This is a genomic window from Dyella acidisoli (assembly GCF_030160295.1).
In the GTDB taxonomy this organism is placed as follows: Bacteria; Pseudomonadota; Gammaproteobacteria; order Xanthomonadales; family Rhodanobacteraceae; genus Dyella_B; species Dyella_B acidisoli.
In genome coordinates this window covers 115,344-173,014 of record NZ_BSOB01000050.1, presented here as the reverse complement: position 1 = coordinate 173,014, position 57,671 = coordinate 115,344, and the positions used below count along the sequence as shown (strand labels likewise).

Annotated in this window: 43 protein-coding genes and 1 pseudogene (2 of these 44 cut by a window edge); 15 read left to right on the top strand and 29 right to left on the bottom strand. The window is 59.8% G+C overall.

Annotated elements, in window-relative coordinates:
* The 12 genes from QQJ86_RS19455 to QQJ86_RS19400 all read right to left on the bottom strand — a co-directional run.
* Window positions 1–951 carry the 5' end (the start) of a glycoside hydrolase family 20 protein gene (locus QQJ86_RS19455; protein ID WP_284322630.1) on the bottom strand. Its footprint begins 1,299 nt before the window's first position, so 951 of the gene's 2,250 nt are visible here — the first part of the coding sequence; the start codon lies at window positions 949–951; the stop codon falls past the left edge of the window.
* Window positions 952–1,030: 79 nt separating this feature from the next.
* Window positions 1,031–4,054 (bottom strand): TonB-dependent receptor plug domain-containing protein, encoded by a 3,024-nt coding sequence (locus tag QQJ86_RS19450; RefSeq protein ID WP_284322629.1) that lies wholly within the window; start codon window positions 4,052–4,054, stop codon window positions 1,031–1,033.
* A 266-nt stretch (window positions 4,055–4,320) separates the two neighbouring features.
* Entirely contained in the window at window positions 4,321–4,548 is a 228-nt protein-coding gene (locus tag QQJ86_RS19445; RefSeq protein WP_284322628.1) for a hypothetical protein, read from the bottom strand.
* Between the two features lie 78 nt (window positions 4,549–4,626).
* Window positions 4,627–7,569, bottom strand: coding sequence for a TonB-dependent receptor plug domain-containing protein (locus tag QQJ86_RS19440; RefSeq protein ID WP_284322627.1), 2,943 nt, complete (start codon window positions 7,567–7,569; stop codon window positions 4,627–4,629).
* A gap of 259 nt (window positions 7,570–7,828) precedes the next feature.
* The gene (locus QQJ86_RS19435; protein WP_284322626.1) at window positions 7,829–8,944 is read right to left on the bottom strand and encodes a glucokinase; all 1,116 of its coding nucleotides are present in this window, start codon (window positions 8,942–8,944) and stop codon (window positions 7,829–7,831) included.
* 236 nt (window positions 8,945–9,180) lie between these two features.
* Window positions 9,181–10,224: a sialidase family protein gene (locus QQJ86_RS19430; protein ID WP_284322625.1), complete on the bottom strand. Its 1,044-nt coding sequence runs from the start codon at window positions 10,222–10,224 to the stop codon at window positions 9,181–9,183.
* A 1-nt stretch (window position 10,225) separates the two neighbouring features.
* Window positions 10,226–12,076, bottom strand: a complete 1,851-nt coding sequence (locus QQJ86_RS19425; RefSeq protein WP_423372984.1) for a glycoside hydrolase family 35 protein — start codon at window positions 12,074–12,076, stop codon at window positions 10,226–10,228.
* Window positions 12,077–12,120: 44 nt separating this feature from the next.
* Window positions 12,121–14,730, bottom strand: coding sequence for a glycoside hydrolase family 3 protein (locus QQJ86_RS19420; RefSeq protein ID WP_284322624.1), 2,610 nt, complete (start codon window positions 14,728–14,730; stop codon window positions 12,121–12,123).
* A 258-nt stretch (window positions 14,731–14,988) separates the two neighbouring features.
* Complete coding sequence (locus QQJ86_RS19415; RefSeq protein ID WP_284322623.1) at window positions 14,989–16,038, bottom strand: glycosyl hydrolase family 18 protein; 1,050 nt, start codon at window positions 16,036–16,038, stop codon at window positions 14,989–14,991.
* A 2-nt stretch (window positions 16,039–16,040) separates the two neighbouring features.
* Entirely contained in the window at window positions 16,041–17,645 is a 1,605-nt protein-coding gene (locus tag QQJ86_RS19410) for an alpha-L-fucosidase (protein WP_284322622.1), read from the bottom strand.
* Window positions 17,646–17,841: 196 nt separating this feature from the next.
* Complete coding sequence (locus QQJ86_RS19405; protein ID WP_423372985.1) at window positions 17,842–20,493, bottom strand: TonB-dependent receptor; 2,652 nt, start codon at window positions 20,491–20,493, stop codon at window positions 17,842–17,844.
* 71 nt (window positions 20,494–20,564) lie between these two features.
* The gene (locus QQJ86_RS19400) at window positions 20,565–21,686 is read right to left on the bottom strand and encodes a glucokinase (RefSeq protein ID WP_284322620.1); all 1,122 of its coding nucleotides are present in this window, start codon (window positions 21,684–21,686) and stop codon (window positions 20,565–20,567) included.
* 357 nt (window positions 21,687–22,043) lie between these two features.
* Here QQJ86_RS19400 and QQJ86_RS19395 point away from each other — a divergent pair, with 357 nt between their 5' ends.
* From QQJ86_RS19395 to QQJ86_RS19370, 6 genes and pseudogenes are all read left to right on the top strand, one after another.
* Entirely contained in the window at window positions 22,044–23,072 is a 1,029-nt protein-coding gene (locus QQJ86_RS19395; RefSeq protein ID WP_284322619.1) for an aldo/keto reductase, read from the top strand.
* Window positions 23,069–23,899, top strand: a pseudogene (locus QQJ86_RS19390) (amidohydrolase family protein); the annotation flags it as partial. The gene QQJ86_RS19395 and the pseudogene QQJ86_RS19390, both read left to right, overlap by 4 nt.
* Before the next feature lie 184 nt (window positions 23,900–24,083).
* Entirely contained in the window at window positions 24,084–24,830 is a 747-nt protein-coding gene (locus QQJ86_RS19385) for an SDR family oxidoreductase (RefSeq protein WP_284322617.1), read from the top strand.
* Between the two features lie 18 nt (window positions 24,831–24,848).
* Window positions 24,849–25,703: a fumarylacetoacetate hydrolase family protein gene (locus QQJ86_RS19380; protein ID WP_284322616.1), complete on the top strand. Its 855-nt coding sequence runs from the start codon at window positions 24,849–24,851 to the stop codon at window positions 25,701–25,703.
* A 51-nt stretch (window positions 25,704–25,754) separates the two neighbouring features.
* Complete coding sequence (locus tag QQJ86_RS19375; protein ID WP_284322615.1) at window positions 25,755–27,071, top strand: L-fuconate dehydratase; 1,317 nt, start codon at window positions 25,755–25,757, stop codon at window positions 27,069–27,071.
* A gap of 279 nt (window positions 27,072–27,350) precedes the next feature.
* Window positions 27,351–28,496: an alpha-hydroxy acid oxidase gene (locus QQJ86_RS19370; protein ID WP_284322614.1), complete on the top strand. Its 1,146-nt coding sequence runs from the start codon at window positions 27,351–27,353 to the stop codon at window positions 28,494–28,496.
* A gap of 81 nt (window positions 28,497–28,577) precedes the next feature.
* Here QQJ86_RS19370 and QQJ86_RS19365 read toward each other — a convergent pair whose 3' ends face one another.
* Complete coding sequence (locus QQJ86_RS19365; RefSeq protein ID WP_284322613.1) at window positions 28,578–28,931, bottom strand: L-rhamnose mutarotase; 354 nt, start codon at window positions 28,929–28,931, stop codon at window positions 28,578–28,580.
* Window positions 28,931–30,214 carry an L-fucose:H+ symporter permease gene (gene fucP, locus QQJ86_RS19360; protein ID WP_284322645.1) on the bottom strand — a complete coding sequence of 428 codons (1,284 nt, stop codon included), beginning with the start codon at window positions 30,212–30,214 and terminating at the stop codon, window positions 28,931–28,933. The genes QQJ86_RS19365 and fucP overlap by 1 nt, the downstream gene beginning before the upstream one ends.
* A gap of 222 nt (window positions 30,215–30,436) precedes the next feature.
* Between fucP and QQJ86_RS19355 the strand changes: the two genes are divergently transcribed.
* The 5 genes from QQJ86_RS19355 (at window position 30,437) to QQJ86_RS19335 (ending at window position 37,097) form a co-directional block, all read left to right on the top strand.
* Window positions 30,437–31,207 carry an IclR family transcriptional regulator gene (locus QQJ86_RS19355; protein ID WP_284322612.1) on the top strand — a complete coding sequence of 257 codons (771 nt, stop codon included), beginning with the start codon at window positions 30,437–30,439 and terminating at the stop codon, window positions 31,205–31,207.
* A gap of 186 nt (window positions 31,208–31,393) precedes the next feature.
* Window positions 31,394–32,752 (top strand): alpha-L-fucosidase, encoded by a 1,359-nt coding sequence (locus tag QQJ86_RS19350; RefSeq protein WP_284322611.1) that lies wholly within the window; start codon window positions 31,394–31,396, stop codon window positions 32,750–32,752.
* Window positions 32,753–33,220: 468 nt separating this feature from the next.
* On the top strand, window positions 33,221–34,288 hold the full coding sequence (locus QQJ86_RS19345) for a glycosyltransferase (protein ID WP_284322610.1): 1,068 nt from the start codon (window positions 33,221–33,223) through the stop codon (window positions 34,286–34,288).
* The gene (locus tag QQJ86_RS19340; protein WP_284322609.1) at window positions 34,285–36,219 is read left to right on the top strand and encodes a glycosyltransferase family 39 protein; all 1,935 of its coding nucleotides are present in this window, start codon (window positions 34,285–34,287) and stop codon (window positions 36,217–36,219) included. Before QQJ86_RS19345 ends, QQJ86_RS19340 begins: the two co-directional genes overlap by 4 nt.
* Before the next feature lie 47 nt (window positions 36,220–36,266).
* A complete protein-coding gene (locus tag QQJ86_RS19335; protein WP_284322608.1) occupies window positions 36,267–37,097 on the top strand; it encodes a CHAD domain-containing protein in 831 nt (276 codons plus the stop codon).
* A gap of 72 nt (window positions 37,098–37,169) precedes the next feature.
* Here QQJ86_RS19335 and QQJ86_RS19330 read toward each other — a convergent pair whose 3' ends face one another.
* Window positions 37,170–37,607 (bottom strand): universal stress protein, encoded by a 438-nt coding sequence (locus tag QQJ86_RS19330; RefSeq protein ID WP_284322607.1) that lies wholly within the window; start codon window positions 37,605–37,607, stop codon window positions 37,170–37,172.
* Between the two features lie 220 nt (window positions 37,608–37,827).
* On the opposite strand from QQJ86_RS19330, the gene QQJ86_RS19325 reads away from it, so the two are divergent.
* Complete coding sequence (locus QQJ86_RS19325) at window positions 37,828–38,661, top strand: NAD-dependent protein deacetylase (protein ID WP_284322606.1); 834 nt, start codon at window positions 37,828–37,830, stop codon at window positions 38,659–38,661.
* A gap of 33 nt (window positions 38,662–38,694) precedes the next feature.
* Here QQJ86_RS19325 and tadA read toward each other — a convergent pair whose 3' ends face one another.
* The 14 genes from tadA to ndk form a co-directional block, all read right to left on the bottom strand.
* On the bottom strand, window positions 38,695–39,186 hold the full coding sequence (tadA, locus tag QQJ86_RS19320) for a tRNA adenosine(34) deaminase TadA (RefSeq protein WP_284322605.1): 492 nt from the start codon (window positions 39,184–39,186) through the stop codon (window positions 38,695–38,697).
* A 299-nt stretch (window positions 39,187–39,485) separates the two neighbouring features.
* Window positions 39,486–39,617, bottom strand: a complete 132-nt coding sequence (locus QQJ86_RS22860; protein WP_423372775.1) for a hypothetical protein — start codon at window positions 39,615–39,617, stop codon at window positions 39,486–39,488.
* Window positions 39,618–39,780: 163 nt separating this feature from the next.
* The gene (locus tag QQJ86_RS19315; RefSeq protein WP_284322604.1) at window positions 39,781–40,554 is read right to left on the bottom strand and encodes a DUF899 domain-containing protein; all 774 of its coding nucleotides are present in this window, start codon (window positions 40,552–40,554) and stop codon (window positions 39,781–39,783) included.
* A gap of 242 nt (window positions 40,555–40,796) precedes the next feature.
* Window positions 40,797–42,377 carry a glutamine-hydrolyzing GMP synthase gene (gene guaA, locus QQJ86_RS19310; protein ID WP_284322603.1) on the bottom strand — a complete coding sequence of 527 codons (1,581 nt, stop codon included), beginning with the start codon at window positions 42,375–42,377 and terminating at the stop codon, window positions 40,797–40,799.
* 213 nt (window positions 42,378–42,590) lie between these two features.
* Complete coding sequence (gene guaB, locus QQJ86_RS19305; protein ID WP_284322602.1) at window positions 42,591–44,048, bottom strand: IMP dehydrogenase; 1,458 nt, start codon at window positions 44,046–44,048, stop codon at window positions 42,591–42,593.
* A 144-nt stretch (window positions 44,049–44,192) separates the two neighbouring features.
* Entirely contained in the window at window positions 44,193–45,047 is an 855-nt protein-coding gene (gene folD, locus QQJ86_RS19300; RefSeq protein ID WP_284322601.1) for a bifunctional methylenetetrahydrofolate dehydrogenase/methenyltetrahydrofolate cyclohydrolase FolD, read from the bottom strand.
* Window positions 45,048–45,115: 68 nt separating this feature from the next.
* A complete protein-coding gene (moeB, locus tag QQJ86_RS19295; RefSeq protein WP_284322600.1) occupies window positions 45,116–46,279 on the bottom strand; it encodes a molybdopterin-synthase adenylyltransferase MoeB in 1,164 nt (387 codons plus the stop codon).
* 126 nt (window positions 46,280–46,405) lie between these two features.
* Complete coding sequence (gene der / locus QQJ86_RS19290) at window positions 46,406–47,806, bottom strand: ribosome biogenesis GTPase Der (RefSeq protein WP_284322598.1); 1,401 nt, start codon at window positions 47,804–47,806, stop codon at window positions 46,406–46,408.
* An 18-nt stretch (window positions 47,807–47,824) separates the two neighbouring features.
* Complete coding sequence (bamB, locus tag QQJ86_RS19285; RefSeq protein ID WP_284322597.1) at window positions 47,825–49,024, bottom strand: outer membrane protein assembly factor BamB; 1,200 nt, start codon at window positions 49,022–49,024, stop codon at window positions 47,825–47,827.
* Window positions 49,021–49,671, bottom strand: a complete 651-nt coding sequence (locus tag QQJ86_RS19280; RefSeq protein WP_284322596.1) for a YfgM family protein — start codon at window positions 49,669–49,671, stop codon at window positions 49,021–49,023. Before QQJ86_RS19280 ends, bamB begins: the two co-directional genes overlap by 4 nt.
* Before the next feature lie 172 nt (window positions 49,672–49,843).
* Window positions 49,844–50,893 carry a helix-turn-helix domain-containing protein gene (locus QQJ86_RS19275; protein WP_284322595.1) on the bottom strand — a complete coding sequence of 350 codons (1,050 nt, stop codon included), beginning with the start codon at window positions 50,891–50,893 and terminating at the stop codon, window positions 49,844–49,846.
* A complete protein-coding gene (gene pilW, locus QQJ86_RS19270; RefSeq protein ID WP_284322594.1) occupies window positions 50,890–51,684 on the bottom strand; it encodes a type IV pilus biogenesis/stability protein PilW in 795 nt (264 codons plus the stop codon). The genes QQJ86_RS19275 and pilW overlap by 4 nt, the downstream gene beginning before the upstream one ends.
* Window positions 51,674–52,792 (bottom strand): dual-specificity RNA methyltransferase RlmN, encoded by a 1,119-nt coding sequence (rlmN, locus tag QQJ86_RS19265; protein WP_284322593.1) that lies wholly within the window; start codon window positions 52,790–52,792, stop codon window positions 51,674–51,676. The genes pilW and rlmN overlap by 11 nt, the downstream gene beginning before the upstream one ends.
* Before the next feature lie 13 nt (window positions 52,793–52,805).
* Window positions 52,806–53,231: a nucleoside-diphosphate kinase gene (ndk, locus tag QQJ86_RS19260; protein ID WP_284322592.1), complete on the bottom strand. Its 426-nt coding sequence runs from the start codon at window positions 53,229–53,231 to the stop codon at window positions 52,806–52,808.
* A 232-nt stretch (window positions 53,232–53,463) separates the two neighbouring features.
* Between ndk and QQJ86_RS19255 the strand changes: the two genes are divergently transcribed.
* The 3 genes from QQJ86_RS19255 to QQJ86_RS19245 form a co-directional block, all read left to right on the top strand.
* Window positions 53,464–54,078 (top strand): TetR/AcrR family transcriptional regulator, encoded by a 615-nt coding sequence (locus QQJ86_RS19255; RefSeq protein ID WP_284322591.1) that lies wholly within the window; start codon window positions 53,464–53,466, stop codon window positions 54,076–54,078.
* 82 nt (window positions 54,079–54,160) lie between these two features.
* The gene (locus tag QQJ86_RS19250; RefSeq protein ID WP_284322590.1) at window positions 54,161–56,578 is read left to right on the top strand and encodes a 3-hydroxyacyl-CoA dehydrogenase/enoyl-CoA hydratase family protein; all 2,418 of its coding nucleotides are present in this window, start codon (window positions 54,161–54,163) and stop codon (window positions 56,576–56,578) included.
* A gap of 142 nt (window positions 56,579–56,720) precedes the next feature.
* Window positions 56,721–57,671, top strand: the 5' portion of a protein-coding gene (locus tag QQJ86_RS19245; RefSeq protein WP_284322589.1) for an acetyl-CoA C-acyltransferase. It continues 255 nt past the right edge of the window; 951 of the gene's 1,206 nt are visible here — the first part of the coding sequence; the start codon lies at window positions 56,721–56,723; the stop codon falls past the right edge of the window.

Below are 57,671 nucleotides of genomic sequence, written 5' to 3'. Positions count from 1 at the left end.
TGGAGCTTCGTCACCGCCGATGTGCACATACGATGAGGGGAACAAAGTCATGACCTCATCCAGTACGTGCTGCAGGAACGTAAAGGTGTGGGGGTTGCCCACGCAGTAGATATCTTTGAATACGCCCCAGGTGGCGGGTACGGTGAGCGGCTGTTGCGTGCAGGAGAACTCTGGATACGCGGCCAGCGCTGCCATGCTGTGCCCGGGCATTTCAATTTCGGGAATCACGGTGACGTTGCGCAGCCGCGCATATTCCACCACCTCACGCGCTTCGGCTTGCGTGTAGTAGCCTCCGTAACGGCTGCCGTCGGTCTCGGTGCGCCACGCACCGACTTCGGTGAGCTTGGGATAGCGATTGATTTGCAGGCGCCAACCCTGGTCATCAGTGAGATGCCAGTGAAATGTATTGATCTTGTAATAGCTCAGTAGATCGAGCTGTTTCTTGATGAAGGAAACCGGATAGAAATGCCGGCCGACATCGAGCATGAATCCGCGATAGCTGAACACCGGCGCGTCTTCAATATGCACAGCGGGAATCTGTACCGATGCCCCGTGTTCCAGCGGCAGCAGTTGGCGGAGTGTCTGCACACCCCAGAACAGGCCTTTGTCGCTCGATGCCTGGATGATCACGCCGCGCGGCGTCACGGAGAGCCGATAGGCTTCCTCGCCATTCACCGTGGGATCAATGGCCAATACGATCCCGTGTACGTGCGTGCTGCGCGATAGCTCGATACCCGTTTGGGAGTGGATCGCCTCGCGTAGAAAGGCGGTTATCTCCGCCGCGCGCGCGCCTTTCGGTGCGTCGATGCCTGTTTGCGCATCAAGGCGGTAGCTCCCCTCCCCTGCTTCCATCTGTTGCGGTTTCGGAATGATCGTGATCTCCGCAACCACTTGCGTGCTTGCGATGGTGATGGACAGACCCAGGCACCAAGCCAAGAGAGGTTTCAGCATCAGATGGACTCCTTGCAGAATCGATGCATTACATCAGAAAGAAGCGAGCCCAGCTTTTGGCTGGGCTCGCTTTGGTACGTCAGTCGATCTTCCAATCAATGGTCGCGAATATCTCACGACCGTTGTATTCACTACCGGTCTGCCCGGTCGTGACGTACTCGAAGCCACCGGCGTAATACGGAATCGACGAGACCCTGTCGAAGATATTGTTCACGGTGAGCTTCGCCTTGACCCTCGAGGTGATCTGGTAGCCGACCGCGGCGTTCCACGTGATCCACACCGGCGTATGGCCCGTGTACTCGGTGTCGGCAACGGTTACAGCCTGGCCATTGACTGTCACCTGGCAAACACCGGTAGCAATCGTCTCGGTGCCACTCTGCACATTGATCATGCTTGGCTGGATGCCGTTGGGCAGCGTATTGCAACTACCGTAGTTCGGGGCACGCATACCGCCGTCGCGCACACCGGAGATGGTTACGTCCCAGTCGCCTTTGTGCCAGTTACCGATCCACGTGATCCTGCTCGCCACCATGTTATAGCGGGTGTTTTGCAGCTCGTCGGAAGCCAGCACACGCTGCTTGTACGAGAGGTTGTCGGTGTAGTTGATATTGGCGCGGAAGTCACCCCAATCGTCGGTGTGCAGCTTGTAGTCCAGCGAGGCATCGATACCGCTTACGTACAACGAAGCCTCGTTGATCGGACCGGAATTCACCGTGACGATCTGGCCAGCCGCATTGCGCGTAACCATCTGGGTCACCATCTGGCAATACGCCGAGCCCCGCACGTGCGCCGTGTACGGTGACAAAGCGGATGTACCGTTTGTCTGGTAGCCGGTAAGGCAACCCGCCTCGTCGGCCAGCACGGTGTCTCCGCTGAGGTACTGGATGGCATTGTCCACACCCATGTGCCAGTAGTCGGCAGATACCGACAGGCCCTGCACGCCCGGAATCTGCCACACGAAACCATAGGTCCAGGAGTGGCCGGTCTGCGGCTTCAACAAGCGGCTGCCGTTCGTGTTCAAGGTGTAGTACTGCGAGGATGAGCGCTGCACCGAGTTACACCATGTGCTGTTCGACACGCCATTCTTGATGTCGTTGATGCACTGCAAGGGATCGGCGTAATAACCCACCGGCGAGGAGGAGCCGGTCAGGTAGATGGCCTGCATGTCCGGCGCTTTGAAGTTGGTGTTGTAGCTGCCGCGAACCAGCAGACCGTCAAACGGACGGTATTCCAGGCCTGTGCCCCAGGTACGGGCTACGTCGGCGCGGCTGGCGTCATGGTACTTGTCCAAGCGGCCGGAGATGGTCCAGGTCACCGAATCCAGCAACGGTACGCGGAACTCGTTACCAAACGAATAGCGCTGGCGAGTACCACCACCGGTGAGATACGCGCCGAACGGGTTCTGGAAATTAGCCGAGTTGGCAAAGGCACTCCGCGAGTCGGGCGAGAGCAGGTAACCGTTGTGTGCCGCTTCCAACACTGCCGCCCAACCGATGGACTCGCTCGCCCACGGGAGCTTGTACAGGTCGCCGTTGATGCGGAACTGCACCTGGTCCAGCCACGACGACGCAGTGTTCGTGCCGAAGACCGCGAACTGGTTGTATTGCTGCGGCGTGATCGGGTTCCACCACTGCTGCCAGTTCATGGCATAAATGGGAATGCTATTGCCCTTGCTGTCGGTGGTCGTGCCCAACTGCTTCCCGAGGAAGAAGTTGTTCATGGCGTTTTGGTCGTAGCCCGTGTAGTCCTCGCGCACGGTGTACTTCTGGGTATTGAGGTTCAGATCCCAGTTGAACCTGCTGTCGAACATGGTGCCGCGCAGGCCGGCCTGCAGGTTCCAGTTCTGCTCGCGGTCATGGGTGTTCGACGGGCCGATTTCCGCTGCGGTCAACTGGCGGATGGCCTGGTTGATGACCTGCCCGGTGGTCTGGTCGTAGAACTCGCCAGTGCCGAAACCGTTCAACTGGGTGTTGGAGATGCCCACCGTTTCATACAGGGCCGCCGAACCATAGGCCTGCAGGCCGTTGCTGAAGTCATACTCGCCGGACACGTAACCATTGTTGCTGCGGCTGCCGGGCGTCAGCACCCAGTTCTGCCACATGGTGGGCTGCGAGCAGTAGTAACCATTGTCGGTCACGCCAGCGATCTGGGTGCCACTGGTGGTGACGCTGTACGAATGACTCAACTGCGAGTTCGTGAACTTCCCGCAGGTGCCCGCCGGCGGCGTGATGTACTGGCCCGAAGCGTTCTGTGCGGAGAGGGCAATGGAGCCCGCCGCGTCGTACTGGTAACCAAACATGCGAGACGCCGGGCTCCAGGAGCCGTAACCCGCATCGGCCACCGAATCCTGATAGGGACGATCCGAGCCCCACAACGCCGTGCGGTTGGACTTCTCAAAGTTGTACAGGACGTGCCAGTTTTCGCCGGACTTGCCACCGAAGAAGTTGACGTCGCCATAGTCGCGGCCGCCACGGGTGGAGCCGCCACCAGTGACCTGCAGATCGTCACCCTGGTAGTTCTTCTTCAGGATCACGTTGATTACGCCCGCCACTGCGTCCGAGCCGTAGATCGACGAGGAGCCAGAGGCCAGCACTTCGACACGGTCGATCATGCCGGTGGGAATGTTGTTGAAGTTCTGGAAGTTGCTCTGCTTGTTCAACGGCTGTGGGTAATCCACGATGCGATGGCCGTCGATCATCAGCAGACTGAAGCCAGGGCCGACGTTACGCAGATTGACCGAGCGCGCATTGACCGAGCTGGAACCCCACGCGGACGGGTCCGATGACTGCTGGCCCACCTGCGGCAACGAATCCAGGAATTCCCAAAGCGTGGTAAAGCCTTGATCCTTGATCTGCTGGCCGGTGAGGGAGACTACGGGAGCAGGTCCCTCGATCTCCACGCGCGGAATCATCGAACCGGTCACGACGACCGTTTTCAGCTCTTTCGCATTCGGCGTGCCGTTCTGCTGCGAATTGCTGGAAGACGTGCTCTTCTGCTGATCACTACCTGACGTCGTCGACGTCTGTGCAACGGCATACGGCGCAAAGAGCGCCAATGTCAAAGAACTAGCAAGTACGCCGCGGCGTACGCGAATGGTGTGCATAGTGTCCCCTCCCGGGCAAAAACTGTTGCTTGCCGCCTCGACACCCTTGATTTCTAATCGAGTCGAAATTGGCATGTGTAGACTTGCTTATAAGTGCTCCGTTCGAGCCGAAGCTTTATGGGTCAAGCGACATCCGTATGTGGAAGATCTGTACGTGCCTCCGGTGTGGTTTCAAAAACATCGCCTTCCTGTCGATGCGCCAATCGGGTGCCTGCACGCAGGCGCGCCCGTCAATCCTGCAACGTCTGCGGGACGTGCTTCATCAGTCAGCAGAAAAGTGAAGATGCGGGGATCGCCTCGCATAGAAAGGCGATTGCCTCCACAGCGCGCACCCTTTCTGGTGCGTCGATGCCTGTTTGCGCATCGAGGTGGTAACTCCTCTCCCCTGCTTCCATCTGCTGCGGTTTCGGAATGATCGTGATCTCCGCAACCGCTTGCGTGCTTGCGATGACGATGGACAGACCTAGGCACCAGGCCAGGAGAGGTTTCAGCATCAGGCGTTCTCACTAACGAGCAAAACCATTGCATCAAAAAAAGCGAGCCCGGCTTTAGGTCGGGCTCGCAAGGGGATATCAGTCGATCTTCCAATCAATGGTCGCGAATATTTCACGACCGGTGTAGTCGGCGCCCTGCTGCGTGGGAATGAACTCGAAACCGCCGGCGTAGCTGGTGATCACACCAACCTTGTTGAAGATATTCGAGATGTTCAGCCCAACCTTCACCTTGTCGTTGATCGCATACGAGGCCGACGTACTGAAGATCACCCAGTTCGGGGTTCTACCCAGGTAGATCACGCAGTTCGGATCGCCGAGGCCCGGCTGAATGCCATTGGGCAACGCTTCGCAACCACCGTAGTTGGACGCACGAAGGCCGCTGGTGCGTTCACCGTGCAAGGTGGCGTCCCAGGCACCCTTGTGCCAATGCAGGTTCGCCACAGTCTTGGTAGCCGGATAGTTGTAGCGCGTGTTGAGCAACGGATCCGACGCCAGCGTGCGCTGCTTGAACTCCAGATTGTTGGTGTAGTTCAAGTCGAAGTTGAAGTTGCCCCAATGCTCGGTCTGCAGCTTGTAGGTGACTGTGCTGTCGATACCGCTGACATACTGAGAAGCTTCGTTGATCGGGCCGACGTGCACAGCGGTGATCTGGCCACTTGCATTGCGCGTGACGTTAGCAATGGCCTCTTGGCAGTATGCCGAGCCCAACTGATGGGCGATGTACGGCGCACCACTGACCTGCAGCCCGGTAAGGCAGCCTGCCTCATCGGTCAGCGCGGTATCCAGACCGATCCACTGAATCGCATTGGCAATGCCCATGTGCCAGTAGTCAACGGACCACGAAAGCCCCTGCACGCCCGGGATATCCCACACGAAACCGTAGGTCCAGGAATGACCCGTTTCCGGCAGCAGATTGCGGCTGCCGCCCGAGTACAACTGGAAGTAGGTGTTGTGCTGGTAGTCCGCACAAGTGTGGTCACCTGTCTTGATACATTGCAGACGGTCCGCGTAATCGCCAACGGTCTGGATCGAGTCATCCAGGTAGATGGCCTGCATGTCTGGCGCGTGGAAGTTGGTGCCGTAGCTGCCGCGAAGCAGCAGACCATCAATCGGACGCCACTCCAGACCCGTACCCCATGTCTTGGCGACATTGGCAATGCTGTGGTCGTTGTATTTGTCGAGACGGCCGGAAAGCGTCCATGTCACCGTATCCCAAACCGGTGTGCGGAATTCCAACGCAGTCGAATAGCGCGTACGAGTACCACCACCCGTGATCAGGTTCTGGAATGGATCGCCAAACGTGACGGTATTGCCACGCGGATCGGGCGCCAGATGGAAGCCTTCATGATTGACTTCGAATACGCTGGCGAAACCGATCGGCTGACCATCCCACGGCACGTTGAACAGGTCACCGCCGAAGTTGAAGCTTGCCTGGTTCATCCACGTAACAGCGCTGTTCTCGCCATTCACACCAAAGGTGGCGTATTGCGCCGGCGTGATCGGATTCCAGAAACGCTGCGAATTGAGCGCATACACCGGCATGGTAGTGCCGCCGACCGTCGTGGTGCCGAGTTGCGGGCCGAAGAAGAAATCGAACATGCCCTGTTCGTTCAAGCCCGTATAGTCCTCGTGCACGAGGTATTTGCTGGTGCCGAGGTTGAAATCCCAGTTGAAACGATCGTCGAACACCGTGCCTTTCAAACCGGCATGGATGTCCCAGTTCGTTTCATAGTCATGGGTATTGGCGTAGCTGCCGATTTCCTGTGGCGTTATCTGCCGGATGTAGTTGGTGATGACCTGGCCGGTGGTCTGGTCGTAGAACTGAGTACCGTTCGCTCCCGGCAGGGCCGCAGTGTTGCTTGCGAAGGGATACAGGAACGGCAGCTGCGTATTGGTGGTACCGGTGTTGGTCCACAGGCCCACCGAACCGTATGCCGAAACCTTGTCGGTGAAGCGGTATTCGCCGCTCACGAAAGCATTGTCGGCCTTGTAACCCGGGGAAAGTACCCAGTTACTGAATACGGCGTTCTGCCTGCAGTAAGAACCTTGATCCGTCACACCCGGCAGCACCTGATCACCGCTCGTGCTGACACTCAGTGCGTGATATTGGCTGAAATTGTTGCCGAATTGACCGCACGCACCTTGAGGCGGAGTAATGAAGTTACCGGCGGCATTGTTAAGCACGAGACCATAAGCGCCAGAGCTGCTATAGCCGAACATGCGTTGGCTTGGATTCCAGGAGCCATAGCCGGCATCCGCATCCGAGTCGGTGTAGGAGCGATCACGACCCCACAGCGGCGAGCGATTGGTGTGCTCGTAGCTGTACATCAGGTTCCATTTTTCACCGGAGCGACCGCCTGTATAAAGGAAATCGCCATATGCGCGGCCGCCGCGCGTCGAGCTACCGCCCGTTACCTTGATCTCGTCGCCAACATAATTCTTTTTCAGGATCACGTTGATAACGCCGGCGACGGCGTCCGAACCGTAGATCGAAGACGCGCCCGAGGCCAGCACTTCGACGTGATCGACCATGCCCACCGGAATATTGTTGTAGTTCTGGAAGGTGGTCTGGCCGTTGTTACCCGGCATCGGATAATCGGCCACTCGGTGACCGTCGATCAGCAGCAGGCTGTGATCGGGACCGAGATTGCGCAGGTTCACCACGCGCGCGTTGACGGCCGTATTGCCCCAAGTGGAAATGCGGTTGTTGAAGTCAGGCGCGGCGAGCTGCGGCAGCGAATCGAGGAATTCCCACAGCGTGGTGAAGCCCTGTGCCTTGATCTGTTCGCCAGTAATGATGTTCACCGGCGCCGGTCCTTCGATTTCCGAGCGCGGAATCAGCGAACCGGTAACGGTCACCTTTTCCAGCGTCTTCGGTTTCTGTGAACCATTCTGAGAATTGCCGGTCGTAGTGTTCTGCTGATCGCTTGAAGACGTTGTCTGCGCGAACGCATACGGAGCGAAAAGCGCCATTGCCAGTGAACTGGCCAGTACGCCACGGCGTACGTGATTGCTGTTCATATAGTTTGTCCCCTCCCGGTAAAAAGCGGTGTTTCTTGCCGCCGCGACCCCCAAGTTAAGTCGAAGCAGGCATGTGTGGGTCTGGTTGTGGGCGCTCCCGATGCGTCGTCGGAGCTTAGGTTTTTCAAGCAGCGGTCATGTATGGAAGATCTGCACGTCCCTCCGGTCGGGTTATAGCGGCATCGTCTTCCCAGTCCGATGCGGTATGTGAGCTGTCGCACCTGCAGCACGTTAGTCCTGCAAGCCGTTCTGCAAATCGTTAGTCCTGCAATGTGTTGTGCGCGTGATTCATCAACCAGCTTGCCGCTCCGATCACGCCGAGCTGCGCATGGTCCACCACATGCACGGATACGGTCTGCTGGAACGGGCGCATCACGCCCTTATCAAGAAAGCGGCTGACGAAGCTGCTGTTAGCCATGAAATCGGTCATGCGCGACAGAAAACCACCAGCGACATAGATGCCACCCGTCGCGCCATAAAGCATGGCCAGATCGCCGGCGAAAGAGCCGAGCCATCCACAGAAAAGCTGCAAGGTTTCCACTGCCTGCGCATTCGTGCCTGCGCATGCTGCAGCAGTGATCGCTGCAGGTTCGCGCAATTCGGCCGGCTTATCGTCAAGACGACACACTGCCTGATACACGCGCAGCAGGCCCGGCCCCGACAACACCGAGTCGTAAGGAATATGCGTATCCGGCGGCACCAGTTCACTGAGCACTGCTTGCTCGCGTCCAACGCGTGCCGCCAACTGGATGTGTCCGGCTTCGGTCGCCAGCACCTGCGGCGGCGTACCAGGTAAACGCACTGCCACGCCAAGCCCAGTACCTGGGCCGACAACCACCACCGGACCTTCTTCTGCGCTCTTGCTGCGGCGAGGATCATGCAGCGTAATCACGCTTGCAGGATCCAGATAAGCCGTACCGTAAGCCAGCGCCTCAAAATCGTTGAGCACCTTTACTTCGCTCAGCGCGAGCGCTTTTTCCAATTCAGTTGGAACGATGGGCCAACGCAGATTGTTGTTGACCACTACGCCGTCGTGCAGAAAGCCCGCACACGCCAATGCCAGGCGTTGGGGCTTTACCGAGAACTCTTCGCAGAAGGCGCGCACGATCGCATCGAAGCTGGCGAAATCCGCGCACTGATAAACGCGATAGGCAAGCGTGGCCGGAACACCAAGCCCAGGCTGAAACGCGATCAAGCCAATACGTGCATGCGTGCCGCCGACATCTGCCGCCAAGAAAACATCTTGTGTGTCGGAGCGCTGTATCATGTGTGTGGACAGCGCGGATTCGTCGCGCATCTCGTTGCCGATGCACACATTCGTCGCAGACGCATTTTGCGCGTCACCGTACCGCTCGTAGCCGCCATCGTCACGCACGCCGGGCCCCCGTATCTACTACCGGTCGAGCTGTGCCCACTTTATTACTTAATTGGACCAAACCCCTCATAACCCCTCCGGCACGATAGCGCGCGGACTAACCGTCGTATCTTTTACAGGCAAACGCCCATTTCATATTTGCTTTCGTAAAGAGCTTATATGGAGGATTTAGATCGTGGCAAGTCGCGACGCAACAGAATAGAAATATTTTTTCATCTGATCCACCTCATATGCCCTCACAGGCGATCCGGGTCGATGACGACATGCACGATGCGTAACCGTTTCCACGTATAAGTAATATGCAGCAGGCCGCTCTTGGCCTGGATGATCGCGGGGTAGGAGAACTCCGCTCCGGGGCTTTGCTCCAGCGTGAGAACCCGCTTCCAATGCTCACCGTCACTGGATAGGGCCACGGCAAGCGTGCCGCGGCCATCCCACCAGTCTTTGCCGTGTGTGGTCGGGTTGTAGACCATGCAGGCACGACCGTCGGCCAAGAGTGTGGCGTCGATACCTGAATTGGGATTGGGCACATCGAGCAACTTCAACGCTGACCATATGTGTCCGCCGTCCACGGACCAGATGGAGAACAGGCGATCCTGCTTGGTCCGTCCAATCGCCTGCAACCTGCCATCCCGCCACGGCAGCAGGCTGGGTTGGATCGCTTCGATGGCATCGGGATTGGGTACGGCCTGACTGGTCTGCCAAGTGCTGCCGCCGTCGGCGGAAAGCTCGAAGTGAATCGCCCAGCGCCCCTGCTCCGTGCTCGACGGACTGACAATGCTACCGCTGACTAGCTGCACCGGCTTGTCCTTGATCGGGCCGAGTACGCCGGCCGGCAATGCACGTGCGGCGGACCAGCGTGCGCCATTGTCATCGGATGTCTTGAGCACGCCGCGCCAGTGCTGCGGATCAGGCCCAACCTTGTAAAACAGCATCAGTGGTCCGTGGCGTGGCAGAAACAGCACCGGGTTCCAGGTCGGCTCGCGATGTCCGCCAGGCTGCACGCCGTTGGCCACTTCCACCGGCGCGCTCCAATGGCCATGTACTTGGCGAGACAACCAGATGCCTACGCTGGGATCACGCTCGTGCTTGCCGCCAAACCAGGCAACGACGAGGCCGGCCGGTGTTTCGACGATAGTGGATGCGTGGCTCTGTGGCGTGGGTGGCGCCGCGGCGATGAATTCACGCAAGACGACGGGATCACTTGCCATGACAGCTATCGGTAAGATCAGCAGCAGGATGCCTACCGCCCATCCGCTAAACAGCATGACGTATTTCATATCATTTAGGCGTCTTTACGTCTGATCGATACCAGAACTGCTTTGTACCACCGCGCACTACAGCGTCTTTCGTCGTCTGCAGATCAAATACCACCACGGTGTTATCGCCCTGCTCCAGCCACGGCGCCGGCAGGTACAGCGAACGCTGCGGACCGATATCCCAGATACGCCCGAGGTTACGCCCGTTCACCCACGCAAAGCCCTTGCTGAACGCGCCGACATCCAGAAACGTATCCGCCGTCGACGTTATCTTGAAATGGCCGCGATGAAACGCAGGCCCCGCTACGGGCTGCGTAGTCCAGCCGCGGATCGCATCAGGCGAAGTCATCGGCAAAGCGTACGTCTGCCAGCCATGCAGTTCCTTGCCATCGAGTAGAACCGGATCGACCAGACCCGCGCGGCCATCGGCTAGATGCGGTCCGTAATTGATGCGGCCGGTGTTCTCTACCAGCATGTCGAGCGTATGCGGGCCTGCATCCAGGGTAATGGGCAAACTCACCTGCTTCAGCCGCCGATCCACTGTTCCGATGAGTTTGCGATCGACATAGACCATGGCGTAATCGCGCACCTCACCAATGTAAAGCTCACCGGAAACCGGACCGGCAAGCTGGGTGCGATAAAGAATGTAGCCATACGCTTGGCCGAATTGCTCCATCGGCTGTGGCTGTTCCGTCGTCACCGGTTCCGGCAAGTTGTCCCACAACGACGCCGACTCGGTGAGCGTGAACGCGGGGACACCCATGAATGACGTAGGAGTCGGCAATGGCGTCGGCTTGATGCCGGTCGCCTTGGCGATCACATCACGAAACTTTGCGAACTTCGGCTTGGGCCTGCCCGCTTCGTCCAGCGGCGCGTCATAGTCGTAACTGGTGGTTTGCGGTGCGTAATGGTCGGAAGGATTGCCCTGGAAATTCGCGCCATTCATGAAGCCAAACGAGGTGCCGCCTTCGAACATGTAGATGTTGACGGAGTACCCCTGGCTCAACATCCACGCGAGCTCTTTCGCCTGTACGTTGGCATCGGTTTGCGCGTGCGGCTCACCCCAGTGGTCAAACCAGCCGGCCCAGTATTCTCCGGCCATCTTGGGTTGATCGGGACGGAACGCCTTGAGTTTCGCAAAGGCGCCCTTCGCTTCGCCTGTGCCGAAATTGACCACAGCCAGTACGCCCGACAATGCGTCGTTATTTAGTAGATCCGCCCCATCGGACGTGAACATCAGATCCGCACCGAAACCGGCACGAATCAACGCTTGATGGATCTGCTCCATGTACGCGCGATCGTCACCATAGGAACCGTACTCGTTCTCCACCTGCACGGCGACGATCGGCCCGCCGTGCGAGGCCATCAGTGGCGCCAGCTCCTTGCCGAGCCGCTGGAAGTAACGTTCCACCGCCTGCAGGTATTTCGGATCTTGTGTGCGCACGTGCAAGTGCGGGTCGGCAAATAACCAGGCGGGAAATCCGCCCGCTTCCCATTCTGCGCAGACATAAGGACCCGGGCGAAGTATCACGTCCAGCCCCTGCGCCTGCGCCATGCGTACAAACGCGGCTACGTCGTTGTTGTCGCTGAAATCGAATTGTCCCGGCTTGGGTTCGACTGCGTTCCAGAATACGTAGGTAGTGATTGCATTCAGACCCATCGCGCGTGCTTTCTGCAGGCGATCCTGCCAGTACGCGCGAGGGATGCGCTGGAAGTCCATCGAGCCGGAGATAATTTGGTGTGGCTTGCCGGCGCGGATGAAATGATTGCCTTCGATGGTGATGGACGTGTTTGCGTAGCTCGATGGGCTCAACAACGCCATCAGGCCTATTACGCATGCTGTGGCAAGCTGCAAGACGTAGGTGCGCGTGATTAACACCCCGCCCCCGGAGGGAGATGGGCTTTTCGAGAAACGCTTCATTTCGGCAATACCTCATGCCCGCCAATGGTGAACGCCGCCATCACGCCCTCCGTGTCACCAGGCTGACCACCGCCGACAAACACGCGATAGTGCCCAGCCTTTACCGCGCGCTCGCCGGCCGCATCGACACTGTTGAGTTGTCGTGGCGTGAGCTCGAAACTCACGCGACGGCTTTCCTTCGCCGCCAGATGCACGCGTTGAAAACCGACGAGCGCATGTCGCGGCGCCAACGGATCATCCGGTGCATCCAGATAAACCTGTACTACTTCATCGCCGTCGCGATCACCCTCGTTGCGCACGATGGCGCTTACCGTGAGTTTCTCGCCCGCATCCAACCTGGTGGATGACAGTTGCGGTTCGGCATAGGCGAAATGCGTGTAGCTCAAGCCATAACCGAAGGGATAAAGCGGCGTGCCTTCGAAATAGCGATAGGTACGGCCTTGCGCTGCATAGCTGACGAATGGCGGCAGATCACGCGTCGAGCGATAGAAGGTAACCGGCAGGCGGCCGCCCGGGTTGTAATCGCCGGCCAGCACTTGTGCAATGGCGCGGCCGCCTTCCTCACCTGGGTACCACGCAGTCACGATCGCATCGGCATGCGCTTTCGCCCAATTCAACGCAACGGCACTACCAGACATCAGCACCACCACCAGCGGCTTGCCGTTGGCCGCAGCGCGTTCGAGCAAAGTCTGTTGTGGTTGCGGCAAACCAATATCCGTGCGGTCACCGCCATTGAAGCCGGGCACATCGATTTTCAGCTCTTCGCCTTCCACATCGGGCGAAAGACCGACAAACGCCACCATCGCGTCCGCATCGCGCACTGCTGCTTGGGCTTCGGCCAACTGCGCATCGGCAGGCGCCAACCATTGCAGACGCACACCTTGATCTTGGCCGCCGTGCACGTATTCGAGACGAATGGCATGCGGTCGGATGTCGCTCGCGTGCAGCACAGTTTGCAAGTGCGTATCGTCGCCGTTGTCGTCGAGCACTTTCTTCCCGTCGACATACAGCCGCACCGGATCATGCTGCTTGTTGCAATCGAAGCAGCGATCCACGTGCAAGGCTAGCGTGTAATCACCGGGCGCCGGCGGCAGCCATTCGCCAGTCCAGCGCACGGCGTAACGATCGGCACGCAAGCTATCAAACGGCGCGACGTGATCCCAGTCGAAATCGATCACGTGGTCTGTGCGCGTCTCAACAGGCTTGCCACTGAAATTGAGGTTGTCGAAATACTCGCCGGTAAGACCCGCACTCCCGTGTTCAGCCGTGCGCAATGCGGTCTCAGGGATCGGCACTGGCACACCTTCGGCAAGGGATGCGCCCTGCGCGTAGTGGACGCGCGTCGCACCAAAGCGCTCACGCAAACCTTCCAGCGGCGTAACCGGAGCACGCGCCGTACCGTGATAGTTGGCCTCCAGCGTTTCCAGCGCATCTGCGTTGGGACCGATTACTGCCACGTGCGCGCCTTGGCGCAACGGCAATACACCGTGTTCGTTCTTCAACAAAACGATGGATTCCAATGCGGCTTGCAAGGCGAGCTTGCGATGCGCGGCACTATCCACTTGATCCATACCAATGGTTGCGTAAGGACTCTTATTGTTACCCCATTCGCTCAAACGATAGCGGGCCGCGAACAGACGTGTGAGCGCAGCATCCAGCACCGGTTCCTTTACGTAGCCCTTTTGCACCGCTTCGAGCAAATCGGCATACGCAACGCCGCAATCGAGATCGGTGCCGGCCTGGATGGATGCCGCGGACGATTGCGCATTGTCCGGCTTGAAGTAATGGAACTTGGTCATGTCATCGACCGCGTCACAGTCGGATACGACAAAACCCCTGAAACCCCAATCGTGACGCAAACGCGCGGTCAGCAGATCGCTATCGGCGCACACTGGTGTTCCATGCAGTGCGTTGTACGCGCACATCACCGAATCGGCGTGCCCCTCGGTGATGGCGGCGCGGAATGCAGGCAGATACGTGGCTTCGAAATCGTGCGGCGACACATCCACATCGAAGCCGTGCCGCCCGGCTTCGGGCCCACTGTGCACGGCCAGATGCTTGGGCGTAGCAATAGCGCGTGGATGTGCCGGATCGTCGCCTTGGATGCCGTGAATGAAATTCACCGCAAGCTGACCGGTGAGATAAGGATCTTCACCGTAGGTTTCCTGCCCCCTACCCCAACGCGGATCGCGGAAGATATTGATATTGGGCGACCAGATAGTCAGGCCTTGGTAGCGCGCATGATCGTGTCCTGCGCCAATAGCATTGAATTTTGCACGCGCCTCGGTGGATACGGTGGTGCCGACTTGCTGCAGCAGACCGGTATCCCAGCTTGCCGCCAGGCCGATCGCCTGCGGAAAAACAGTGGCGTAACCGTTGCGAGCGATGCCGTGCAGACCTTCGCTCCACCAGTCGTAGGCGGCAACGCCAAGGCGCGGAATGGCTGGTGCGCCGCTTTGCAGTTGGGCGACTTTTTCAGCCAGGGTCATTTTGGCGACGAGGGCGGCGGCTTGGGTGTCGGGTGTGGAGGTCTGCGCCACGGCCACGCTCGTTCCAGCGGACAAGGCACCAATGAGTATCGCGAGACACGGAAGCTCTATACGCATAGTTCGAAAACCTACTTCGTCGTCCTCGGTATGAACCCTTACATGCCCTCAGCATCATTCCGGCGAAGGCCGAGGCGCTTTATAACAGCGAAGCTGGTCAATCCAGTTTCAATACGTTGTGCGAAGCACTCAAAATCGCTTTAGTGTCCTTCGGACGCATATTTGAACTGGATTCCGGCCTTCGCCGGAATGACGCTGAGGCAAAACACACATCGGGCAAGATGTGTCCCTCTCCCCGAAGGCAGAGGGAGCTGCAGCTCAATGCTGCACCACCGGCAACTCATCCCACACCTTGGGATCTTCCGCACCCAACACCCACGCGCAGAACCCCTCCAGATCGTACTGCTTCACCACCGCATAGCGATCGCGAAAACTGTGCGCGTCAGGCATGAACACCCACTCGCGCATATCGTCGCGATAGAAGTAGAACCAGGACTCGTGCTCCACCGGGTCCCACTGCACCTGGGCTTTCTGCTCCTGGATCAACGGCATCGACTCGTCTGCATCGATATACGTGGCCGAGATATTGGAAGCTTCGGTGCCGTCATCGCGCACGGGATTACCGGTGTACCAGCGATAGCCATACAGCGCGATGCCGAGCGACAGTTTTTCCTTGGGCACCAGCGTCAACGCGTACTTGAGCTGATCGAGCACCCACGGCATGCCATCGACCGGACCCGGCACAGTCCAGCGGGTGTGCTGGTCGTAGGTCATCAGGCAGATCAAGTCGGCATATTTGCCCAGTGCAGTCAGATCGTAGGCGCCGCGCCAGTATTGCCACATCCATTTGGAGAATTCTCCTGCGCCCGCGTGCCCTGGGCCATTGGGCACCACGGCAATTGAAAGCTTCAAGCCGTGCTTGTGCAGCGCTTCAGCCGTCTGCTTCACCAGCAAGGTGTAAGCATCGCGATCTGTCCAGGAGATGCTTTCGAAATCGAACTGGTAACCCGTGTAGCCATGCTCGGCCGCTTGCTGCACCATCGATTCGATCATGTGCTGCTTCGCGGTTTCGTCATGCAGCAGATCGTGGAATCCCTTGCGGCCCGCTGACATGGAAATGATCGGTGTCACTGGCAGCCGATGCTGCTTGGCGAGATCGAGCACATAAGCATTCGGCCCGCCGTTCACCAGGCCCTGAGCGTCTACGCCGTACCAGGTCGGTACCAGCAGGCCGATCTTGTCGATGTGCGCGACGAAGGAGTTGGTCGATTTCTGTGAGCCCATTAAATAGAACAGCGCCGTTGGCTGTTTCGCATAGGTCATGCTGCAGGCCAACGCTGCGGCAAGAAAGCAGGCAAACTTTTTCATGGTCACTTCGCCAGTTCAATGCGGTAGACATAGGCGTAGTCGCCTACCGGCTGCGAGGGCAGCGACACATGCAGACCATCCGCCTGTTGCTGCCAATCGACCGGCTTGCCATTCGCCACAAGGGTGACTGCACGCACGTGATCTTCCGGCTTGATCGAATGGATCACCGCCTTGCCGCCTTCCGGCCAACCAAGCTCGATGGCGTATAGCGCGCCGTCCTTGGTAGTGAAACGGAAATCCTCCGCCGTATACGGCTTGGTCTTGGTGTCCTGGAAGGTGCCGCCCACTACTTCGGTGGGACCTTCGCCGAAGGTCCGCCATGGCTTGCTACCGTAGATCGCATCGCCGTTAGTCTTCAGCCAGCCGCCCATCGCGAGCAGGATCTTCTGCGCATCTTCCGGAATGGTGCCGTCCGAACGCGGGCCGATATTGAGCATCAGGTTGCCGTTCTTGCTGACCACATCCGCCAATAGGTGAATGAGTTCCTTCGGCGACTTGTAGGTATCGCCCTTGATGTAACCCCAAGAGGTGTTGCTGATAGAAGTATCGGTCTGCCAATGCGCCTGCTGGATGCCGGTAAGCTGTCCGCGTTCGATATCCAGTGTGCCGGCATTCTCGTCAAAATCACCCTGCTTGTAGTTGACCACCACGCCACCGCGCGTCGCACCCTGGTTGTAGTAGTACGCCAGCATCTTCGGCAACGTGTTGCGGAAGGTGGGATGGCCGATCCACCAGTCGAAATAGATCAGGTCCGGGTGATAGTTGTCGATCAGCTCGGCGGTGCGCGCGAGCCAATCATCCAGCCAGACTTGCGAGACGTAGGTCCAGTCGTTGTAGAGGTCTTCGTCCTTCTTCGCCAAATGTGCTTCCGCGGGGCCATACAGGCCGGCATAGCGCGGATCGTTCACATCGGAATCAAACTTGCGCCCGCCATCGAAGAACCAATCGTGCTCGGCGCGATGCGAGGACACGCCGAAATGCAGCCCCTCGCCGCGCACGGCCTTTTCCAGCTGACCGATCACGTCGCGATGCGGCCCCATCTTTGCGGCCGTCCATTCCGAGAGCTTCGAGTCGTACATGGCGAAGCCGTCATGGTGCTCCGCTACCGGCACGACGTAGCGCGCTCCGGCTTCTTTAAATAATTTTGCCCAAGCTTGCGGATCGAAATGCTCCGCCTTGAACATGGGAATGAAATCTTTGTAGCCGAATTTCGACTGCGGACCGTAAGTGGCTACGTGGTGCGCATAATCCGGCATGTTCTGCTGATACATGTTGCGCGAATACCACTCGCTGCCGAACGCCGGCACCGAATACACGCCCCAGTGAATGAAGATGCCGAACTTGGCATCGTCGTACCACTGCGGCGCGCTGTATTGCTGCAGCGACGTCCAGTCTGCGCGGAACGGCCCGTCATTCATATGCTCGGCAACGCGCGAGAGTATCGCCTGGCGCTGCGGCGCAAACTTGGCGGTGGCCTTCTGCCAGGCAAGGTCGGCGTCCTTGGGAGAAAGAGTCTTCGCAGTAGGCGCAGTGGGAGATTGCTGAGCAGTGGCAATACCTGCTGCACATGCCAAGGCAACGCCAAGATAGAACAAAGACCGTTTCATGCTCGACCCTCTCCCGCTGTGGTGTGAATGATCCATCATGCCAGCAACACGCACGATGACAAACAACGTAGTTTGGGATGCAAACCCCAACCTACTGTCCCTATCGCCCTCCCCAAAGTGATAAGGACATTCAATAAAAAAAACCGATCGCGGCAGTAAGGGGAAGGTCACTGTCCGCGATCGGTACTGCGAAAACTTATAGCTTGAAGTTCACACCGAGCGAGAACGTACGGCCGTTCTTGTACATACCAATCGGTGCGTACTTCACGCCGTTGTACCAGTAGTACGTGGAATCCAGCAGGTTGGTCGCGCTAGCCGTCACGCCCATCCAATTGTTGACCTGATAGCCCACAGTGAAATCCAGTTCCTTGTACGCGTCGGCAAACACTTCCGAATCCAGGCGACCGATCTGCGTGAAGTAGGCCGAACGCCGGCTGTAGTTGACACGCGCCGACCACGGACCATGCTCGTAGTACGGAATGATGTTGATCGTGTCACGCGACAGGTACGGCATGTTGTAGCCGTTGGTGGTGTTGGCGTGCGCGTAGGTGAAGTTGGTCTGCACACCAAAGCCAAGGCCAAGGTCCTGCTGGTACAGCAGCGAGATGCCGCGAACGTCGGCATTGGCCGCGTTGAATGGCCTGGTGACACTGTAGGTCGCGCTCTGGCCAGTAGTGGCGTCGTACAGCACCTCATCGTCGGTCTTGGAAATGATGTAGGTGCCGATGTGGCGGTAGAAGAACTCCGTGGACAGCAAGCTGGTTGGCGCGAAATACCATTCTGCGGAGAAGTCGAAATTGGTGGACTGGTATGGCCTCAGGTTTGGATTACCGCCGCTGGCCGTGTGCTGGCTGTCGTCGATGCTGTAGTCACCGGCAAGATCGGAGTAACGCGGACGCGCGATCACCTTCGAAGCAGAGAAGCGCAGCACCTTGTCGCTGGCTAGATCGTAGATCAGGTTGAAGCTGGGCAGCGGTTTCTTGAAGCTGGAGTTCGCCGTTGCCGGCCCCCAGGTCTGGCCGCCGTCAGTGCTGTTCCAGTAATCGGCCGTGTCCTTGGTGTCGACATACCGAACACCAACATTGCCGCGCAGACCGATGTCGCTCTTGAAGTTGAGCTGCGCGTACACGTCCTTGGTTACTTCCTGCACGCCGAACGAGGAGCCGTAGTCGATGTGGTAGGCACCCTGCGGTAGCGACTTCAGATAGCTCTGCACGTCGCCAAGATCGGCCGTCGCCCAGCTGGTGAGGTTGCCGCTAGCGCCCAGGCCGCTGAACAGGCCGTTCGGCGTACCACCTGGGTTGAACTGCGTCAGCGAAATATCGCTGGTCGCGAAGATCGAATTGCCGTAAGCATTGCTGTTGTTGTGATGGTCAAGGTACTTGGCACCGAGTTGCAGCGAGCTCAACGGCCCCCAGGTCAGATCACGCGTCGCATCGAACTGTGCATAGGCTTCGCGGTCGCCAGTGCGCGAATAGTAGATGCCACCGGCCTGCTGCCCAGCCTTCAAACCCCAGTTGCTCGCGCTCGCGTTGTCGTAATTGACGCTGGTGTTCACGCCGTTATACGCGAAGTTGTAACCGCCCGACTGCAGCAGATACTTCATCAAATACTCTGGATCCTTGCCGCCGGTGGCGCTGGTGTAGCCCACCTGGCTTTCGAAGGTCCACAGATCGCCGTAGTAGTCGTGCTTGAGGTTGAGGCTCTTGGTATCGACGTGGGTCTTGCGATAATTCGCGTCCAGTTCGGCATACGGCTGACCGTTGCCGGTATTGGCCGATACCACCGCAGAAGTGATGTAGCCATTGTTCTGCGTAAGGCTGGTGATCTTGTTCAGATCGCCACAACCCGGGCACACGTACTCTGACTCACTGTAGTTGTTGTACGTGCCCTTGATGTAAAGGCCGGTGAGGTTGAATTCGTTCTTGTCGTTCGGACGCCACTGCAACGCGCCTTGGATGCCGTTGCGCTCACGCGTCTGCTGAAAGTATGAACTGTTGATACCCACCGGCAGCTTGTCGGTCGCGACGTTACCACTGCCGCTGGCGCTGGCCGTACTGGGAATGCCGCTACCGGTGGTGTAGCCGAAGAACTCAATACCCGCGCGCGACAGATTTTCTTTGTCGTGCGTGACCGAGACCAGTGCGCCGAACGTATCGCTACTGTTCTTCCAGCTGTATAGCAGCGATGCACGCGGATTGCCCTGCCCCGAGCGATCGTTGTAGTTGTAGCCCACCGATCCACGCAGTGTGTTGGATGGCAAATCGAGAGGCTTGCGGGTGTGGATGATCACCGTGCCACCGATGCTGCCTTCATCGATGCGCGACTCGGGCGATTTGTACACCTCCATCTGGTCGATGATTTCCGGCGACAGCAGCGTGTAGTTGAACGTGCGGCCACTGGTATCGGTGGGGTTGCCGCCCCAATCGCCCGACGCGATGGTCTGCCCGTTGAGCAGCACGCGGTTCAACGCCGGATCCGTGCCGTTGATGCTTACCTTCTCGCCTTCGCCGAACTGGCGATCCACCGTGATACCAGGAAGGTGCGACAGCGATTCGGCTGCATTGGTATCGGGGAACTTACCGATATCCACTGCGCTGATGGCATCCACGATGGCGCCCGCTTCGCGCTTGATGTTCAGTGCCTTATCCAAGCTACCGCGATAACTCGTGACAGTGATCGTCTGCAATGTCTTGGCTTTTTCCTTTTGCGTTTGCGTTTGTGTTTTCGCGGTGTTTTCGCCCGCCGCACTTTGCGTGGATGCCGACGTATCCTGCGCTTGCGCAACAGCGACGAGGTTCAATCCAATAAGAATGCTCAACCCTAAAACAGACCTGCGGAATACCATCATTAACTCTCCCCGAGTTAAGTACTGCCGTTTTTGTTGATCCAGACTTTCCGAGTGTCCCCGCAACAACCTCAGAGGTCTGGCGAAAAAACTGCATCGTTGAAATCGATGCAGGGTTTACGCTCGTCTCCCATACGAGCGTCGGTATCGATATGCGTGTTCCAGTGCCAGCTGGCTGCGCCCATCACACCGTGATGGCCGTGGTCCATCACGCGAATCGGCAGGTTCTGCAAAAACGGACGCATCACGCCTTTGTCGAGAAAGCGCTCAAGCAATGGACTGCTGCGCATGAATTCGACCATCTGGAATAAAAAGCCACCCGCGAGATAAACACCGCCGGTGGCGCCGTAGAGCATGGAAAGGTCCGCCGCGAACGAACCCAGCCAGCCACAGAACAAGGTGAGCGCTTCGTGCGCGATCTCATCGCGACCCGCAAGCGCAGCCTGCGTCACCGCCGAAGGTTGATGCAGCGACGGATAGCGATCGTGGATCGCACACAATGCCGTATAGATGCGATGCAAGCCGGGACCTGACAGCACTGTCTCGTACGAAACGTGTGTATTCGGTTGCGCCAGTTGCGCAAGCACTTGTTGTTCCCTGCCGACGCGCGCAGCCAACTGCGTGTGGCCGGCTTCGGTCGCAATCACGCGCGCAGGTTGTCCTGGCAACCACACGGCGGCGCCCAAGCCGGTTCCCGGCCCGATCACGACAACGGGGCCCGCCTGCGCTTCGCGCGCCATCGGTACCTTCAACACCGCTGCACTGCCGGCCGCGCCATGTCCCACCGCATAAGCAAGCGCTTGCAGATCGTTGAGGAACCACACGTGATCCAGCGCCAGTTGCTGCTTCATGTTTTGCAGAAGCACCGGCCACACAAGGTTCTTGTTGATCACCGAACCGGCATGCACGTAGCCGGCGCAGGCCAGCACCAGTTCGCGCGGCTGCACCTCCAGTTCGACGCAGAAGCAACGGATGATGTCTTCCAGATGCGGATGATCTGCGCACCGATAGATTCGGTAAGCCGCCACCTTCGGCGCTTGGCCGGTGGCGCGTGTCATCAACGCGAGGCGGGCATGCGTACCGCCGATGTCGGCGGCCAGAAAGCTGTCATCGCAGCTATTTGCGGGGACCGGGTTGGCCAGGACGGATCGTTGGCGAATCGATGAAGCCTTTAGCAACGCGGTCGTGGCCATGCCCGTCACGCCCCGGAAGCCAGCGCAAGACCGGGCGAAACGGCTTTTTGGCAGGTGTTTTCTGGCGAAAACCGCATACGGCAGCCCCTCTTCCCGATTTCTGACCCGACATGCAAAAGCGATCCAGATCGCCAGCATGTTCATTAGCGAAATGAAATTTCATATATGTTTTAGATCGAGAGAAATCCAAATGCAACAACTTTTTTCGATTGGCCCACCAGGACAATTAAGGCACCTATGAATCAATTGTTTATATATACACAGATGAAAAGATGCGCGATGATGCGCAAAAGCGGGGCGGCAAAAGTGCGGAATCGCCTTGCCGTAGGGTGATTTAGCGGGGCATCGTGAGGACGAATGTCGGTATCAACGACCAAGCCGTATGGCGCTGAAGCCAGCACGCGGAAACATGCCTGGCTGGCCTCGCAGCTGTCCTTCGGCGGCGCGCCGATCGGAAACCTGTACGAATCGGTGGACGATGCATCTGCTACCACCACCATCACGCACGCGTGGCAGCGCGGCATCCGGCATTTCGATACCGCCCCCTACTACGGTTATGGTCTGAGCGAAACGCGGATCGGTGATGCATTGAGCGAAATGCCGCGCGAAAGCTTCACGCTGTCGACCAAGGTCGGTCGCCTTATCGAAGACGACGCGCAGCAGAACAGTCATGCCGACGGTTTTATCGTGGATGGCCATCGTGCACGCTTCGACTACAGCCGCGACGGTGTGCTGCGTTCGTTCGAAGCCAGCCTGCAACGTTTGCGTACCGATCACATCGACGTGCTGCTGCTGCACGATATAGGCGAGCTCACGCATGGCGAAAGCCATGCAGCCATCCTGCGCCAGGCGCTGGACGAAGCACTGCCTGCCATGGCGGAGCTGCGCGCGCAGGGAGCATGCAAAGCGATCGGCATCGGGGTGAACGAAGAAGACGTATGCCTGGACGTGATGCCGCGCTTTCCACTCGACGTGATCATGCTGGCCGGACGGTATACGTTGTTCGAACAAGCACAAAGCCAACGCGTGATGGCGCGCGCGCAAGATGGCGGCGTGGCCATTCTGGCGGCGGGACCGTATAACTCCGGCCTGCTCGGGGGCGCACAAGGCCCAGGGAAGTTCTACAACTACGCGCCCGCCGATGAGGCAACTATCGCGCGTGCGCAACGGTTCTACGAAGTGCTCGCTCGCACGCGCACCGATGTCGGTGCGGCAGCTCTGCAGTTTCCGCTGGCGCACCCGGCGGTGGCGAGCGTGGTATGCGGGCTGCGCTCGATCGCAGAAGTCGACCAGGCCGCCGCACGCCTGCAAGCAAGCATTCCTGCCGAAGCATGGCACGCACTGCACGATGCAGGCCTGCTGCAGGAGGGAGTTCCCACTCCATGATCATCGTCGACGCCCATCAGCATTACTGGCAGCCGACGCGCGGCGACTATGGCTGGCTTCCACAGGCACCGGCATCCCTGCAACGGGCGTTTCTACCGGAACATCTTCGCGAACAACGCAAGGCTGCCGGCGTGCAATACAGCGTGCTGGTGCAAGCCGCTCCCACCGAGGAAGAAACGCGTTATCTGTTCGAGCTGGCGCATGAAGATCCATCCGTCGTTGGGGTGGTGGGCTGGGTCGATATGGAAGCTGCCGATGTGGGAACACGCATCGATGCACTGATTCGCGATGGCCAAGGCTTGCTGTGCGGACTGCGTCCGATGGCGCAGGACCTTGCCGACCTCGATTGGCTGGCACGGCCTTCGCTCGATCGCGCCTTCGATTGCATCCAGGATTGCGGCCTCACCTTTGATGCGTTGGTGGACATGCGCCAGCTCCCTGCCCTGTTGCGTCGTCTACGCCGGCATCCGCAGTTGAGCATCGTGCTCGACCATGCGGGCAAACCCTCCATCAGCGACGGTCGCTTCGATCAATGGACCAGTTGGATCGACGAACTGGCCCAGCATCCGTCTTTGCACTGCAAGCTTTCCGGCTTGCTCACGCTGCTGGGCGAACCGGTGCACGAAGACGCCATCGAGCCTTATGTCGCCGATCTGTTTTCGCACTTCGGCCACGAGCGCTTGATGTGGGGCAGCGATTGGCCGGTGCTCACCACGCATGCCGATTACGCGCATTGGTTGCAGGTAGCCATGACGCTCACCGAACGCTATGCAGCCGGCTCGCAGGCAGATGTGTTTGCCGCCAATGCCGTGCGCTTTTATGCGCTGGATGTCGATCTACACAGCTTTGCCCCCTCTCCCCTCCGGGGAGAGGGTCGGGGTGAGGGGCCAACCTCGCCTGGTGCTTCACCAGAACGTGGCGCCAAAAAAGCGGCTCTCTCGCAAGATCGCCCCCTCACCCTAACCCTCTCTCCGGAGGGGAGAGGGAATCCGCATCAGGAGAAGAAAAACCATGACTGAGCGTCTTTCCGGCAAATATGCATTGATCACCGCAGCGGGCGCAGGTATTGGCCGTGCCACCGCCCTCGCCTTCGCGAAAGAAGGCGCCAAAGTGCTTGCCACCGACATCAACGCCGACGCGCTGGCAAGCCTCGCCGCCGAGCACGCATCCATTACCACCCGCACGCTCGACGTAACGAAGGTGGAACAAATCCAGACGCTGGTGCGCGAAAGCGGCCCGTTCGACGTGCTGTTCAACTGCGCCGGCTACGTGCACGCGGGCACGATCCTGGATACCGACGAAGCGAGCTGGCAGCGTTCTTTCGCGATCAACGTCGACAGCATGTTCCAGCTGTGCAAAGCAGTGCTACCCGGGATGCTTGAACGCGGCAAGGGCAGCATCATCAACATGTCTTCCGTGGCGTCCAGCATCAAGGGCGTACCCAATCGCTTCGCTTACAGCACGACCAAGGCGGCAGTGATCGGCCTGACGCGTTCGATTGCCGCCGATTTCGTTGCGCGCGGCGTCCGCTGCAATGCGATCTGCCCAGGTACGGTGAAAACCCCATCGCTCGGCGATCGCGTGCGTGCACTGGGCGGCGATGAAGAAGCCAATTGGCGCAGCTTCGTCCAGCGCCAGCCGATGGGTCGCCTGGGCGAGCCCGAAGAAATCGCCGCGTTGGCGCTTTATCTCGCCTCCGATGAATCCGCTTTCACTACCGGCACCGTGCACGTCGTGGACGGCGGCTGGTCCAACTGAAGTACAAGAGCGAACACCATGAAACTCGTACGCTATGGCACGGCTGGCAAAGAGAAGCCCGGCCTTATCGACGCAGACGGTGCCTTGCGCGATCTGTCTTCCGTCGTCCACGACATCGACACGCAAGCACTCAGCCGCGAAGGTCGCGCGCGCTTGGCTGCCATCGATCCGCAAAGCTTACCGCTGGTATCCGGCGAGCAGCGTTACGGCGCACCTGTCGCGCACGTAAGCAAGTTCATCTGCGTCGGCTTGAACTACAGCGAGCACGCGGCTGAAACCAACGCGCCGATTCCGGAACAGCCGATCCTCTTCATGAAGGCCACCAGCGCCATCATGGGGCCGAATGACGATGTGATCATTCCGCAAGGTTCGGTCAAGACCGACTGGGAAGTGGAGCTAGGCGTGGTGATCGGCGAAACCGCGCGCAGCGTCAGCGTGGAACAGGCGTTGGATTATGTGGCCGGTTACGTGGTGGTGAACGATCTTTCCGAGCGCGAATTCCAGCTCGAACACGGCGGCCAGTGGGTGAAAGGCAAAAGCTGCGACACCTTCGGTCCCATCGGTCCATGGCTGGTGACCACCGACGAAATACCCGATCCGCAAAACTTGAGCCTATGGCTGGAAGTGAACGGACACCGCTACCAGAACGGCAACACGCGCACGATGATTTTCGGCGTAGCGCAGCTGGTGAGCTACATCAGCCGCTACATGACGCTGCTGCCCGGCGACGTGATCAGTACCGGCACGCCCTCAGGTGTGGGTCTTGGCCAGAAGCCGCCGACGTATCTACGTCCCGGCGACACCATCGAACTGGGTATCGACGGACTGAGCACGCAGCGCCAGCACGTTCTCGCGCATCACAACGATCAATAACTTCATGAAATCTCGCTTCCCACATTCCAAGGATGCAAGGACGATCACTCGATGACGAAGATCACCGCGCTCGACACCTACGATATTCGCTTCCCTACGTCGCGCGAACTCGACGGCTCAGATGCGATGAACCCCGATCCGGACTATTCCGCTGCGTACGTAGTGATGCGCACGGATCAACCCGGTCTGGCCGGCTACGGCCTCGCCTTTACCATCGGCCGCGGCAATGACGTGCAGAAAGCCGCCATCGATGCGTTGGCCGATCACGTAGTCGGGCTTCATCTCAATGAAGTGATCGAAGACCTCGGCGGCTTTTCGATGCGCATGGTTGGCGACTCGCAACTGCGCTGGCTGGGTCCCGAGAAAGGCGTGATGCACATGGCGATCGGCGCGGTGGTCAATGCCGCGTGGGATCTTGCTGCACGCGTCGCTGGCAAGCCGCTGTGGCGTTTCATCGCCGAGATGACGCCCGAAGAGATCGTCGCCACCATCGATTTCCGCTATCTCACCGATGCGCTGACGCCCGAAGAAGCGCTGGCCATCTTGCACGCCGCTGCGCCCGGCAAAACCAAACGCATCGAGCAGTTGCTGGCTGAAGGCTATCCGGCCTACACCACCTCGCCCGGCTGGCTGGGCTACTCCGACGAAAAAATGCAGCGCCTGGCGCGCGAAGCCGTGGCTGCAGGCTTCCGCACCATCAAGCTGAAAGTGGGCATGAACGTGGAAGATGACGTGCGCCGTTGCCGACTGGCGCGCGAAACCGTGGGTCCGGACATTGCCATCGCGGTGGATGCCAATCAGCGCTGGAACGTACCCGACGCGATTGCATGGCTGAAGCGCCTGACCGACGTACAACTGGAATGGGTGGAGGAACCGACCAGCCCGGACGACGTGCTTGGTCACGCCGCTATCCGTCGTGCAGTAGCACCTGTACCGATTTCCACCGGCGAGCACACGCAGAACCGCGTCATGTTCAAGCAGCTGTTCCAGGCTGACGCTGTCGACTTAGTGCAGATCGATGCGGCGCGTGTTGGTGGCGTCAATGAAAACCTCGCCATTTTGCTGCTCGCCGCCAAATATGGCGTGCGCGTGTATCCACATGCCGGCGGTGTAGGCCTGTGCGAGCTGGTGCAGCATCTGGCGATGGCCGATTTCGTGGCGATCACTGGCAAGAAAGAAGATCGCGCGATCGAATTCGTCGACCACCTGCACGAGCATTTCGTGGATCCGGTGGTGATTCGCAACGGTCACTACATCGCGCCGAAAGCACCTGGTTTCTCGGCGCAGATGCATGCGGATACCTTGAAGCAATATAGCTATCCGGATGGGCCGGTTTGGTGTGAGCCTGTGGATGTCGCGAAGGCGTGATTGAAAGTCATGTCTCGCCGTCATCAAGCTTCCTGAGTGAGTCCCTCTCCCTTCGGGAGAGGAGCCTGCCCTCGACTCGATCGGGGGTGCCGAGAGGCGGGTGAGGGTTCGGGCGAAGCGCGGCGCTGATTTCTCGTGCAAGTTTTACTATCACGCGCTGGTCGTACCCTCACCCCAACCCCTCTCCCGGAGGGAGAGGGGCTTGTGCTGCATACTTTTCCGGAACAGCAATACGCCTTCGCCGGGATGACAACACGCTCCGATTGAGGTCCGAAAACCATGACCCCGCCCATCACCAACGTTGCCGATCTGCGCGAACTTGCAAAGCGTCGCGTACCACGCGCGTTTTTCGAATACGCCGATCGCGGCTCGTACGATGAAGTCACGCTGCGCGCCAATCGCGCCGCGTTCGAACGGATCGCCTTGCGTCAACGCGTGATGTGCAACGTGGACAACCGCTCGCTGGCCACAGACATCATCGGCCAACCGGCGTCGATGCCACTTGCGATCGCGCCAACCGGGCTTACCGGATTGCAGCACGGCGCCGGCGAAATCCTCGGCGCACGCGCAGCGGAGAAAGCGGGTATTCCGTTCTGCCTCAGCACCATGTCGATCTGCTCGATCGAACAGGTGCGCGCCGCGGTGGCAAAGCCCTTCTGGTTTCAGGTCTATGTAATGCGCGATCGAGGCTTCACGCGCGACTTGATCCAGCGCGCCAAGGCGGCCGAATGCTCCGCCTTGATGCTTACCGCCGACCTCACCATCCAGGGTCAGCGTCACCGCGAAATCAAGAACGGCCTTTCGGTACCGCCCAAGATCACCCTGCGCAACATCCTCGACATGGCCAGCAAGCCGCGCTGGGCATGGAGCATGCTGCACGCACCGAGCCGCTCGTTCGGCAACCTGCAAGGCCGCATCGATAACACCGACAGTCTGACCACCCTCGCTCAATGGATCGCCAACCAGTTCGATCCCACGCTGGAATGGAAGGACCTGGAATGGATTCGTGAGCTATGGCCCGGCAAGCTGATCATCAAAGGCATTCTCGATGCACGCGATGCACGCATTGCTGCCGATCACGGCGTTGACGCCATCGTTGTTTCCAATCACGGCGGCCGTCAGCTCGATGGCGCCCCCGCCACTATCGACGTGCTCCCATCTATCGTGCAAGCCGTCGGCGATCGCACCCAAGTGCTGTTCGATAGCGGCCTTCAAAGCGGCCAGGATTTGCTCAAGGCCCTCGCGTGCGGCGCACGTGCGGGATTGATCGGCAAAGCCTTTCTCTATGGACTGGGCGCTATGGGCGAAGCGGGCGTGACCAAGGCTATCGAGCTGATTCGTCGCGAACTCAGCGTAAGCATGGCCCTGACTGGGCAGAAAGACGTGCGCGATATCTCACCCGACATCATTTGGCGCAAACCGTAGGTTGGGTTAGCGAAAGCGTAACCCAACATTGGCGTACGGTATTGTTGGGTTACGCTTCGCTAACCCAACCTACGATTAGCATCAGATTACCGCTAGCGCTTCCTTCAACGAAAAGATGCGCCCCATCGGCACCCACTTCTGTCCAGCTTCCGCCCACGGCAATCGCTGCTGATAGCGATCCATCAGCTGTTCCCAATCCTGCGTCTTGGCATCGGATTCTGATTCGCGCTTGGCAGAGGGAACATGGTTATCGGCCATCTTCACTACCATCACCAGACGATTACCGGTACGGAAGATTTCCATGTCTTCGATGCCTGCCGCGCGAATCGACGTAACGATTTCCGGCCAGATGATGCCAGGCCGGTGCCAGTGCTCGTATTCGGCAATGGCGGCGGCATCGTCCTTCAGATCGAGTGCGTAGTAATAGCTCTGCATTAGCCCACACTCTCCGCAGTGCGGCGTCGTTGCCATGAGAACCAGGCGATGACGGCGAAGCAAAATGCGGGAACGACCATAGCATCCGCAATGGTGGAATGATCGGATACGGCGCCCATGGCCGCCGTGAGCACTGCGCCGCCGATGATGGTCATCACCAGCATCGCCGAGCCGAGCTTGCGTTCGTCATCGCCGCGCCCGGCTACACCCAGCGCGAAGATGGTCGGATACATCACGGACATGAAGAAGCTGCAGGCGGCCAGTGCGCAAGCGCCGCTCAGCCCTGGCACGGCCAAGGCGTAAAGCATCAGCACCACGTTGATCGCGGCGAACGTCATCAACAAGCGCACTGGTGCGGCATATTTCATCAGCGCAGCGCCCGCAAAACGACCGAGCATGAAGCACACCAGTTCAGCCGTAAGAAAGTTGGCGGCTTCACGATGCGAGGTACCCGGCATGGAGGCCTGCACGTAGCGGATGGTGTAACTCCACACGCCTACTTGTGCGCCTACGTAGAAAAACTGCGACAGCAATGCGCCGACGAACGACTTGTCGCGCAGCAATCTGCCCATCACGCCGCCATCCACAGCCGCGCTTGCCGTGGCGGCGTGCGCAGTGATCGGCCGTGGGAAACGGGTCGCCAGAATCAGCAGCGCCCAGCACAGCACTACGATGCCGATCACCAGATACGGCCATTGCACCGCATGGGTTTCGCTGACGTAATACGCCGCACGCTCCGCTTGGCTCATCGCTGCGATTTGTTCCGGCGTGTGTTCCACGCCTGAAAAGATGAAGTGTTGGCCGATCAGAATGCCGGTGATCGAACCCAAGGGATTGAATGCCTGCGCCCAGTTGAGGCGACGCGTGGCCGTGTCCGGCGAGCCCAGCAAGGTCACGAAGGGGTTGGCCGAGGTTTCCAAAAAGGCCAAGCCGCTGGCGATCACGAACAGCGCGAACAAGAACATGCCGTAAGTGGCCATTTCTGCCGCAGGCCAGAACAGCAAGGCGCCGATGCTGTATAGCGCCAGCCCGAAGATCACCGCGCTCTTGTAACCGAAGCGGCGCATGTAGATGCCGGCCGGCATGGCGATCAGGAAGTAGCCGAGATAGAACGCGCTCTGCACCAAACCTGCACGGAAATCGCTGAGTACGAACGCCTTCTTGAACTGGGCGATCAGCACGTCATTGAGGTTGTTCGCCGTGCCCCAGAGGAAGAACAGGCTGACGATCAGCACCAGCGGTAGCCAGGCGCGGCGCGTTTCCTCAGCGCCGACCACCGGCATCGGGGAATGTTGTGTTGCAGTCTGTACTTCCACCCGCTTCTCCTACGATAGGCCCCGGGCCGCCATACGCGGCCTGTGGACGAGGCCCTCCCCGCGTGACGGCCTCGTCCATTTGTGCAAATATGAAACAGCTATTCATTGATAGCACAAGTCGCGCCGCAACATGGCCATCGGGAGTTTGGGCAAGATGGCACGATCAGTCCAATCGACAAGGGGGAAGCCATGCCGAATCAGACACCTAAATACCGTGCGCCTGCGCTCGACAAGGGGCTGGATATTCTGGAACTGCTAGCCGGCTCCAATCGACCGTTGAGCATCGCCGAGATTTCTGAAGGCGTGGGCCGCTCGCGCGGCGAAATCTTCCGCATGCTGCAGGTACTGGAAGAGCGCGACTACATCGCACGCGGCGAAGGGGATGTCGGTTACTCGGTCACACCCCGGCTGTTCCGGCTCGGCATGGAGCAACCCCCGGTCAAGAGCGCCATCGAGACGGCGCTGCCGGTAATGCACCGGCTGGCGGACGCCTGTGGCCAAGCCTGCCATCTGGTGGTGCCATCCGGCGAGCAGATCGTGGTGGTGGCACGCGTGGATCCGCCGGGTGAGGTCGCCCTGGTGGTGCGCGTGGGCCATCGTCGCCCGATGTCCCAGTCCACGTCGGGCCACGTGCTGCTGGCCTTCCAGGAAGAACAGACACGCGAACGCTGGCTGGATCTGATCGCCCGCTTCGAACCCGCGCTGGATCGCAAAAAGCTGGTTCGTCTGGTGAGCCAAATACGTACGCGCGGTTATGCCTGCGAAAAGAGCCATGTCGTGGATGCGGTCACCGACCTTTCCGCACCCGTACTGCAGCACGGTGCTGCGGTGTGCACGCTCACCATTCCCTATATCGAACAACATGCGCAGACCATGGACGACGTGATCGCCGCCCTGCTCCGCGCCACCGGCGAAATTTCCGAAGCGCTGCAATTCGGATCGCCTTCGCGTAGTAGCTGAAATCTCTACACCAACATGCACTATGACGATCCCTCTTCCTTCGGCCGTCATTCCCGCGAAAGCGGGAATCCATTGTCGCTTGTCGTCCAAGAGCAAGATGGATTCCCGCTTTCGCGGGAATGACGGCGAGGCAAGAAAAAGCATTACGCGATTGATAAACCCCACAAGAAAACGAGCTCTACAACAATGCTGATACGCCGCGCTCTGCTGGCCGCCGCCCTGGCCCTTTCCTTCTTCACCGGTGACGTCGCCGCGCAGAACTTCGCCGACGTGAAACCTTCGCCACAGCAAACGCATTGGCAAGATCTCGAATTTGGCGTGATCGTGCACTTCGGCACCAACACGTTTCTGGATCGCGAATGGGGCGACGGCACTGCTGACCCGAAGGTGTTCAATCCCGACCATGTGGATCCCGATCAGTGGGCGCGTGCAGCCAAATCTGCAGGCGCGAAATACCTGCTGCTGGTAGCCAAGCATCATGATGGTTTCGCGCTGTGGCCCACGGAGCAAAGCCCCTATTCCGTCAAGGCGAGCCCTTGGTTGGGTGGCAAGGGCAATCTGGTGCAGATGACTTCGGAAGCGGTGCGCAAGGAAGACATGGATTTCGGCATCTACCTGTCACCATGGGATCGCCATGAACCGCGCTACAAGGATTCGGCCGCCTACGACAAGTTCTATATGGCGCAAATGGACGAGCTCGTGCAGAGCTACGGACCGCTGGTGGAATGGTGGCTGGACGGTGCCGGCAGCGCGGGCCATGTCTACGATTTCAAGAAGTACATGGAAGAACTGCGTACGTACCAATCCAACACGATGGTCTTCGCAGACGTGGCGTTGTTCGGCTACGGCGACATCCGCTGGGTGGGTCAGGAAGACGGTCATATCCGCGGCGAAAACTGGAACGTAATCGACCGCCACGCCGAATTGCGCTGGCGTCCGGTGGAAGTAGATACGCCCCTGCACAAGCTGGAGTGGTTCTGGCATCCAGACAGCGACAAGACGCTCAAGAGCGTGGATGAGCTGATGGATATCTGGGAGAACAGCGTGGGCCGCGGTGGCCAGTTGATGCTGGGCCTGGCGCCGAATCGCCATGGCCTGTTGCCCGACGCAGACGTGAAGCGCTTGAAGGAATTCGGTGATGCGCTGCAGGCTCGCTATGGCGCAGACAAAAATCTGGTGCGCAAGCACACGTTCACCGATGCGAATACCACCGCTGCGCTGGATGGCGATCGAGACACGTTCTGGTCAGCGCAGGAAGGTTCGCGCAACGCTGTGCTCGAGGTGGATTTCTCGCAGCCCATCACGTTCGATCATGCGCTCACGATGGAATGGCTGAACGACGGTCAGTGCGTGCAGAAGTACGCGGTGGAAGCATGGGTCAACGGCGCCTGGATGACGATTACGAAAGCCGAAGCGATCGGCCATATGAAGATCGATCGCTTTGCACCGGTGACCGCGGCCAAGGTTCGACTGAACATTCTTTCGAGCGCGTGCACGGCGCGGATTCGGGAGTTTCAGCTGTTTGATGTTGGGCAGCGTCGGTAACGTCTTCTAGGCGACACGAACCCACACACACTTTTGGGGTGCCCTACCGTACTTCACCGTCATTCCGGCCTTCGCTGGAATGACGGTGAGGCAAGGTCCAGCCAGTTGGACACTAGACCACGTGGCAAGTCCCCCTCGCGGCAGCCCGCAACATGCGACATCCGTCGCATTACAAGCTGAGAAAACAAAGGATTAATTGTGAAGAAAGGCCAGTTCACGGCTTTTCTGTCAGAATCCTGGCTCACAATCGGCGCGCGATAGCCTTCCAGCGCCGCCGAACGGGGAGATCCATTACAGGACACACGTTACGTCGCCAGGGTCAACAGGGCGTCGGCCTGTACGTTTCCTCTTTGTTAGCTTCTGTCATGGCGGTAGCGCGTGGACACATTGCACGTTCAAGCGATCAAGGCGACACCGGCGTCTGGATCCGATAGCCACTCAGGAGAGTTCGTTTCGCAGGATGCGCCCATGCTTTCACTCGTCGTTTGCACACTCGACGAGTTCGAAGCCATTGGCGGGGTATTACGCGAACTCGATCAGCATCTACAGGGCATCAGCCACGAAATCATCGTGGTGGACGACTCTGCCGATAACCGCACCGCCGACGTGGTGAACGCCTACGCCGCCGAGCACCCGCAGGTGCAATTGGTGCGCCGCTTCATGGCCAGCGGCCTTTCTTCCGCGGCAATCAAGGGCTGGGACGTGGCCAAGGGCCGTTACCTGGCGATCATGGATGGCGACGGGCAGCACGATCCGGCGCTGATCCGCATGCTGCTGGAAAAGCTGTCGAATCCGGACGTGGATGTCGCCGTGGCCAGCCGCTATCTGGACAGCACGCATTCGGGCCTGCAGGGCCTGCGCCACCAGCTCAGTCGCGCAGGCACCTGGCTGACCGACGTCACCCTTGGTGTGCCACTGGCCGATCCATTGAGCGGCTGCTTCGCGATGACACGCGAATGGTATACGCAAGTACGGCGCGACTTGTCTGGACTCGGCTTCAAGATCCTTATCGACGTGGTCGCGTCCGGTGCGAGAAAACCGCGCACCGCGCAGGTGCCGACGCTACTGCGCGCCCGCGCAGGTGGTGAATCCAAACTCGACACGCGCGTCGTCATCGACCTGATTGCGCTGCTGATCGAAAAGCGTACGCACGGTCGTTTTACCGCCTATGCATTCATGAGTGGCATGAGCATGGTGAGTGCGCTGATCATGCAGTGGCTTTCGCTAGGCGCATTGCGAGCGCTTTCGCTGCCGCTGTGGCTGACTCTGCTGTTGTCGACGGGCTTCGGCCTGGCTGGCCGCTTCGGTATAACCATGCTGATGACACCGCGCTCGCGGCGCCCGCGCAATGCGCCTGAGCTTCATCGTCAGTGGGTGACGTTCTGCCTCAACCGCTGGACTGATGTTCCGCTGATCACCTGCTTCGCCCTGGCACTATGCATCGCGCACTGTCCGTGGGCCATCGCCACCCTGGCTGGCGTATTGCTGGCAGAATCCCGCTATTACTTTGGAGTGAACGCGGGAGCGAGTGCGTGAATCAAGTGTTTCGGGCTCCGGCCCGCTGGCAGGCTGTTGTTTATGGATTGATCGCGCTGACTGCTTGCGCCGGAGCCTTCGCCGGGTTGTCCGCCAGCGGCTTGTGGATCGATGAGCTGTTCACCGTTTATCTGATTCATCACGACGGCGGCCTCGGCGAAGTGTTCCGCCGTGCACTGACGGATACGCATCCGCCGCTCTATTACTTTTTCCTGTACGCGTGGACACGTTTGGCCGGCCTGTCGGAATGGGCATTGCGTTTGCCCAGTGCGATCTTCGCCGTAGCATCCGTGGCCATCTTCGCGTTCGGTACGCGACGCGTGCTAAGCCGCACAGCTATCGCTTTCGCATGTGCAGTCGGCTCGGTATCCGAATTCTGGTTTGATCAAGCGCAAAATACGCGAAGCTATGCGCTGTGTTTCGCGCTATCCGCCGGTTTGCTGTCGCTCGCCCTTGCCTTCCGACACAGGGTACGGACGCGCGCGGATTTCCCCCTCGCACACTGGATCGGCCTGAGCGCACTTGGATTGGTCGCCAGCCTTACGCATGCCTATATGCTGCTGGCGCTGGGCATGGTGCTGGCGTTCCTGTTGCTTAGTGTGCCCTCATGGCGCATTCGCGCGGCGTTGGTGGTGACGGGGCTGGTGGTACTCGCGCTCAACGCCGCGTACTACAAGATGATGATCCACTCGTCCGAGCAGGATCTGCACAATCTCTGGTTTGGTAACAGTACAGGCTTCTTCAGGCAGCAAACCGTCTTTGCCTTCTACGGATTGATGCAGCGGCAAGTGATCATAGTGACCGTGCTGCTTATCCTGCTCGGCATTCGGCTGAAGATGGTCGGCGAGCCGTATTTCGTCCAAGACGAACATGACACGCGCTGGGCAACGTTGCTGGCCGGCTTCGTGCTGGTCGGCGTGACCCTCTGCGGCATCGGCGTGTCGCTGGCGGTTGCGCCTTCGTTCTCGGATCGCAACCTGCTTACTTGCGTGCCGTTCGCTTGGTTGCTGCTGGGACGTCTTTACGATGCAGCCGGGCCGCGCGGATACACGCGCGGCAGCATGGCGCTTGCCGCACTCGCGATGCTGCTGGTGGGCAGCTACTTGCTGCGCCTGCCTGGGCGTGAATTACCGCGCAGAGAGGCTTGGCGCCCGTCTGCGCAGTTCGTATCGCAGTTGCCTGGTTGCACGGGACAGCTGGTGCCGGCGATTCTGCCCTATCGTTTCGGCCATGCTTCGCCCTATTTCCGTGCACTCGCTGAGCATGACTTCTTCGGCTACTACATGCCGCAAGGTGCGCAGCTGCGCGCGTACATGCCGGCGGAACTGGCCGCTCGCCATCCCGTGGACGAACTGCCTCCTCTGCTGGCATCGCGTGCGGCCAATGCGGATACCGGTGGCTGCGCACTGTTGGGCTGGGGCATCCACGATATCGACGAATCGGCCGCCTTGAAGATTGCGCTGGATCTTGCACGCCAGCCGGGTGTTGCACCACGCCGGGTGCTGATGCAGGAATTCATTTCGTATCAGCCCAGGGGCGTAAAGTGGGACGACGTCGTGGACGGTTACGTGTATCTCGCCGTACCCAAGGCGACATCCGGTACGCATGCCATACCGCCAACTTCGCCGGATGTTCATCTAAGCAAGGAAAACGCCGCCGCGCTGGGCGACCGGGTGGTGGTCGAATACCTGAGTACGTATACGAATCCGACACAACCGGCCTATCTGGTCGACGTTTACGCGATCCAGCGCTGGGACTGGAAGAAGTCCGCGCACGAGCCGGTGCATCAGGATTTCGTGGCCGTGCAGCGTTTGACCTGCGATGCGCCGGTCACCAAGTCCAACTGGGATGTCTGGCCGGATCCCTCGTATCCCGGCTGCAGCGACCTGCCGCCACCGACGTCTGCCGGGAAACTCAGCGGCCAGCTATGATGAAAGCCTGAGCGGAACGCGTCCATTCCCGGAGAGCATCTGGGACGATGAATAAACCCAAGCGCGACAACCTACCGGCATTGGGACCTGCTCTCGGCGCCTTGGCGGCCCGGGAGTGTCGCCTGCTGCAACGCGCACTCGCGATGCGCAAGAAACGGGAGGAAGGCATTCACCAAGCACGCAAAGCATGCCGGCGCCTGCGCAGCTTGCTTCCCCTGCTGCCGCCTGACCGTCCGATCGATGCGCTGGATCGCAGCCTGAAGCGATTGGCACGCAGTTTGTCGCCATTGCGTGATGCGCACATTGCGGCGCGTACGGCGCACTTACTGGCGACCGCGCACGAAACGCGATTCACGCCCGAAGTCATCCAGGCCTTCGATGAGCGCAGCAATGCGTTGCTCGAAGACGCGCTGAAGGATGATCCCAACTGGCGCCACCGACGAACCGACGCTCAACGCATCGCAGCAACTGTGAGCGCCATGCCATGGCAAAGCATCCGTCCTGCATGGGCCCAAGAAGCTGTTAAACGAGCCGAGCGCAAAGCGAAGCGGGCGCAGGAAAAAGCGTTATTGGAACGCACATCAGACACCTCGCATCGTTGGCGGCGACGTGCACGGAAACTTCGCTATCAGCTGGAGTTTCTTCGCAAGGCGCGTCGAATGGCCGATATGAAGAAAGAACGCACGAAGCACTATGGCGAACAGGCCAAACACTTGAGCGATCTTACCGACCAGCTTGGGTGGCGCCAGGATTTTCAAATATTCCTGGATGCTGTTGCGCAGCTTTCGGATTCGCCCGGTGTGCGGGCTTTGCGGCGCGAATTGAAATCGAAGTCCGCCAGTTGGTCTAAATCGGAACCGCATCCGCCGAAAGCATGATCAGGTGATAATTCTCACAGCCATCATTCCCGCGAAAGCGGGAATGACGACCATGAAGCAACTACGACAGACTCAGTGACACACCAGCACAGGAATATCGCAACACCCCAATACCCTGTTCGTCTCACTGCCCAGCAACATGCGATCGAGCGTGGTGTAGCCGTGCGTGCTCATCACGATCAAATCGCAATGCTCCTTCTTCGCCGCGCCGACAATGGCAACGTAAGGCCGGCGATCGAAAGCGTATCCACCGTGGCACGTCACGCCAACCTTGTTTGCCATGTCTTCGATTTCGGCAAGGCGCTGCTGTGCTCGGGTAATCGCGCGGTCTACATAAGAATCCTCGGCATGCTGGATGACGTCGGAAAAATACGCGACGGCTGCGAGCGGCGCGAGCACATGGAATGCGTAAATGCGAGCACCCAGCGAGCGCGCCAGTTCGATCCCCATTTGCGCGGCGTGCATCGCTTGGTCGGAACCATCCGTGGGAACCAGGATATGCGAGAACATGATGCCTCCTTTGGGTGGAATACCCTTCCCGGACGCATCGTTTTCGTTAATGCGTCGGCCATGACTCCGATCAGCGGACCGCCTGCATGGCTCGACTCGGCCACGATTTTACACCCGGCAAACAAGACAATAGGGAAGCTCCCTGGCGGGCGTCGAGGAATTTTCGCTTGTGTTAAGCCGACTGGCGCCCCATCTATGTCGCGGTCACAAAGAGATCGCCATGACGTTTGTGGAAGCTCCCGTCCCCGAAACGAAAGACAACGCCCTGCCGCGCTTCATTGCGCAGCATCGTCGCTTGTTCGTGCTGACCGGCGCGGGGTGCAGTACCGACTCAGGCATTCCAGACTACCGCGATGCCGACGGCGGCTGGAAGCGCTCGCAACCGGTGACCTATCAGGCCTTCATGGGCGAGGAACTCACGCGTAAGCGTTATTGGGCGCGCAGCCTGGTGGGTTGGCGGCGTTTTGGCAAAGCGCTGCCGAATCCCACGCACCATGCCCTGGCCCGATTGGAACAGCTGGGCAAGCTGGAGTTATTGCTCACCCAAAACGTGGATGGCCTGCATCAGCAAGCAGGCAATAACAAGGTCGTGGATTTGCACGGACGGCTGGATACAGTGCGTTGCATGAGGTGCGAGCAGCGCTCTCCACGCCATGCGCTGCAGCAAGCCCTGTTGGAGCTCAATCCGCAGTGGATGGCGCTTGATGCCAGAGACGCGCCGGATGGCGACGCAGATCTGGATGGCCACGATTTCAGCACATTCACCGTGCCGCCCTGCCCGCATTGCGGCGGCATCCTGAAGCCGGATGTGGTGTTCTTCGGCGAGAACGTGCCACGCGATCGCATCACCACCGCCATGCAGGCGCTTGAAGCGGCCGACGCCATGCTGGTCGTCGGATCATCGTTGATGGTGTTTTCCGGTTACCGCTTCGCGCATGCTGCGGCTAAGGCCGGTAAACCGATTGCTGCAGTCAACCTGGGGCGCACGCGCGCTGATCCGTTGCTGAGCCTGAAAGTGGACCGATCTTGCTCGGATGCCCTGGCATTCGTGTAGGTTGGGGTGCAAACCTCAACCTACGAGAACACCTCAGCGGCGCGCGCGGAAGAAGTCGCGTAACAACGCTGCCGACTCTTCCGCCAGCAAGCCACCTTGTACTTCGATGCGGTGATTGTGGCGATCGGAAATCAGCGTATCGAACACGCTACCGGCCGCGCCTGTCTTCGGATCGGTCGTACCGTAAACGACGCGCCCCACACGCGCATGCACCAGTGCCATCGAGCACATCGCACACGGCTCCAGGGTGACGTAGAGCGTGGCACCGACAATGCGGTAATTCGCCAGTTTCTCCCCCGCCGCACGTAAAGCCATGATTTCGGCATGCGCCGTTGGGTCATGCAGCGTGATGTTGCGGTTCCAGCCCAGGCCGACCATTTGTCCATCCTGCACAAGGACTGCACCTACCGGCACTTCGTTCTCCGCATCGCGTGCATGCTCCGCGAGCTGCAGCGCACGGCGCATGTAAGCCTCGTCTTCGGGAGTAAAGACCGGCGAAGTGTTATCCGGAATTGTTTCGTTCATGGCGTGCTTTACGGATGTTCCTGCCAGGCTTACACATCACCCACCTCACAACCGCAGGCGGATAACGAGGGGTCGCCATCATCTCAGTTTGGTAAGGACTTGGGCCGAGTAAGGTATCGCCTAGATAACTTTAAATCCACCAACGCACCCTACTCTCAGGAAATCAACCAGCGCGTCCCCTATCTTCCAAGCACTTTATTACTGGTCGTGCTGGCGTACCCGCACCATCGTGGAGGGGTGAACGACACCATCAGTGCTACCGTCAGAAATTCGCGCTTGCTGGCGAACGCTGCACCGACTTAGAGCTCAAGGCAAACTTTGCCGAAGTGGTCCTGAGATTCGTAGTGCTTAAACGCGGCAACGATTTCCGATAGTGAAAAACAGCGGTCGATAAGCGGATTTAAGGAATTTGCCGTCAATGCGCGAACCATATCCTCTTGATCTGCCCGGCTGCCGGCGGAAATTCAATTGATCTCGCGCCTTGGCGTGGAGGGAGGATCTTCCTCGACCAGTTTGAGATTTTCCAAGCCTGCTGGCGCGCTCAATCTCACAAGTCGCATGGAATAGCTCCGTATTTAGACGCTGTGAGCGAAGTCAGTCGCGTTTCCGGAACGCAGCTTCTCCGGCCTCAGAAACCTCGACCCATTTCTTGTCGGGCTCCGCATTGGCAACATAGTTGTCGTGCCAATTCCACCATTTGTAGGGTGGGCTCTGAGGGTAGCCTTCGGGCGAATCCTCCCACGTTTCCTGGCGACCGAGCGGAGTCAGATCGAGATAGCTCCAGGTTGTCCCCATCGCTTCGTCGCCCCGGTTGTTGATGAAGTAAGTGCGAAATATTTTTCCGCCGTCGCGGATGAACACATTGTGGCCATGCCATTCGTCCACGCCAAAATCCGCATCGAAACTGTCGATGATGGTGTACCAGGGCATCTCCCAGCCCATCCGCGCTTTTAAGCGGGCAATATCGGGCTGCTGCGCACGAGAGGCATAGACCAGCGTGGTGTCGCGCGCGTTCAAATGCGCGAGATGCGCGACCTGGTCAGCGCCCAGCGAGCAGCCGCGGCAAGCATAATCAGGCCAGCCATGCACGCCAGGCTCGTAAAAAGCGCGATAGACGATCAGCTGTCGGCGGCCTTCGAACAGGTCGAGCAGGCTGACTTTGCCATGAGGTCCTTCGAAGAAATACGCCTTCTCCACGGCCATCCACGGCATGCGCCGCCGCTCGGCCGCAAGCTTGTCGCGGGCGTGAGTGAAGGCCTTTTCCTTCACCAGCATCTCTTGTCGCGCCGCCTCCCAGTCCTGGGGCGAGACGACGGGTGGCGTCTTCAGGGTCTCGGGAATCCCACTCTTTTCCGACGATGTGCTCATGACCATCTCCGCGTGCCGTTCATGCGCTGATAGTGCGCGCGGTCGTGCGAAGAGTGGGAGTGACAAGTGTGGCGGGATTGTTGTCCTGAACTCAAGGAACGCGCGGGCTAAAGCACAAATGTCAAAAATGATTATGAGGACCGGTGGTTGTGCCGCCTCAAGGACGTGAGCTGGAACGCGGCCCCTAGCATCAAACCGCCCAAATGCAGCAAGGGCGCCTTGCGGCGCCCTTGCTGTTCAACTCACTCCCACTCAATCGTGGCTGGCGGCTTGCCGCTTATGTCATAAACCACACGAGAAATGCCGCGTATCTCATTGATAATGCGATTGGACACAGTGCCGAGGAAGCCGTACGGCAGCTCGGCCCAGTGTGCGGTCATGAAATCGATGGTTTCGACCGCACGCAGCGCGACCACCCATTCGTAGGCACGCGCATCGCCCACTACGCCGACCGACTTCACCGGCAGGAATACCGCAAAGGCCTGGCTGACTTTGTCGTAGAGATCGGCCTTACGCAGTTCCTCGATGAAGATCGCGTCGGCGCGTGCCAGCAGTTCGGCGTATTCAGGCTTTACTTCACCCAGGATGCGCACGCCCAAGCCGGGGCCTGGGAACGGGTGGCGGTAGACCATTTCACGCGGCAGGCCGAGTTCCACCCCGATGCGGCGTACCTCGTCCTTGAACAGTTCGCGCAGCGGTTCGACCAGCTTGAGCTTCATGTGCTCCGGCAGGCCGCCCACGTTGTGGTGGCTTTTGATGACGTGGGCCTTGCCGGTCTTGCTGCCGGCAGATTCGATCACGTCCGGATAGATGGTGCCTTGCGCCAGCCACTTCACTTGGCCACTACCGGCGGCGGTGACCTTGGCCGATTCTTCGTCGAAGATCTCCACGAACAGACGACCGATGATCTTGCGCTTGGCTTCCGGATCGGCCTCGCCCTCCAACGCCTTGAAGTAGCGCTCGGCGGCGTTGACGCGGATGACTTTGACGCCCATGTGCTCGGCCATGGTGGCCATCACCTGATCGCCCTCTTGCCAGCGCAAAAGGCCGGTATCGACGAAAACGCAGGTGAGCTGATCGCCGATCGCACGATGCAACAGCGCAGCAACGACGGATGAATCCACGCCACCCGATAGACCGAGCAGCACGTGATCCTTGCCGACCTGCTCGCGCACACGGGCGATCTGGTCGTCGATGATGTGAGCGGCGGTCCACAGCGTCTGGCAACCGCAGATGTCCGCAACGAAGCGCTTGAGCAGCGTCGTACCCTGCTTGGTGTGTGTCACTTCCGGATGGAACTGCACGCCGTACCAGCGCTTGGTTTCGTTCGACATCGCGGCGACCGGAATGCGGTCGGTAACGGCGGTGACGGTGAAATCAGGCGGCGCCTTGGCGACGTGGTCGCCGTGGCTCATCCAGACTTCCAGCGCCTGGAAGGAATCGTGATCGGTGAGGCCGTTGAGCAATTTGTCCGCGGCGACTACGTCCACGCGCGCATGACCGAATTCGCGTGCATCGGCGGCTTCCGTAGCACCACCCAATTGCGCAGCCATCGTCTGCATGCCGTAGCAGATGCCGAGAATGGGCAGGCCCGAATCGAACACTTCCTGCGGCGCTTTCGGCGCACCGTGTTCGGTGGTGGACTCCGGACCGCCGGAGAGAATGATGCCCTTGGCGCCGAACGCGGCGATCTCGGCGGGATTATGGTCCCAGGCCCAGATCTCGCAATAGACGCCGATTTCGCGGATGCGCCGCGCGATCAACTGGGTGTACTGCGCACCGAAATCGAGGATGAGGATTTTGTCGCTGTGGATGTTGGTCATGGCAGCGAGATCACAGAGTGGTGGGTAAGCGGACAAGCGCCTCGGCGTCATCCCGGCGTAGGCCTGGATCCACTAAAGACACGTCGTGCGAAGCACTCAAAACCAATGTTGATTGTGTGCTTCTCACGCGTATCAAACTGGACTCCGGTCTGCACCGAGGTGCTTTACAACAGCGAAGCTGGTCAACGACGAGCGATACAACGCTCGTGACGATCACGAATTCAGCCGATAATTCGGCGCTTCCTTCGTGATCTGGATATCGTGCGGATGCGCTTCGGTAACACCGGCCGAGGTGACTTTCACGAACTGCGCTTTATTGCGCACATCCTCGATCGTCGCCGCGCCGAGATAGCCCATCGAAGCGCGCAGACCACCGATCAGCTGGTGGATGATGTTGCGCAGCGGACCGCGGTACGGCACGCGGCCTTCGATGCCTTCCGGCACCAGCTTGTCGGCGTCGGCTTCATCCTGGAAGTAGCGATCCTTGGAACCCAGCGCCATCGCGCCGATCGAACCCATGCCGCGATAGCTCTTGTAGGAGCGGCCCTGGAACAGCTCCACTTCGCCCGGCGATTCCTCAGTGCCGGCGAACATGGAGCCGAGCATCACCGTGGAAGCACCGGCAGCCAGTGCCTTGGGAATATCACCCGAGTAACGGATGCCGCCATCGGCGATCAGTGGGATGGTGTCCTTCAGCGCGGTCGCCACCATGTCGATGGCGGTAATTTGCGGTACGCCTACGCCGGCAACCACACGTGTGGTGCAAATCGAACCGGGACCTACGCCGACCTTGACTGCATCCGCACCGGCATCGCGCAACGCCAACGCGGCATCACCGGTGACGATGTTGCCGGCGATCAACTGCACCTGCGGGAAATTTTTCTTCACCCAGGCAGCGCGTTCGATCACGCCTTGCGAATGACCGTGCGCGGTGTCCACCACGATGACATCCACGCCTGCTGCCACCAATGCTTCGACGCGCTGTTCGGTATCGCCGCCCACGCCGACGGCAGCACCAACCAGCAGACGTTCATGGGCATCCTTGGCAGCGTTGGGGTTGTCGCGGGCTTTCTGGATATCTTTGACGGTGATCAAGCCGCGCAGTTGAAACGCGTCGTTCACTACCAGCACTTTTTCGATACGGTTCTTGTGCAACAGCTGCAGCACTTCGTCCTGGCTGGCGCCTTCCCTCACGGTGACCAGCTTTTCCTGGCGCGTCATGATGTTGCGCACGGGATCATCGTGCTTGCGCTCGAAGCGCAGATCGCGGCTAGTGACGATACCAACCAGTTGCTCCCCTTCCACCACCGGCACGCCGGAAATGTTGTGCGCGCGGGTGAGCTTGAGCACATCGCGAATGGAGGTGTGCGGAGTGACGGTGATCGGGCTGCGGATGACGCCGGCTTCGAATTTCTTCACCAGGCGCACTTCGGCGGCCTGCTGTTCGGCGGTCATGTTCTTGTGGATGATGCCGATGCCGCCGTTCTGCGCCATGGTGATGGCGAGCCGGGCTTCGGTAACAGTGTCCATGGCAGCGGACACGATGGGGATGTTCAGTCGAAGGTTCCGCGTGAGTCGCGTGGAGGTGTCCACGTCGCGCGGCAAGATTTGGGAATGGGCCGGGACGAGGTAAACGTCGTCGTAAGTAAGGGCCTCGGCGAGGATGCGCATGCGAAAAGTCCCGCTGCAAAGAGAGGATTATACGCAGGAGTTGGGCTCGGCGCGAGTTTTGCTTGTGCGTTTTTTGTTTCTTCTTCTCATCGGCAAGACGGGTGGTGCCTTTAGGTTGGGATACAAACCCCAATGTGCAAAGCTTTAGGCGTCGCGCGCTTCGGCCGCTTCCAATGTGTTTTCCATCAGCGTAGCGACGGTCATCGGCCCCACGCCGCCGGGTACGGGTGTGATCCAGCTTGCGCGCTCGACAGCCACGCCGAAATCCACGTCGCCAACTAGACGCCCATCGTCCAGGCGATTAATGCCCACGTCCACAACGACTGCACCCGGCTTGATCCAATCACCCTTCACCAATCCAGGCTTGCCCACGGCGACGACCAGGATGTCGGCCTGCCGCACATAGGTTTCTAGATCACGAGTAAAGCGATGGCAGCATGTCGTGGTGCAGCCGGCGATCAGCAACTCCAGCGCCAACGGACGGCCCACGTGGTTGGAAACACCGACCACCACTGCATGCTGGCCACGTACCGGCCGATCGGTATGACCGAGCAGCGTCATCACACCGCGGGGCGTGCAAGGACGCAGGCCGAAACGGCGTAGCGCAAGGCGCCCTACGTTGACGGCCTGGAAGCCGTCCACATCCTTGTTGGGATCGATGCGGTCTACCAGCGCATCTTCGTCGATGTGCTCCGGCAACGGCGATTGCACGAGGATACCGTGCACATCTGGATCAGCGTTGAGCTTGTCGATCAGCGCAAATAGCTCGTCCTGCGTAGCGCTGGCCGGCAGGTCGTAGTCGTAGGAGCGGAAACCGACTTGGTGGCAGGCCTTGCGCTTGTTGCGCACGTAGACTGAAGACGCTGCATCGCTCCCCACCAGCACCACGGCCAGGCCGGGCTCCATCTTGCCCTGGGCTTTGCGTTCACTGACGCGCTTGGCGATGCGATCCAGCAATTCCTGCGCGATGCGTTTGCCGTCGAGAATGCGTGCGCTCATGGGGAGTCCTGACTTGCGAGGTGCGCATTATCGCCGAATAACCACGTGGTTTGCGGTGAGGTTCGCACTCAGCCCGCAGCGCAGAACCGCTCGATGTCCTCGTATCCATGGAACGTCGCATCAGGGCCGCATCCCGGACATGCCGGATCGCGCGGCAACCGCGTTTCGCGGAACCGCATGCTCAAGGCATCAAATGACAGCAGCCGCCCAACCAGCGGGTCACCGATGCCCAGAATGAGTTTCAGCGCCTCGGTGGCTTGCAGCAGGCCGACCATGCCCGGGAGCACGCCCAGCACGCCAGCCTCGCTGCAATTCGGGGCGTCGGCCGCATCAGGCGGTTCGGGGAAAAGGCAGCGGTAGCATGGCGAGTTCTCGCGCCGCGGGTCGAACACGCTCACTTGACCAGTGAAGCGTTCGACCGCGCCATACACCATGGGCATGTTCAAGCGGCGGGTTGACGCGGCAAGCAGATAGCGCGCGGGAAAATTGTCCGCGCCGTCTACCACCAGATCATGCCCTTGCAGCAAACGCTCCACATTGTCAGCACGCAGTCGCTCGTTATGCAGTTCTACTTTTACACGTGGATTGAGCGCAGCCAGCGTCATGCGAGCCGATTCGGTTTTCGGCATACCGACGCGCGCATCGGCGTGAATGACTTGGCGGTGCAGGTTGGAACGCTCAACGCGATCGTCGTCGATCAAGGTAAGCCGCCCCACTCCGGCAGTAGCCAGATAGAGCGCGGCAGGTGCACCTAAGCCACCTGCGCCTAGCAGCACTACGCTGGCCTGCGTGAGTTTGAGCTGCCCGGCCTCGCCTACTTGTGGAAGCCGCAACTGACGCGCGTAACGTTCTACCGAATCCGTGTCGAGTTGGGCACTGCTGATAGGCAACCCTTCGGTCTTCCAGCGTTCGAAGCCGCCGGATACTGACGCGACGTTGCGATAACCCATTCGCTGTAAAGCTTCGGCGGCGAATAGTGAGCGGACACCGCTGCCGCATAGGGTGAGTATTTCACGTTCGCGACTGGGTTCCTGGCTTTCGATGCGTAGCTCGAGGAAACCGCGCGACAGGGCTAGCGCGCCAGCGGGAGACCCCGTTGCGCGCTCGTTGTCTTCGCGTACATCGATCAGCAATGCGCCTTGCGCCTGCTTACGCAGGGCTTCGGCAGGGGAAAGCTCGGGTACGCGTTGGCGTAGTTCGGCGAGCCAGGATTCGCGGTCGAGGGGATTCATTTGAGTAGTTTAGCTCGTCACGAGCCACCCTCTCTTGGGTAGGTTTGCGCCCCAACCTACGAATTGCCAAATATCAGGCGAACGTGGCCCCTCGTCTCATCGCTGCAGAGGGAGCACGCGCCAGACTTACTTCTTCCGCCGCTTAATCTCACGAATCATGCGCTGCCGCTTGCGCTGTTGAGCTTCGGTCAGCACGTTCTTTTTGCCCGCAAAGGGATTTTCGCCATCGCGGAAATCGATACGGATTGGCGTGCCTTCCAGCTTGTAGCGTTGCCGGAAGAAATTTTCCAAGTAACGGCGATACGCAGGCGCGATGTGCTTGGTGCGGCTGCCGTGGATCACGACGGTCGGCGGATTGTTGCCACCAGGATGCGCGAATCGCAGCTTCGGCGCATGGCCGCGTACCAGCGGTGGCTGATAGCCTTCGTAGGCGCGTTCGAGCGTGCGAGTGAGATCGGATGAACTGAGTTCGCGCGTGGCCGAGGTATGTGCGCGTACAACGGCGCGCATCAGCTCACGCAAACCGGAACCATGCAGCGCCGAGATAAATACCTGCTTGGCCCATTCGACAAAGCCGAGACGACGTTCAAGCGCGCGCTGGCATTGCTCACGCGCATAGGTGTCCATGTCGTCCCACTTGTTGACGGCGATGACCAGCGCCCTGCCCTCGTCGACCACATGACCGATCAAGGTGAGATCCTGGTCGGCAAGGTTCTCGCGCGCATCGATCATCACCACCACGACCTGCGCAGCAGCCATCGATTGCAGCGTCTTGATGACGCTGAATTTCTCTACACCCTCGTCGACTTTCGATTTGCGTCGCACGCCAGCCGTATCGATCAGCGTGTAACGCTTCCCGTCACGCTCCAATGGCACGCGGATCGGATCACGCGTGGTGCCGGCGACATCAGAAACGATAAGCCTGTTTTCGCCGAGCAAGCGATTGATCAAGGTGGATTTGCCGGCATTCGGACGGCCGACGATGGCGACGCGGATACTGCCCTCGTCCTCCGGCGTGAGTTCCTCGTGCGCATCTTCCTGCAATCGCGGCAATACAGCTGCGATCAGCTCCTCGGTACCACGGTTGTGCGCGGCAGACAGCGGCAAGGTCTGAGCAATCCCGAATACTGCGAATTCCGCCAGCGCATTCTGCTCGTCCAGGCCGTCGGTCTTGTTGACTGCAGCGATGATGGGTTTGCCGCTGCGACGCAGTTCATCGAGGATGCTGCGATCCTGCGGCAGCAGGCCATCGCGCGCATCGACGACGAACACCAACACCTGCGCTTCATCGATGGCCAGGCGCACCTGTTGCGCGGTGAGTGCATCGATGCCTTCTTCGACACCGGACAAACCGCCGGTATCGACCACCACGAACGGGCGTGATCCAGTGCGGCACACGCCGTAATGGCGATCACGTGTAACGCCCGGCATATCGGCCACCAAGGCGTCGCGGCTGCGCGTTAGCGCGTTGAAGAGGGTCGATTTACCGACGTTGGGACGACCGACCAGGGCGATGACGGGCAGCACGAAACATCGTTCCAGCGATTACTTCGCACCAACGCGATAAGCGGCGATGTGGCCCAGTACATCTTCGATGTATACCAGGTCACCTGCCACCACCGGCTGTGCACGGATGGCTTTCTTCGAAAGGCGTTCGCGACCGGCCAGCGCGCCATCACCGGTCTGCAGCCAATGCACATAGCCTTCGGAATCACCGACGACGACGTAATTGCCCTGCACGGCCGGCGCAGTCACCCAGCGGTACTTCAGGTCGTCGTTCTTCCACATGTCAGCGCCGCTACTCTTGTCGAACGCCCACACCTGCGAATCGGTATTGGCACCAAACAAGCTGTTGCCCGTGAGCACCACCGAGGTGTAGGTGGAGAACGGACGAGCCCACAACGGACGACCGCTCGGGCCATCCACGGCGGTAAGGTTGCCGTGATAAGCCGATGCGTAGAGCGTGCTGCCATCGAGCACGATGCCACCGTCAGCGTCGCTCATGCGATCGATATCGGTACGACCTTCACCGCTGGCGAGCTTCTGTTCCCACAGCTTGTCGCCGTTGTCCTGACGCAATGCGATCAGCTTGCCGTCGTCGCTGCCGAAAAACACCACACCATTGGTGATCAGCAACGGACCGTTGCCACGCAGGCTGAGCAGTGGCACGTTGCCCTGGTCGTTCACCCAGCGGCGCTCGCCGGTGGCGCTGTCCAAGCCGTAAACGCGACCGTCCTGGGTGCGCACGATCGTCAGCGCGCCGGCAATGGCGGGCGTGTCGACGACTTCCGAGGGAAGCGTGGCGGTCCAACGATCGCTGCCGTCCTTCGTGTTCAAGCCATAAACGTGACCATCCAGCGTGCCGATCACGAGCAAATCGCCCGCCACCGCCGGGCCGCCGGAATAGAACGCGTCTTTGCGCTTCTTGTCGCCCCAGCCGAACCAGCCGTGCGTACGGGTTTTCTTTTCCCACAGGCTCTTGCCGCTGTTGGCGTCATAGGCGGCGATCACACCATCGGTGCTGGCGGCGTACAACACACCGTCCGCGACAGTAGGCTGCATGCGGATGCCGCTCATGCCGGCGCCATGGCCGACACGATCCTTCCATACGCGCGTGACCTGCACGGTCGGCTTGAAATCCTTGGCCAGCGGCGTCGGCGGCTGGATGTTTTCTTTCTTGAAGGAATGACAGCCCGCCAGCGCCACCAGCGAACCCGTCACTACGATCAGCCAAAAACGTTTCATGCACCCTGCTTCCCGGCCGTGGCCAGATCGTCGATTTTCATTTGCACTTCATTGTCTTGTGATGCGTGCGGCCCCATGGCGCTCACTGAAGCCTGATAAGCCTTGAGGGCGTCATCGCGCCGTCCCAGCTTGACCAGCACATCGCCGCGTAGTTCCTGGCTTTCGATGGCATAGCTGGCGGCAGGCATGCGGTCCAGCGCATTCAGCGCTTCCTGAGCGTTGCCCTTGGCCATTTGCACGTGTGCGATGCGCAGTTGCACCAGCGCCTTCAGTTCCGCGCTGGGTGCGTTCTTTTCAGCCCAGGCGAGCGAATCGAGCGCTTTGTCGAACTGCTTGCCTTCCGCCTGCCGACGCGCACGGTCGCTGACCGCGAACAGCGCGTAAGGCGTGTCGGCGTAATCCTTCATAAGCTGTTGCGTGATGACATCCACCGCATTGGTGTTGCCGGTGTCGATCACCCCTTGCAGTTGCTGATAGAGGCCAGATGCCTGCATCTGATGACCGACGCGATGATTGCGCCACTGCTGGTAACCGAAGATGGCAATCAGGCCGATGACGACACCCACAGCGATCGACAGGCCATTCTGCCGCAGCCATTTTTGTACGCGTTCGCTCTGTTCGTAGTCGTCGTAAGCATTGAATGCCATGCAATCACCGTATCGCAAGAAACGCCGTCAGGCGTCAAAAAAAGACGTTCGATTGCCACCGCTGTCCAGCGGCAGCCGGCATTGCCCACCCGGCGGGCGGGCAATGCGCAAGCATAACCGATCGAAGGGGGACGAAGGCTACCAAGCCCACCCGATACAGCACGGCAAGCGCTCAGGCGCCGGCAGGCGTGGCCTTGCCGTTCTGAATATCGACGCGGAAATGCGCAATGTTGGAACGGCGATAGGGATCGAGCGTCACCGGTTGTCCATCGACGCTCACCTGAGCCCCCGTAGCATTGCCAAGTCGCACTTCGAGCGGTTGGTCGCTGTGGTATGTCTTGCTGGTGCCAGCCTGCAACAGGCCGTATTCCAGACGAGTACCGTCTTTGCCCACTACTTCCACCCAGCTCGCGTTGACCAATTCCAACGTCAGGCTGTGTGCGCCCGCACCAACAGGCGCTGCGGGAACGTTACTGGCCGGAGGCGGCGTAACTGCCGCGTCAGTATCGAGATTGGGCACCGGTACCATCGAGGCCAGCAAGGGCTGTGTGGCGGCGGTATTGGGTGCAGATGCGGCTGCAGCGGGTGCGGTAGCAGGCATTGCTGCTTGGGCCAGCGCTGATGTACCGACGACCGTCTTGGCGGCGCTGCTCGAAGCAGCCGGCACCACCGGTGGTGGCGCATCCTGCTGCGCGACGGGTGTAGCGTCGAGCGGAGCCAGGCGACTCATGTCGCGCGAGAGCGTCCCGCGCATACCCAGCCACACCGTCGGCACCGCAATCACCAGAGTCAGCACGACGTAGGTAGCAGCCTTGGCGTATTGATCCAGCAAATAGCGCGAATGTGAGACGCCCCCAGTTGCTACCAGCTTCGGCTGCGCCGGTCGGGACTTGGCGATGGCCGCTTCGATTTCGCTTTCATCGATCCCGAGATAGCCACCGTATTTACGGAGATAGCCACCGAGGTACACCTGGTAGTCGATGCCGTCGAAGTCACTGCCTTCCAGCTGCCGCAGCACGCGCACCGGTAGATGCAATGCGTGACCGCAAGTTTCCAGATCCAGCCCGCGTGCTTCGCGCACGGCGCGCAGACGCGAACCAAAACCGGGAGCATCGTTGAAACGGAATTCGGCAGCGCTCTGTTCCATGTTCGCTGCGGTCGTGGCGTGCACTTCGGAGTGAGACTCCTCATGCGTTGCCGGATTGGACTGCTCGGAAGTCATGGGCGTACGGATGAATTGAGGGCCTGGGCCTGTTCCGAATCCGGGAACTGGCTAAGCAGCCGTTTGCTGTAGTTCTGGGCCGCATCCCTGTTGCCCAAGCGAGATTCGATGTCGTAGCCAAGCTTCAGCGAATCGGCATTGAATTGCCCCATCGTATCGAGACGCTGCAGAAAAGCGCTGGCATGAAAGTAATCCTGATTGAGGTAGAGCACGTGGGCGAGCTGCAGTAATGCGTTGGCGTTGTCCTTGTTGAGCTGGATCGCCTTGCGCAAACTGACCTCAGCGCCTGCACGGTCACCCATCTGCATCTGGCACATGCCCTGATTGGTCAAGGCCATGTCTGGCGTCTTGTAGAACGGATCAGCAAGCGCCTTGGCGAAATACGGTATGGCATCCTGCCCCTTGCCGATGCGACACAAGAACTGTCCCAGGTTGTTGTTGGTATCGCCCTTGTCGGGCTGCAGTTCCTCTGCCCGGCGGTAATGGACTTCCGCATTCGACGTGTCGTTGATGCGCTCGTAGATGTACGCCATGACCGTCTGCGCCGGAACGAAATTCGGGTCGTCCTGCGCCGCGAGCTTGCTCTTCTCTAGCGCGCCCTGGAGATCGCCGATCTCGATGTAGTGCTGCGCGAGACGCGTATGTACGTCCGCAGCGCTCTCTGCTTTCTGCGCTTTGGTCTGCGTAGGCAGCGAAGGTTCGGGGGGCGGGTTGGGCGCCGTCATCGACCGGTGGCAACCAGCCAACATTGTGGCCAGAAAGATACCGAGCAAGATGCGATCACGCCGCATGAGCAGTCCCCTCATCTAAGCGCTTGCGGAATTCGGCCTGACGACGCGTGCGATCCAGCACCTGCCCTTTCAGCTGACCGCATGCAGCGTCGATGTCGTCACCACGCGTACGACGCAGCATGGTGAGGATGTTTGCGTTGAGCAGCTGCGTCTGGAATGCGCGAATGGTATCCGCATCGGAGCGCTCGAAACGCGTGCCAGGGAATGGATTGAACGGGATCAGATTGACCTTGCAGGTCGGCAGCTTGCGCATCAGCTTGATGAGCTGGCGCGCGTGTTCGGGTTGATCGTTCACGCCCTTCATCAACGTGTATTCGAACGTGATGGACGTCCGCGGCTTGCGCGCGATCCAGCGCTGGCACGCCGCTATCAGTTCGGCGATCGGGAAACGCTTGTTGAGTGGCACCAATTCGGTTCGCAGCTCATCGTTGGCCGCGTGCAACGACACCGCCAGCGACACGTCGATGCTTTCGGAAAGCTTGTCGATCATCGGCACCAGGCCGGCGGTCGACAGCGTGACGCGCTTGGAAGCCAGACCGAAGCCGAGATCATCGCGCATCAGGCTCATTGCCTTCACGACGTTGTCGAAATTCAGCAGCGGCTCGCCCATGCCCATCATCACCACATTGGTGATGCGGCGGTTCTGATGCGTGACGTTACCCAGATGCTTCGCCGCCACCCACATCTGCCCGATGATTTCGGAGGTGGCAAGGTTGCGATTGAAGCCCTGCGTGGCGGTGGAGCAGAACTGGCAGTTCAAACCGCAGCCCACCTGCGAAGACACGCATAGCGTGCCGCGGGTGGGCTCGGGAATGTAGACCGCTTCGACGGCGTTGCCACCATCCATGCCCAACAGCCACTTGTGCGTGCCGTCGGCAGCACCTTTATCGAACAGCGTGTTGGGCGGACCGACGTAGCACGAAGCTTCGAGCTTGGTGCGCAGCGCCTTGCCTACGTCGGTCATATTTTCGAAGTTGCTTTCCAGGCGGTGATAAATCCACTTCATCACCTGCTCGGCGCGATAAGGCTTTTCGCCGAGCTGCGCAAAAAATTCGCGCAGGCCCTGGCGATCAAAATCGAGCAGATTGACTTTTTCCACCTGGTTCACGTGCGTTGATCTGTTAGCGCGGGAAAACTTCAGTTGTCGCGAAGAAATAAGCGATTTCGACAGCGGCTGTTTCGGCAGCATCCGAACCGTGCACGGCGTTCGCATCGATCGACTCGGCGAAGTCGGCGCGGATCGTGCCCTGTGCAGCTTCCTTCGGATTAGTCGCGCCCATCAGTTCGCGATTCTTGAGGACCGCATTATCACCCTGCAGCACCTGGATCATCACCGGGCCGGAGATCATGAATTCCACCAGCGCGTTGAAGAACGGACGCTCGCGATGCACCGCGTAGAAGCCTTCTGCCTCTTTACGCGAAAGATGCTTCATCTTTGCTGCAACGACTTTCAGCCCCGCCTTTTCGAAGCGTGCGTAGATTTCACCGACAACATTTTTAGCAACGGCATCGGGTTTGATAATGGAAAGGGTGCGCTCCAGCGCCATGCGGTCTGCTCCGGGTTATGCGGACTGGTTGAACGGGCGGCCTGACGGGACAACGTCAGAGAGGAAGATAGAACTAAATACGTATCGGAATGCGGATTTAGCTCACGAAAGTTTGACAGATTCTAGCCCATAAGCAACCCCGACCCGAGCGCCATGCAAACGACTGTTTGACTGCTCCAGGCGCCCGCGCGTATCCTCAAACGATCGTTTGAACCATACGACAGGCGTGCCCGTGAACAGCTCCGCTTCTACGAAGGAACGCATCCTCACCGCAGCCGAATCTTTGTTCGCCCAGCGTGGGTTCGAAGGTGCCTCACTGCGCCAGCTCACCGCCGCCGCTGGCGTCAATCTGGCCGCGGTGAACTACCACTTCGGTTCCAAGGATCATCTGGTCGAGCAGGTCTTCAAGCGTCGCCTGGACCAGCTCAATGCGCGCCGCCTGGCGGCTCTCAAGCACATTACCGGGCAGTCAGAGACGACCCTGGAGGACGTGCTGTCGGCCTTCATTCGCCCTGCCCTGGATCTTTCCCACGATGGCGGTGGCGGCCTGTTCATGCGCGTGCTGGCCCGGGCCTTCGCTGAGCACGATGACAGCCTCCGCAAGTTTTTGTCAGAAAACTATGGCCATGTGATGCGGCAATTCACCGCCGAGTTCGCCCGCCTGTTACCGGACCTGAGCAAGGAAGAGCTGTATTGGCGCATCGATCTGGTCACCGGCGCCCTGACACACGCCATGTCTGGCTTCGGCATCATCCAGCGCAAGAGCGACGTCAGCGAAACCATTCATCGCGAACAAACCGCCGAGCACCTGATCCGCTTTGCCGCCGCCGGTCTGCGCACACCCTGAACTTTCTGTCATCGGGAGGCCATGAGCCTCCCGCACCCTGCTTTTCATTCACCTGCTACGCATTCGTACCACGGAGAAGCCTATGAACGACCTAACTCGAACGCACTCAGACACCCCGGGTTCGGCCCAAGCCAAGACCGCACTGCGCATTCGCAAGGCCGCAGTGCTCGGCGCCGGCGTCATGGGCGCGCAGATCGCCGCGCACCTGACCAATGCCGACGTCGAAACCGTGCTGTTCGATCTGCCCTCTAAAGAAGGCCCCAAGAGCGGCATCGCACTGAAGGCCATCGAGAACCTCAAAAAGCTGTCACCGGCCCCGCTGGCCGACAGCAACCGCGCCGCGGCGATCATCCCAGCCAACTATGACGAAGACCTCGACCAGCTGAAGGATGTGGACCTGGTAATCGAAGCGATCGCCGAGCGGATGGACTGGAAGCTGGATCTCTACAAGAAGATCGCGCCGCACGTCTCGCCCACCGCCGTGCTGGCCAGCAACACGTCTGGCCTTTCCATCAACGGCTTGGCCGAAGCGCTGCCGGAAGAAATGCGCCACCGCTTCACCGGCGTGCACTTCTTCAATCCGCCGCGCTACATGCACTTGGTCGAGCTGATTCCGACCAAGCTCACCGATGCCCGCGTGCTCGAAGGCCTGGAAGCCTTCCTCACCACCACCGTCGGCAAGGGTGTGGTGTACGCGAAGGACACGCCGAACTTCATCGGCAACCGCATCGGTGTATTCTCAATGCTGGCCACCATGCACCATACCGAGCAATTCAAGCTCGGCTTCGACATCGTGGACGCGCTGACCGGCCCGGCTGTCGGCCGCCCGAAGAGCGCCACCTATCGCACGGCCGACGTCGTCGGCCTGGACACCATGGCGCACGTGATCAAGACCATGGCCGATACACTGGCCAATGATCCGTGGCACGAGTACTTCAAGGCGCCAGTGTGGCTGAGTGGCCTGATCGAACAAGGCGCGCTGGGTCAGAAGACCGGCGCCGGTTTCTACCGCAAAGCCGGTAAGGACATCGTGGTGTTGGATGTCGCCAAGCGCGACTACCGCCCGTCCGAACAGAAAGCCTCAGATGAAGTGTCCGCCATCCTCGCCATCAAGGACCCGGCCGAGAAGTTCGGCAAGCTGCGCGCGTCGAGCGACGTGCAAGCCCAGTTCCTTTGGGCGACCTTCCGCGACCTGTTCCACTACACCGCCTATCACTTGGCCGACATCGCCGACACCGCGCGCGACGTCGACTTCGCCATCCGTTGGGGCTATGGCTGGAAGCTCGGTCCGTTCGAAACCTGGCAGGCTGCCGGCTGGCAGCAGGTCGCGCAGTGGATCCAGGAAGACATCGACGCCGGCAAGGCGATGAGTAAAGCGCCGCTGCCAAAGTGGGTCACTGACGGCCGTAACGGCGTGCACGGCAAGAGCGGCTCGTACTCAGCCGCCGCCAACGCCGACAAGCCGCGTTCGCAACACCCCGTGTACAAGCGCCAGCTGTTCCCCGACGCCATCCTTGGCGAACGCTTCGACCAGGGCACCACAGTGTGGGAGAACGACGGCGTCCGCCTCTGGACGCTTGGCGAAGACGGTGTCGGCATCATCTCCTTCAAGACCAAGATGAACACGGTCAACGACCATGTGCTCGATGGCATCCAGCATGCCATCGGCATCGCGGAAGAAAAGCTCAAAGCGGTGGTGATCTGGCAGACCGCCGAGCCGTTCTCTGCCGGCGCCGATCTCAAGGGCGCGCTGGGCTTGCTGCAGGCCGGCAAGGTCAAGGAATTCGATGCGATGGTCGCGAACTTCCAGCGCACCAGCATGCGCATCAAGCACTCGCTGGTGCCGGTGGTGTCGGCGGTGCGTGGTCTGTGCCTGGGCGGCGGTTGCGAATTCCAGATGCATTCGGCGCGCACAGTAGCCTCGTTGGAAAGCTATATCGGCCTGGTCGAAGCCGGCGTGGGCCTGCTGCCTGCGGGCGGTGGTCTGCACGAGTTGGCCATTCGTGCCGCGCAGAGCAATCCCAACGATCCATTCGAATCTCTGAAGAAAGTGTTCGAAACGGTGGCAATGGCGAAGGTTTCCGGCAGCGCGCTGGAAGCCAAGCAATTGGGCCTGCTGCGTGACAGCGACATCGTGGTGTTCAACGCGTACGAATTGCTTTATGTCGCCAAGCAAGTGGCCTCGTCGCTTGCCGAAAGCGGCTGGCGCGCACCGCTGTACGCACGCAACATCCCGGTGGCCGGTGATGTTGGCACTGCCACGTTCAAAGCTTCGCTCGCCAATCTGCAAGCCGGTTATTTCGCTTCCGAGCACGACGTTGCCATCGCCACACGCATTGCCGACACGCTGTGCGGCGGCGCAATCGAACGCGGTTCACTCGTCGACGAGGCATGGCTGCTTGATCTGGAGCGCAAGCACTTTGTGGAACTCGCGCAGACAGAGAAAACGCAGGCACGCATCGCTCACACGATGACAACCGGCAAACCGCTGAGGAACTAAACGCTCGTTGCCCCGGCGAAGGCCGGGGCCCAGCGACTTTCCGCACGCATCAACAAAAGACACTGGGTCCCGGCCTTCGCCGGGACGGCGAACACACCAAAGCGCGTCGCTGCGATTCGCGCGACGCCACGGAGCAAAGACCATGACCAAGCAAGTGCAAGACGCCTACATCGTCGCCGCCACCCGCACACCGGTCGGCAAGGCGCCGCGCGGCGTATTCCGCAACACCCGCCCCGACGACCTGCTCGCGCACGTGATCCGCGCTGTGATGGCGCAAGCGCCGGGCGTCGATCCGCATCGCATCGGCGACGTGATCGTCGGCTGTGCCATGCCGGAAGCCGAGCAAGGCATGAACGTGGCACGTATCGGCCTGCTGCTGGCCGGCCTGCCTGACACCGTACCGGGCGTCATCATCAATCGCTTCTGCTCGTCCGGCTTGCAGGCTGTCGCCCAGGCCGCCGACCGCATCCGCCTGGGCGAGGCGGATCTCATGATCGCCGCCGGCACCGAAAGCATGAGCATGGTGCCGATGATGGGCCACAAAGTGGCGATGAACCCTGGCATCTTCGACAACGAGCACATCGGCATCGCCTACGGCATGGGCATTACCGCGGAGAACGTCGCCAAGCAGTGGAAAGTTTCGCGCGAAGCGCAGGACGCCTTCGCCGCGCAAAGCCACGATCGCGCGCTGGCTGCGATCAAGACCGGCGAATTCAAGGACGAGATCACGCCGTTCCAACTCGATGACCACTACCCCGATCTCGCCACGCGCGGCATCAAGACCGACAGTCGCCTGATCGATACCGACGAAGGCCCACGCGCCGGCAGCACACCCGAAGTCCTGGGCAAGCTGAAGACGGTGTTCCGCAACGGCCAGTTCGGCGGCAGCGTGACGGCCGGCAATTCCTCGCAGACTTCCGACGGCGCAGCCGCCGTGCTGCTGGCCAGCGAACAGGCGATCAAGGAATACGGCCTCACCCCGCTCGCCCGCTTCGTGGGCTATTCGGTGGCCGGCGTGCGTCCGGACATCATGGGCATCGGTCCGAAGGAAGCGATTCCGAAGGCGCTCAAGCAAACCGGCATCAAGCAGGAT

What these genes read in the sequence shown, in the direction of transcription:
- QQJ86_RS19450 (WP_284322629.1), bottom strand. Translation starts at nt 4,054, where the DNA reads ATGCACACCATTCGCGTACGCCGCGGCGTACTTGCTAGTTCTTTGACA.
- QQJ86_RS19445 (WP_284322628.1), bottom strand. Translation starts at nt 4,548, where the DNA reads ATGCTGAAACCTCTCCTGGCCTGGTGCCTAGGTCTGTCCATCGTCATC.
- QQJ86_RS19440 (WP_284322627.1), bottom strand. Translation starts at nt 7,569, where the DNA reads ATGAACAGCAATCACGTACGCCGTGGCGTACTGGCCAGTTCACTGGCA.
- QQJ86_RS19430 (WP_284322625.1), bottom strand. Translation starts at nt 10,224, where the DNA reads ATGAAATACGTCATGCTGTTTAGCGGATGGGCGGTAGGCATCCTGCTG.
- QQJ86_RS19420 (WP_284322624.1), bottom strand. Translation starts at nt 14,730, where the DNA reads ATGCGTATAGAGCTTCCGTGTCTCGCGATACTCATTGGTGCCTTGTCC.
- QQJ86_RS19415 (WP_284322623.1), bottom strand. Translation starts at nt 16,038, where the DNA reads ATGAAAAAGTTTGCCTGCTTTCTTGCCGCAGCGTTGGCCTGCAGCATG.
- QQJ86_RS19410 (WP_284322622.1), bottom strand. Translation starts at nt 17,645, where the DNA reads ATGAAACGGTCTTTGTTCTATCTTGGCGTTGCCTTGGCATGTGCAGCA.
- QQJ86_RS19405 (WP_423372985.1), bottom strand. Translation starts at nt 20,493, where the DNA reads ATGGTATTCCGCAGGTCTGTTTTAGGGTTGAGCATTCTTATTGGATTG.
- QQJ86_RS19400 (WP_284322620.1), bottom strand. Translation starts at nt 21,686, where the DNA reads ATGGCCACGACCGCGTTGCTAAAGGCTTCATCGATTCGCCAACGATCC.
- QQJ86_RS19395 (WP_284322619.1), top strand. Translation starts at nt 22,044, where the DNA reads ATGTCGGTATCAACGACCAAGCCGTATGGCGCTGAAGCCAGCACGCGG.
- QQJ86_RS19385 (WP_284322617.1), top strand. Translation starts at nt 24,084, where the DNA reads ATGACTGAGCGTCTTTCCGGCAAATATGCATTGATCACCGCAGCGGGC.
- QQJ86_RS19380 (WP_284322616.1), top strand. Translation starts at nt 24,849, where the DNA reads ATGAAACTCGTACGCTATGGCACGGCTGGCAAAGAGAAGCCCGGCCTT.
- QQJ86_RS19375 (WP_284322615.1), top strand. Translation starts at nt 25,755, where the DNA reads ATGACGAAGATCACCGCGCTCGACACCTACGATATTCGCTTCCCTACG.
- QQJ86_RS19370 (WP_284322614.1), top strand. Translation starts at nt 27,351, where the DNA reads ATGACCCCGCCCATCACCAACGTTGCCGATCTGCGCGAACTTGCAAAG.
- QQJ86_RS19365 (WP_284322613.1), bottom strand. Translation starts at nt 28,931, where the DNA reads ATGCAGAGCTATTACTACGCACTCGATCTGAAGGACGATGCCGCCGCC.
- fucP (WP_284322645.1), bottom strand. Translation starts at nt 30,214, where the DNA reads ATGCCGGTGGTCGGCGCTGAGGAAACGCGCCGCGCCTGGCTACCGCTG.
- QQJ86_RS19355 (WP_284322612.1), top strand. Translation starts at nt 30,437, where the DNA reads ATGCCGAATCAGACACCTAAATACCGTGCGCCTGCGCTCGACAAGGGG.
- QQJ86_RS19350 (WP_284322611.1), top strand. Translation starts at nt 31,394, where the DNA reads ATGCTGATACGCCGCGCTCTGCTGGCCGCCGCCCTGGCCCTTTCCTTC.
- QQJ86_RS19345 (WP_284322610.1), top strand. Translation starts at nt 33,221, where the DNA reads ATGCTTTCACTCGTCGTTTGCACACTCGACGAGTTCGAAGCCATTGGC.
- QQJ86_RS19335 (WP_284322608.1), top strand. Translation starts at nt 36,267, where the DNA reads ATGAATAAACCCAAGCGCGACAACCTACCGGCATTGGGACCTGCTCTC.
- QQJ86_RS19330 (WP_284322607.1), bottom strand. Translation starts at nt 37,607, where the DNA reads ATGTTCTCGCATATCCTGGTTCCCACGGATGGTTCCGACCAAGCGATG.
- QQJ86_RS19325 (WP_284322606.1), top strand. Translation starts at nt 37,828, where the DNA reads ATGACGTTTGTGGAAGCTCCCGTCCCCGAAACGAAAGACAACGCCCTG.
- tadA (WP_284322605.1), bottom strand. Translation starts at nt 39,186, where the DNA reads ATGAACGAAACAATTCCGGATAACACTTCGCCGGTCTTTACTCCCGAA.
- QQJ86_RS22860 (WP_423372775.1), bottom strand. Translation starts at nt 39,617, where the DNA reads ATGGTTCGCGCATTGACGGCAAATTCCTTAAATCCGCTTATCGACCGC.
- QQJ86_RS19315 (WP_284322604.1), bottom strand. Translation starts at nt 40,554, where the DNA reads ATGAGCACATCGTCGGAAAAGAGTGGGATTCCCGAGACCCTGAAGACG.
- guaA (WP_284322603.1), bottom strand. Translation starts at nt 42,377, where the DNA reads ATGACCAACATCCACAGCGACAAAATCCTCATCCTCGATTTCGGTGCG.
- guaB (WP_284322602.1), bottom strand. Translation starts at nt 44,048, where the DNA reads ATGCGCATCCTCGCCGAGGCCCTTACTTACGACGACGTTTACCTCGTC.
- folD (WP_284322601.1), bottom strand. Translation starts at nt 45,047, where the DNA reads ATGAGCGCACGCATTCTCGACGGCAAACGCATCGCGCAGGAATTGCTG.
- moeB (WP_284322600.1), bottom strand. Translation starts at nt 46,279, where the DNA reads ATGAATCCCCTCGACCGCGAATCCTGGCTCGCCGAACTACGCCAACGC.
- bamB (WP_284322597.1), bottom strand. Translation starts at nt 49,024, where the DNA reads ATGAAACGTTTTTGGCTGATCGTAGTGACGGGTTCGCTGGTGGCGCTG.
- QQJ86_RS19280 (WP_284322596.1), bottom strand. Translation starts at nt 49,671, where the DNA reads ATGGCATTCAATGCTTACGACGACTACGAACAGAGCGAACGCGTACAA.
- QQJ86_RS19275 (WP_284322595.1), bottom strand. Translation starts at nt 50,893, where the DNA reads ATGACTTCCGAGCAGTCCAATCCGGCAACGCATGAGGAGTCTCACTCC.
- pilW (WP_284322594.1), bottom strand. Translation starts at nt 51,684, where the DNA reads ATGCGGCGTGATCGCATCTTGCTCGGTATCTTTCTGGCCACAATGTTG.
- ndk (WP_284322592.1), bottom strand. Translation starts at nt 53,231, where the DNA reads ATGGCGCTGGAGCGCACCCTTTCCATTATCAAACCCGATGCCGTTGCT.
- QQJ86_RS19250 (WP_284322590.1), top strand. Translation starts at nt 54,161, where the DNA reads ATGAACGACCTAACTCGAACGCACTCAGACACCCCGGGTTCGGCCCAA.